Origin of the sequence: Lentzea sp. NPDC092896 (assembly GCF_044754905.1) — a bacterium.
Lineage (GTDB): Bacteria > Actinomycetota > Actinomycetes > Mycobacteriales > Pseudonocardiaceae > Lentzea.
In genome coordinates this window covers 7,791-62,197 of the sequence record NZ_JBIVPX010000010.1, presented here as the reverse complement: position 1 = coordinate 62,197, position 54,407 = coordinate 7,791, and the positions used below count along the sequence as shown (strand labels likewise).

At 70.4% G+C, this 54,407-nt stretch carries 58 protein-coding genes and 1 pseudogene (1 of these 59 only partly in view); 17 read left to right on the top strand and 42 right to left on the bottom strand.

What is annotated here, in order from left to right:
• The 3 genes from ACIQF0_RS37130 to ACIQF0_RS37120 form a co-directional block, all read right to left on the bottom strand.
• A protein-coding gene (locus tag ACIQF0_RS37130; RefSeq protein WP_401038547.1) for an ABC transporter ATP-binding protein crosses the window boundary here: on the bottom strand, positions 1-860 show its 5' portion. 46 nt of this gene lie to the left of the window's left edge; only the first 860 of its 906 coding nucleotides appear in the window; its start codon is at positions 858-860; its stop codon lies off the left edge, out of view.
• 125 nt (positions 861-985) lie between these two features.
• Positions 986-1,141: a hypothetical protein gene (locus tag ACIQF0_RS37125; protein WP_401037708.1), complete on the bottom strand. Its 156-nt coding sequence runs from the start codon at positions 1,139-1,141 to the stop codon at positions 986-988.
• A 429-nt stretch (positions 1,142-1,570) separates the two neighbouring features.
• Positions 1,571-2,314, bottom strand: coding sequence for an AAA family ATPase (locus ACIQF0_RS37120; protein ID WP_401037706.1), 744 nt, complete (start codon positions 2,312-2,314; stop codon positions 1,571-1,573).
• Positions 2,315-3,368: 1,054 nt separating this feature from the next.
• On the opposite strand from ACIQF0_RS37120, the gene ACIQF0_RS37115 reads away from it, so the two are divergent.
• Positions 3,369-4,100, top strand: coding sequence for a methyltransferase domain-containing protein (locus tag ACIQF0_RS37115; protein WP_401037704.1), 732 nt, complete (start codon positions 3,369-3,371; stop codon positions 4,098-4,100).
• Between the two features lie 45 nt (positions 4,101-4,145).
• Positions 4,146-6,218: a PhoX family protein gene (locus ACIQF0_RS37110; RefSeq protein WP_401037701.1), complete on the top strand. Its 2,073-nt coding sequence runs from the start codon at positions 4,146-4,148 to the stop codon at positions 6,216-6,218.
• A gap of 42 nt (positions 6,219-6,260) precedes the next feature.
• Here the strand turns inward: ACIQF0_RS37110 and ACIQF0_RS37105 are convergent, their stop codons facing one another.
• From ACIQF0_RS37105 to ACIQF0_RS37075, 7 genes are all read right to left on the bottom strand, one after another.
• Positions 6,261-6,797, bottom strand: coding sequence for a GrpB family protein (locus ACIQF0_RS37105; RefSeq protein WP_401037698.1), 537 nt, complete (start codon positions 6,795-6,797; stop codon positions 6,261-6,263).
• Positions 6,798-6,867: 70 nt separating this feature from the next.
• Positions 6,868-7,671 carry an ABC transporter permease gene (locus tag ACIQF0_RS37100; protein ID WP_401037696.1) on the bottom strand — a complete coding sequence of 268 codons (804 nt, stop codon included), beginning with the start codon at positions 7,669-7,671 and terminating at the stop codon, positions 6,868-6,870.
• 10 nt (positions 7,672-7,681) lie between these two features.
• Entirely contained in the window at positions 7,682-8,449 is a 768-nt protein-coding gene (locus ACIQF0_RS37095; protein ID WP_401037693.1) for an ABC transporter permease, read from the bottom strand.
• Positions 8,446-9,396, bottom strand: a complete 951-nt coding sequence (locus tag ACIQF0_RS37090; protein ID WP_401037691.1) for an ABC transporter ATP-binding protein — start codon at positions 9,394-9,396, stop codon at positions 8,446-8,448. Before ACIQF0_RS37090 ends, ACIQF0_RS37095 begins: the two co-directional genes overlap by 4 nt.
• Positions 9,393-10,469 (bottom strand): hypothetical protein, encoded by a 1,077-nt coding sequence (locus ACIQF0_RS37085; RefSeq protein ID WP_401037689.1) that lies wholly within the window; start codon positions 10,467-10,469, stop codon positions 9,393-9,395. The genes ACIQF0_RS37090 and ACIQF0_RS37085 overlap by 4 nt, the downstream gene beginning before the upstream one ends.
• Positions 10,466-11,254, bottom strand: a complete 789-nt coding sequence (locus ACIQF0_RS37080; RefSeq protein WP_401037687.1) for a hypothetical protein — start codon at positions 11,252-11,254, stop codon at positions 10,466-10,468. The genes ACIQF0_RS37085 and ACIQF0_RS37080 overlap by 4 nt, the downstream gene beginning before the upstream one ends.
• Positions 11,251-12,441, bottom strand: a complete 1,191-nt coding sequence (locus tag ACIQF0_RS37075) for a M16 family metallopeptidase (protein WP_401037685.1) — start codon at positions 12,439-12,441, stop codon at positions 11,251-11,253. Before ACIQF0_RS37075 ends, ACIQF0_RS37080 begins: the two co-directional genes overlap by 4 nt.
• A 353-nt stretch (positions 12,442-12,794) precedes the next feature.
• Here ACIQF0_RS37075 and ACIQF0_RS37070 point away from each other — a divergent pair, with 353 nt between their 5' ends.
• On the top strand, positions 12,795-13,250 hold the full coding sequence (locus ACIQF0_RS37070) for a nucleoside-diphosphate kinase (protein ID WP_360044666.1): 456 nt from the start codon (positions 12,795-12,797) through the stop codon (positions 13,248-13,250).
• 13 nt (positions 13,251-13,263) lie between these two features.
• Here the strand turns inward: ACIQF0_RS37070 and ACIQF0_RS37065 are convergent, their stop codons facing one another.
• From ACIQF0_RS37065 to ACIQF0_RS37030, 8 genes are read right to left on the bottom strand one after another with little or no spacing between them, the layout of a single operon-like run.
• Positions 13,264-13,872, bottom strand: a complete 609-nt coding sequence (locus ACIQF0_RS37065) for a 2OG-Fe(II) oxygenase (protein WP_401037682.1) — start codon at positions 13,870-13,872, stop codon at positions 13,264-13,266.
• Positions 13,869-14,363 (bottom strand): hypothetical protein, encoded by a 495-nt coding sequence (locus ACIQF0_RS37060; RefSeq protein ID WP_360044672.1) that lies wholly within the window; start codon positions 14,361-14,363, stop codon positions 13,869-13,871. Before ACIQF0_RS37060 ends, ACIQF0_RS37065 begins: the two co-directional genes overlap by 4 nt.
• Positions 14,360-15,364: a GNAT family N-acetyltransferase gene (locus tag ACIQF0_RS37055; RefSeq protein WP_401037678.1), complete on the bottom strand. Its 1,005-nt coding sequence runs from the start codon at positions 15,362-15,364 to the stop codon at positions 14,360-14,362. The genes ACIQF0_RS37060 and ACIQF0_RS37055 overlap by 4 nt, the downstream gene beginning before the upstream one ends.
• Positions 15,361-16,068: a tyrosine-protein phosphatase gene (locus ACIQF0_RS37050; protein ID WP_401037675.1), complete on the bottom strand. Its 708-nt coding sequence runs from the start codon at positions 16,066-16,068 to the stop codon at positions 15,361-15,363. Before ACIQF0_RS37050 ends, ACIQF0_RS37055 begins: the two co-directional genes overlap by 4 nt.
• A gap of 5 nt (positions 16,069-16,073) precedes the next feature.
• Positions 16,074-17,225 (bottom strand): hypothetical protein, encoded by a 1,152-nt coding sequence (locus ACIQF0_RS37045; protein ID WP_401037672.1) that lies wholly within the window; start codon positions 17,223-17,225, stop codon positions 16,074-16,076.
• An 11-nt stretch (positions 17,226-17,236) separates the two neighbouring features.
• On the bottom strand, positions 17,237-17,869 hold the full coding sequence (locus ACIQF0_RS37040) for a hypothetical protein (protein WP_401037670.1): 633 nt from the start codon (positions 17,867-17,869) through the stop codon (positions 17,237-17,239).
• Positions 17,853-18,965 (bottom strand): aminotransferase class I/II-fold pyridoxal phosphate-dependent enzyme, encoded by a 1,113-nt coding sequence (locus ACIQF0_RS37035; RefSeq protein ID WP_401037667.1) that lies wholly within the window; start codon positions 18,963-18,965, stop codon positions 17,853-17,855. Before ACIQF0_RS37035 ends, ACIQF0_RS37040 begins: the two co-directional genes overlap by 17 nt.
• Entirely contained in the window at positions 18,962-20,293 is a 1,332-nt protein-coding gene (locus ACIQF0_RS37030; RefSeq protein ID WP_401037664.1) for a B12-binding domain-containing radical SAM protein, read from the bottom strand. The genes ACIQF0_RS37035 and ACIQF0_RS37030 overlap by 4 nt, the downstream gene beginning before the upstream one ends.
• 305 nt (positions 20,294-20,598) lie before the next feature.
• Between ACIQF0_RS37030 and truD the strand changes: the two genes are divergently transcribed.
• From truD to ACIQF0_RS37015, 3 genes are read left to right on the top strand one after another with little or no spacing between them, the layout of a single operon-like run.
• Positions 20,599-21,624, top strand: a complete 1,026-nt coding sequence (gene truD, locus ACIQF0_RS37025; RefSeq protein WP_401037662.1) for a tRNA pseudouridine(13) synthase TruD — start codon at positions 20,599-20,601, stop codon at positions 21,622-21,624.
• Entirely contained in the window at positions 21,624-22,949 is a 1,326-nt protein-coding gene (locus ACIQF0_RS37020; protein ID WP_401037660.1) for a hypothetical protein, read from the top strand. The genes truD and ACIQF0_RS37020 overlap by 1 nt, the downstream gene beginning before the upstream one ends.
• A gap of 26 nt (positions 22,950-22,975) precedes the next feature.
• Positions 22,976-23,656 (top strand): 2OG-Fe(II) oxygenase, encoded by a 681-nt coding sequence (locus ACIQF0_RS37015; RefSeq protein WP_401037657.1) that lies wholly within the window; start codon positions 22,976-22,978, stop codon positions 23,654-23,656.
• Here the strand turns inward: ACIQF0_RS37015 and ACIQF0_RS37010 are convergent.
• Genes ACIQF0_RS37010 through ACIQF0_RS36995 form a run of 4 tightly spaced genes read right to left on the bottom strand, consistent with a single transcriptional unit; the run spans position 23,622 to position 27,038 of the window.
• Positions 23,622-24,203, bottom strand: coding sequence for a hypothetical protein (locus tag ACIQF0_RS37010; protein ID WP_401037655.1), 582 nt, complete (start codon positions 24,201-24,203; stop codon positions 23,622-23,624). The genes ACIQF0_RS37015 and ACIQF0_RS37010 overlap by 35 nt on opposite strands.
• Positions 24,191-25,270, bottom strand: coding sequence for a hypothetical protein (locus ACIQF0_RS37005; RefSeq protein ID WP_401037653.1), 1,080 nt, complete (start codon positions 25,268-25,270; stop codon positions 24,191-24,193). Before ACIQF0_RS37005 ends, ACIQF0_RS37010 begins: the two co-directional genes overlap by 13 nt.
• Positions 25,267-26,268 (bottom strand): hypothetical protein, encoded by a 1,002-nt coding sequence (locus ACIQF0_RS37000; RefSeq protein ID WP_401037651.1) that lies wholly within the window; start codon positions 26,266-26,268, stop codon positions 25,267-25,269. Before ACIQF0_RS37000 ends, ACIQF0_RS37005 begins: the two co-directional genes overlap by 4 nt.
• Positions 26,256-27,038: a helix-turn-helix domain-containing protein gene (locus ACIQF0_RS36995; RefSeq protein ID WP_401037648.1), complete on the bottom strand. Its 783-nt coding sequence runs from the start codon at positions 27,036-27,038 to the stop codon at positions 26,256-26,258. Before ACIQF0_RS36995 ends, ACIQF0_RS37000 begins: the two co-directional genes overlap by 13 nt.
• Before the next feature lie 934 nt (positions 27,039-27,972).
• Between ACIQF0_RS36995 and ACIQF0_RS36990 the strand changes: the two genes are divergently transcribed.
• Entirely contained in the window at positions 27,973-28,932 is a 960-nt protein-coding gene (locus tag ACIQF0_RS36990; RefSeq protein ID WP_401037646.1) for a hypothetical protein, read from the top strand.
• A 23-nt stretch (positions 28,933-28,955) separates the two neighbouring features.
• Here the strand turns inward: ACIQF0_RS36990 and ACIQF0_RS36985 are convergent, their stop codons facing one another.
• The 3 genes from ACIQF0_RS36985 to ACIQF0_RS36975 form a co-directional block, all read right to left on the bottom strand.
• Positions 28,956-29,543, bottom strand: coding sequence for a TetR/AcrR family transcriptional regulator (locus ACIQF0_RS36985; RefSeq protein ID WP_401037644.1), 588 nt, complete (start codon positions 29,541-29,543; stop codon positions 28,956-28,958).
• Positions 29,544-29,552: 9 nt separating this feature from the next.
• Complete coding sequence (locus ACIQF0_RS36980) at positions 29,553-30,272, bottom strand: alpha/beta fold hydrolase (RefSeq protein ID WP_401037642.1); 720 nt, start codon at positions 30,270-30,272, stop codon at positions 29,553-29,555.
• A gap of 191 nt (positions 30,273-30,463) precedes the next feature.
• On the bottom strand, positions 30,464-30,643 hold the full coding sequence (locus ACIQF0_RS36975; protein ID WP_401037640.1) for a hypothetical protein: 180 nt from the start codon (positions 30,641-30,643) through the stop codon (positions 30,464-30,466).
• 214 nt (positions 30,644-30,857) lie between these two features.
• Here ACIQF0_RS36975 and ACIQF0_RS36970 point away from each other — a divergent pair, with 214 nt between their 5' ends.
• On the top strand, positions 30,858-30,995 hold the full coding sequence (locus ACIQF0_RS36970) for a hypothetical protein (RefSeq protein ID WP_401037637.1): 138 nt from the start codon (positions 30,858-30,860) through the stop codon (positions 30,993-30,995).
• 422 nt (positions 30,996-31,417) lie between these two features.
• On the opposite strand, the gene ACIQF0_RS36965 is transcribed toward ACIQF0_RS36970, so the two are convergent.
• The 3 genes from ACIQF0_RS36965 to ACIQF0_RS36955 all read right to left on the bottom strand — a co-directional run bounded on the left by ACIQF0_RS36965 (position 31,418) and on the right by ACIQF0_RS36955 (position 33,417).
• The gene (locus tag ACIQF0_RS36965) at positions 31,418-32,161 is read right to left on the bottom strand and encodes a class I SAM-dependent methyltransferase (protein ID WP_401037634.1); all 744 of its coding nucleotides are present in this window, start codon (positions 32,159-32,161) and stop codon (positions 31,418-31,420) included.
• 638 nt (positions 32,162-32,799) lie between these two features.
• Positions 32,800-33,003 (bottom strand): hypothetical protein, encoded by a 204-nt coding sequence (locus ACIQF0_RS36960; protein WP_401037632.1) that lies wholly within the window; start codon positions 33,001-33,003, stop codon positions 32,800-32,802.
• 54 nt (positions 33,004-33,057) lie between these two features.
• Positions 33,058-33,417 carry a helix-turn-helix domain-containing protein gene (locus ACIQF0_RS36955; protein ID WP_319973981.1) on the bottom strand — a complete coding sequence of 120 codons (360 nt, stop codon included), beginning with the start codon at positions 33,415-33,417 and terminating at the stop codon, positions 33,058-33,060.
• A gap of 65 nt (positions 33,418-33,482) precedes the next feature.
• Between ACIQF0_RS36955 and ACIQF0_RS36950 the strand changes: the two genes are divergently transcribed.
• Entirely contained in the window at positions 33,483-34,112 is a 630-nt protein-coding gene (locus ACIQF0_RS36950) for an NADPH-dependent F420 reductase (RefSeq protein ID WP_401037628.1), read from the top strand.
• On the opposite strand, the gene ACIQF0_RS36945 is transcribed toward ACIQF0_RS36950, so the two are convergent.
• On the bottom strand, positions 34,098-35,069 hold the full coding sequence (locus ACIQF0_RS36945; RefSeq protein ID WP_401037625.1) for a LysR family transcriptional regulator: 972 nt from the start codon (positions 35,067-35,069) through the stop codon (positions 34,098-34,100). The two genes, ACIQF0_RS36950 and ACIQF0_RS36945, sit on opposite strands and share 15 nt — an antisense overlap.
• Positions 35,070-35,151: 82 nt before the next feature.
• On the opposite strand from ACIQF0_RS36945, the gene ACIQF0_RS36940 reads away from it, so the two are divergent.
• From ACIQF0_RS36940 to mycP, 3 genes are read left to right on the top strand one after another with little or no spacing between them, the layout of a single operon-like run.
• Complete coding sequence (locus ACIQF0_RS36940) at positions 35,152-36,114, top strand: DMT family transporter (RefSeq protein WP_401037622.1); 963 nt, start codon at positions 35,152-35,154, stop codon at positions 36,112-36,114.
• Positions 36,111-36,323 carry a hypothetical protein gene (locus ACIQF0_RS36935; protein ID WP_401037620.1) on the top strand — a complete coding sequence of 71 codons (213 nt, stop codon included), beginning with the start codon at positions 36,111-36,113 and terminating at the stop codon, positions 36,321-36,323. The genes ACIQF0_RS36940 and ACIQF0_RS36935 overlap by 4 nt, the downstream gene beginning before the upstream one ends.
• A gap of 17 nt (positions 36,324-36,340) precedes the next feature.
• Positions 36,341-37,822, top strand: a complete 1,482-nt coding sequence (gene mycP, locus ACIQF0_RS36930; RefSeq protein ID WP_401037617.1) for a type VII secretion-associated serine protease mycosin — start codon at positions 36,341-36,343, stop codon at positions 37,820-37,822.
• An 18-nt stretch (positions 37,823-37,840) separates the two neighbouring features.
• Here the strand turns inward: mycP and ACIQF0_RS36925 are convergent, their stop codons facing one another.
• The gene (locus ACIQF0_RS36925) at positions 37,841-37,999 is read right to left on the bottom strand and encodes a hypothetical protein (RefSeq protein WP_401037614.1); all 159 of its coding nucleotides are present in this window, start codon (positions 37,997-37,999) and stop codon (positions 37,841-37,843) included.
• A 29-nt stretch (positions 38,000-38,028) separates the two neighbouring features.
• Between ACIQF0_RS36925 and ACIQF0_RS36920 the strand changes: the two genes are divergently transcribed.
• A complete protein-coding gene (locus tag ACIQF0_RS36920) occupies positions 38,029-38,493 on the top strand; it encodes an RDD family protein (protein WP_401037612.1) in 465 nt (154 codons plus the stop codon).
• Here the strand turns inward: ACIQF0_RS36920 and ACIQF0_RS36915 are convergent.
• The 6 genes from ACIQF0_RS36915 to ACIQF0_RS36890 all read right to left on the bottom strand — a co-directional run bounded on the left by ACIQF0_RS36915 (position 38,486) and on the right by ACIQF0_RS36890 (position 43,717).
• Positions 38,486-39,130: a response regulator gene (locus tag ACIQF0_RS36915; RefSeq protein ID WP_401037609.1), complete on the bottom strand. Its 645-nt coding sequence runs from the start codon at positions 39,128-39,130 to the stop codon at positions 38,486-38,488. The genes ACIQF0_RS36920 and ACIQF0_RS36915 overlap by 8 nt on opposite strands.
• Positions 39,130-40,305, bottom strand: a complete 1,176-nt coding sequence (locus ACIQF0_RS36910; protein ID WP_401037607.1) for a sensor histidine kinase — start codon at positions 40,303-40,305, stop codon at positions 39,130-39,132. Before ACIQF0_RS36910 ends, ACIQF0_RS36915 begins: the two co-directional genes overlap by 1 nt.
• Before the next feature lie 14 nt (positions 40,306-40,319).
• Positions 40,320-40,772 carry a hypothetical protein gene (locus ACIQF0_RS36905; protein WP_360044955.1) on the bottom strand — a complete coding sequence of 151 codons (453 nt, stop codon included), beginning with the start codon at positions 40,770-40,772 and terminating at the stop codon, positions 40,320-40,322.
• Between the two features lie 121 nt (positions 40,773-40,893).
• Positions 40,894-41,499, bottom strand: a complete 606-nt coding sequence (locus ACIQF0_RS36900; protein WP_401037604.1) for a GNAT family N-acetyltransferase — start codon at positions 41,497-41,499, stop codon at positions 40,894-40,896.
• Between the two features lie 124 nt (positions 41,500-41,623).
• Entirely contained in the window at positions 41,624-42,865 is a 1,242-nt protein-coding gene (trpB, locus tag ACIQF0_RS36895; RefSeq protein ID WP_401037601.1) for a tryptophan synthase subunit beta, read from the bottom strand.
• Between the two features lie 72 nt (positions 42,866-42,937).
• Positions 42,938-43,717, bottom strand: a complete 780-nt coding sequence (locus ACIQF0_RS36890) for an AraC family transcriptional regulator (RefSeq protein ID WP_401037598.1) — start codon at positions 43,715-43,717, stop codon at positions 42,938-42,940.
• Between the two features lie 43 nt (positions 43,718-43,760).
• Between ACIQF0_RS36890 and ACIQF0_RS36885 the strand changes: the two genes are divergently transcribed.
• On the top strand, positions 43,761-45,086 hold the full coding sequence (locus ACIQF0_RS36885) for a hypothetical protein (RefSeq protein WP_401037595.1): 1,326 nt from the start codon (positions 43,761-43,763) through the stop codon (positions 45,084-45,086).
• A 32-nt stretch (positions 45,087-45,118) separates the two neighbouring features.
• On the opposite strand, the gene ACIQF0_RS36880 is transcribed toward ACIQF0_RS36885, so the two are convergent.
• The 3 genes and pseudogenes from ACIQF0_RS36880 to ACIQF0_RS36870 form a co-directional block, all read right to left on the bottom strand.
• A complete protein-coding gene (locus ACIQF0_RS36880) occupies positions 45,119-46,426 on the bottom strand; it encodes a protein kinase (RefSeq protein WP_401037593.1) in 1,308 nt (435 codons plus the stop codon).
• Between the two features lie 95 nt (positions 46,427-46,521).
• Positions 46,522-47,226: a cold-shock protein gene (locus tag ACIQF0_RS36875; protein ID WP_401038544.1), complete on the bottom strand. Its 705-nt coding sequence runs from the start codon at positions 47,224-47,226 to the stop codon at positions 46,522-46,524.
• 30 nt (positions 47,227-47,256) lie between these two features.
• Positions 47,257-47,460 (bottom strand): annotated as a pseudogene (locus ACIQF0_RS36870) (cold-shock protein); the annotation flags it as partial.
• Between the two features lie 184 nt (positions 47,461-47,644).
• Between ACIQF0_RS36870 and ACIQF0_RS36865 the strand changes: the two are divergent.
• Positions 47,645-47,797 carry a hypothetical protein gene (locus tag ACIQF0_RS36865; protein ID WP_401037591.1) on the top strand — a complete coding sequence of 51 codons (153 nt, stop codon included), beginning with the start codon at positions 47,645-47,647 and terminating at the stop codon, positions 47,795-47,797.
• On the opposite strand, the gene ACIQF0_RS36860 is transcribed toward ACIQF0_RS36865, so the two are convergent.
• From ACIQF0_RS36860 to ACIQF0_RS36850, 3 genes are read right to left on the bottom strand one after another with little or no spacing between them, the layout of a single operon-like run.
• The gene (locus ACIQF0_RS36860) at positions 47,760-49,517 is read right to left on the bottom strand and encodes a choline/carnitine O-acyltransferase (protein ID WP_401037589.1); all 1,758 of its coding nucleotides are present in this window, start codon (positions 49,515-49,517) and stop codon (positions 47,760-47,762) included. The two genes, ACIQF0_RS36865 and ACIQF0_RS36860, sit on opposite strands and share 38 nt — an antisense overlap.
• Before the next feature lies 1 nt (position 49,518).
• The gene (locus tag ACIQF0_RS36855) at positions 49,519-50,322 is read right to left on the bottom strand and encodes a class I SAM-dependent methyltransferase (RefSeq protein WP_401037587.1); all 804 of its coding nucleotides are present in this window, start codon (positions 50,320-50,322) and stop codon (positions 49,519-49,521) included.
• A 9-nt stretch (positions 50,323-50,331) separates the two neighbouring features.
• Positions 50,332-51,189 carry an arpA protein gene (locus ACIQF0_RS36850; protein ID WP_401037584.1) on the bottom strand — a complete coding sequence of 286 codons (858 nt, stop codon included), beginning with the start codon at positions 51,187-51,189 and terminating at the stop codon, positions 50,332-50,334.
• A 142-nt stretch (positions 51,190-51,331) separates the two neighbouring features.
• Between ACIQF0_RS36850 and ACIQF0_RS36845 the strand changes: the two genes are divergently transcribed.
• Complete coding sequence (locus ACIQF0_RS36845) at positions 51,332-51,457, top strand: hypothetical protein (RefSeq protein WP_401037582.1); 126 nt, start codon at positions 51,332-51,334, stop codon at positions 51,455-51,457.
• A gap of 86 nt (positions 51,458-51,543) precedes the next feature.
• Positions 51,544-54,252: a GH92 family glycosyl hydrolase gene (locus tag ACIQF0_RS36840; RefSeq protein ID WP_401037579.1), complete on the top strand. Its 2,709-nt coding sequence runs from the start codon at positions 51,544-51,546 to the stop codon at positions 54,250-54,252.
• Positions 54,253-54,407 lie beyond the last annotated feature (155 nt).

Here is a 54,407-nt window from a genome sequence, read left to right as displayed (position 1 = left end):
ATGAAGGCGTCCTCCAGCGAGGGCCGTTGCGGTGTGAGCTCGACGAGCACGGCGCCGTGGTAGGCGGCGAGCTTGCCGATCTCCTCGCTCGTCAGGCCGGCGACCACGAGCGACGGACCGGGCCCTTCGCGCACGGTGGCACCGGCCGCGGTGAGCTGGAGCGCGAAGCCGGCCTCCGCGGTGCGCACGAGCACGGTGCCCTCGCCGCGCCCGCGCAGGAACTCGGTGATGCTCGTGTCCGCGATGAGCCTGCCGCGGCCGATCACCACGAGGTGGTCGGCGGTCTGCGCCATCTCGCTCATCAGGTGGCTCGAGACCAGCACCGCGCGCCCCTCGGCGGCGAGAGAGCGCATGAAGTCGCGGATCCAGCGGATGCCCTCGGGGTCGAGGCCGTTCACCGGCTCGTCGAAGATCAGCACCCGCGGGTCGCCGAGCAGCGCCGCCGCGATGCCGAGCCGCTGGCGCATGCCGAGGGAGAACCCGCCCGCCCGCTTGTGCGCCACGCCCTCCAGGCCGGTCCTGGCGAGCACCTCGTCCACCCGGCGCCGCGGCAGGCCGCTGCCGGCGGCGAGGGCCAGCAGGTGGTCGCGGGCCTTCCGGCCACCGTGTACGGCCCCGGCGTCGAGCAGTGCGCCGACCTCGGTCAACGGCACGGGCAGGTCCCGGTAGCGGCGTCCGCCGACCAGGACCGAGCCACCGGTCGGCGCGGCCAGGCCGAGGATCATCCGCATGGTCGTGGACTTGCCGGCGCCGTTCGGGCCGAGGAACCCAGTCACCTGACCGGCCTCGACCGTGAACGACAGGTCGTCCACCACGGTGTCGAGGCCGTACCGCTTGGTCAGCCCCCGTACGTCGATCATCGTCATGGGACCGAGCCTGGCGAGCGGGTCCGACCGTTTTCTGGGAGTTCCTGTGAGAACCCGGAGAACCGCGCTCGTCCGGCGCGGTCAGGGCGGTGACTTCACAGGGAACCCCCAGATCCGGGTCAGGCGAAGGACAGCGCCGTGCGCACCCCGGCGACGTACTGCTCGGGACATTCCCACGCGGCGAAGTGCCCGCCGCTGCTCTGCTCCACCCAAGACCCGACGTCGAAGAAGCGCTCCGCGAACTCCCGGGGTGCGTTGACGTGTGGGGTGCCCAAACACGACCCGACGGGGCCTGACCTGCGGATCAAGCAGCTGCAGGTTCGTACTCGTTGATCAAGCCGCCGAGTACTCGCCGACGATGAACGTCGCTACAGCCTAATTCTGTGAGCGGGCCACCGGGCCGTAGTGGAGTGCACTAAAGCCGAGGGTCACGTTCGTTGGTCAGTAGTGTTCCGCAGATAGCCGACATCACGAATGACCAAAGATTGAAATACGCAGACTGGCCCTCTACGCTGGTTCCGAGCTATCAAATAGCGCATGAACACGCGAACTGCGCAAGCTTGCTACGCATGGGAACTCAAGTCCCCCCTCGGACACAAATTTTGTGGCAAAGTTGCCGCAAAATGCGGATGGTACTCAATTATTGAGCACCCATCCGCATTTTCGTGCTTTTCAGACGCCATCGTTCAGACGGTCGTGCACTGCTACTCGTCGGTGATGTGGCGCAGGTAGGCCTCGGGCGTGGCCATGTACCTGCGCCAGTGGTCGACCAGCGCCAAGTCCTCCCACTTCGACCGGCGGAAGCCCTGCTCCCCCACCTCGATGATGTCCGCACCCGGCGTGGACGCCAGAATCGGCGAGTGGGTCGCGCAGATGATCTGCGCACCCGACTTGCCGAGCTCGTACATCAGGTGCATCAGGCGAAGGCACGACTGGAAAGACAACGCCGCTTCCGGCTCGTCCATCAGGTAGAAGCCAGGTTCACGGAACATTGAGGCGAACACGGTGAGGAAGCCCTCGCCGTGGCTCATCTCGCTCGTGTCCTCGTCCCAGTAGCCGTTCATGCCGCTGACCGCGTTCATGAACCCGAACGCGGTCTCGGCCCGCAGGAAGTAGCCCTTGCGCCTGGTCCGCGGCCCGACGCGGTGCCGGGCACCGAGGGCGGTCGTGTCGAACCGCACCATCTCGCCCAGCTCCGACTTCGGCCTGTCGTTGACGTACTTCCGCCCAGCCCGTCCGCCCTGCGCGTCCAGCCCCCACGCCTCGGCGAACGCCTCGACGAGCGTGGACTTCCCGGAGCCGTTCTCGCCGACCAGGAAAGTGACCGGCCGCTCGAACGTCATCCCCTGTTCCGCGAGCTGAGCGACGCACGGCACATCCAACGGCCAGGCCCTTCGCACCCCTGCGGGGAGCAACTCGTCGGGGATGTACGCACGGCGCGCAAGCATGGGGCGAATCCTTCGATCAGCAGCAGTCCGATGCGCAGACTCCCGCGAGCGCGCAGATGCCCACAGCCCGACACGCCGAGCCGCACACCGCGTCTGGCGAATCGCCGTCCCGGGACACCCGTCCTGGGACCTGAACCACGGACTTGGTCCCGACGAGGGGTTGGATCAGGACGGGTGCCGCACCCGTCCCACCCTCGAAATCCGGGCATATATGCAGGCAAAAGGAAGATCTGCCTGTCCCGGTCACCTGTCCCGACGTTGCCGGTCGCAGGGCAGCCGGGACGGGTGTCACCGAGTGCGGGCTTCAGCGATTGCGCCTCGGAGATCGGCCGTCAGGTAACCACGGACGCGCCGTGCGCCCTGGTCCTCATGCACGTACTGACGCACGGACCGGCAGCCAAGACAACCCATTTCCTTTCCGAACGTCGTGGGCTCGACCTCCAGCGCCTCCACCAATTCGGCAGTGGGCACGAAATCACGCTCATCGAGACCATTCCCCAGATGCTCGACAATCGCTGCCAACGGCTCTGGAAGATCGATCTCGATTCGAGCCTGGCCTCCGATCGCTCCCTCGACAGCTACACGATAACTCGCCGGCGGCATGTCATGCCCGGCCGCACAGTGGCGGACCGTGCCGGCCGAGTCGGAGGACTTTCCGCACCTGGCCGACGCTCGATCAGGTCGTGCGCTAGCTCGCGGCGTCACCCAGGTCTGCCGGTTCGACCGGATGGCCACGGTCTGCTTCCGTCGTCGGGCCGCACAACGCGCAACGGTGTGGTGGAGAAGGCGAGCCACTCCGCGACTCAACGCTGGTGGCGCGGCTCCCGGAGTTCCGCGACCACGTCGGCAGCGCGTGCTGCCGTCGTCAAGGCCGGTTCCGCCGCGCGGAAATCCGTCGCCGTCCGCCGCGGTCCTCGCTTCCGCCGGTCTACAAAGACGGTGTCAGGAGAACACACCCACCTGTCGCCGTTCGTGCTGACGGGATCCGGCGCGCGCAGCTGGCGCCGACACCGCAGTCGTCATTCAACTTCAGCGATCACCGGGAGGCACGACAATGGTTCGCAATCGCGGGCTCGACAAGGGACAGCTGTACCTCGGTGATCTCCGCAGGCTCGTCTCCGGGGTGATCGAGCGCAGGGGACGGGCGCGCGTGCTGGAGGCGGGGTGCGGGCACGGGGTCGCGATGCTCGACCTCGCGGAGGAGTTCGGCTCGGCGCTCGAGATCACGGGCTTCAACCTGACCGCCGTGGACGGTGACGAGGAGCGACTGCGCGCGCTGGCCTCCGGGCGGGGAGTGGACCACCTGCCGCGGATCGTGTACTGCGACGCGTCGAAGCCACTGCCGTTCGACGACGGGTCGTTCGACGTGGTCTACAGCATGGCCTCGCTGTACCTCTATGACGACAAGCTGGCGTTTCTCGCTGAGTGCAACAGGATCCTCGCGGAGGACGGCGTGGCGAGGGTCAACCCGTCCCTGCACTTCCTCAACACCGAACTGCCGGAGCACCGGTACAACCACAGCTGGGAGATCTGGCAGGACGGCGAACTCCTGCCTCTGCCCGACTACCTCGACGGAGTCGACGGAGTCGAGTTCCACGGACCACGGCACGGGGAAGGCGTCGACCGGTCGTACATCGAGCTGCGCAAGCGTGACTCGCTCGACTTCGGGGCGCGGCTGATCTCGTCGATCGACACGAACTTCCTCTGGCACGACTGGGGCGGGGTGCTCAGCATCTACTCCACCCAGCAGAGCTTCGTGCCCAGGTACAAGCGCGCCACCGGGTGATCGGGCCCGGTCTTCCCTTCCGCCACGCGACTTCGGAGGTTTCGCATGTCCTCACCCATCGGCCGGGGCCGCCGGATGCTGCCCCTGGTCCCGGTCGGCCATCCGCTCGGACGGCAGGCGGTCACCTGCAAGTTCCGTTGCGGGGACGCCTGCTCGCACGAAGCGCCGAACAAGTCGGACAACCCGTACTTCGGCGACGTCGTGCACCAGGTCGCGAGCCGCCGAGGCGTGCTGAAGGCCGGTGCGGTCGTCGCGGCCGCCGGAGCGTTCGCGTTCTCCGGCACGGCCGCCGCCGCACCGCGCGGAACCCGGCCCAGCGCGGACCCGGCCGGCCTGCGCTTCGAACCGGTGGCGCCCAACACCCTTGACGAGATCGTCGTGCCGCGGGGGTTCCGCCAGGACGTCGTGATCCGGTGGGGCGACCCGGTGCTCGACGGCGCGCCGGAGTTCGACTTCGCCGCCCAGACGCCTCAGGCGCAGGCCATGCAGTTCGGCTACAACAACGACTACTGCGGCCTGGTCCCGGTGCCGGGCGCCTGGGACCGCTGGCTCATGGTGAGCAACCACGAGTACACGACCGAGCCCTCGATGTTCCTGGACTGGTCGGAGAAGAACGGCGCCACGAGACTCCAGGCGGAGATCGGCTGGGCCGCGCACGGGCTGTCGGTCGTGCAGGTCGAACTCGACCGCACCAGCGGCGGACTCGTCGTGTCGCGGGACCGGAAGCGCTACAACCGCCGCATCACGCTTACCACGCCGTTCGAGGTGCGCGGACCGGCCGCGGGCTCGAAGTACCTGAGGACCAACGCCGACCCGTCGGGCAGGAGGGTGCTCGGCACGCAGAACAACTGCTCGGGCGGTATGACGCCGTGGGGCACGATCCTGTCCGGCGAGGAGGCCCTGCAGCTGTGCTTCGCGAACGCCGACCAGATCACCGACGAGACGACCAGGACCCGGCTCGCGCGCTACGGCTTCGCCCCCGGCCCCACGACCCGCAGGTGGGAGGACCACGACGACCGATTCGACCTCGGCAAGGAACCCAACGAGGCCAACAGGTTCGGCTGGATCGTCGAGATCGACCCGCTCGACCCGTCATCGACGCCGGTCAAGCACACCGGGCTCGGCCGCATCAAGCACGAGGGCGCGAACGTCATCGTCGCCAAGGACGGCCGGGTGGCCGCGTACATGGGTGACGACGAGCGTTTCGAGTACATCTACAAGTTCGTCACCGACGGGCACTACCTCCCCGGCGACTCGAAGCGGGCACGTGAGCACAACAAGCGGCTGCTCGACTCCGGCACCCTCTACGTCGGCAGGTTCACCGGCAACAGCCCCGCCGCCGAGATCGACGGCACGGGAAAGCTGCCGAGCGACGGCGAGTTCGACGGCACCGGCGAGTGGCTCCCCCTCGCACACAACGACAGGTCGTTCGTCCCTGGCTTCACCGCGGAGGAGGTCTACGTCTTCACCCGGCTGGCCGCCGACGCGGCGGGCGCCACGAAGATGGACCGCCCCGAAGACGTCGAGCCCTCCCTTCACAACCGCCGCGTGTACGCCGCGCTCGCCAACAACAACCGCCGGGGCGTGACTCCCGGCAAGGAAGGCGCCACGGAAGTAGCGCCACGTCACAACAACCGGCACGGCCATGTCCTGGAGATCGAGGAAAGCCGATCCGACAACACCGCGACGACGTTCACCTGGCGGCTCATGCTGGTCTGCGGTGATCCGAACGCACCGGACACCTACTTCGCCGGGTACGACAAGTCGCAGGTCAGCCCGATCTCCTGCCCGGACAACGTCACGTTCGACTCACTCGGCAATCTGTGGATCACCAGTGACGGCAACGGTTTCCGGTGCAACGACGGGCTGTTCGCGGTGCCGGTCGAGGGCGAGCACCGCGGCCACGTGAAACAGTTCCTCACCGTGCCGGCGGGCGGGGAACCGTGCGGGCCGGTCGTCACCGACGACTTCGTCCTCGTGTCCGTCCAGCACCCCGGCGAGATCGACGGGTCGACGGCGGCCAACCCGTTCTCACACTGGCCGGACGGCGGCTCGTCGCAGCCTCGACCGGCCGTCGCCGTGGTGTGGCGCGAGGACCGCGGCCGGATCTGCGGCTGAGCGGACGACGAGGTGAAAGGCCCGGCCACGCTGGCCGGGCCTTCACGCGTCACTGGGGCCGGGTTCCCAGCCGATCCGTTGCGCCCAGGCATCCGCACGGGCGACGAGCGTCCAGACGAACGGCTGTTTCTCCTCGGCGTACAGCTGCGGCACGTCGGCGCACCGATCGGCGATTTCGCGTTTCACGGCCTCGTACTCACGCACGGACGCGTCGTCCTCGCGCAGGAAGTCCCGCATCAGCAACGGAAGCTGTTCGGAGAAGCTGCCGGCCCTGCGCACGTGCACGTGGACCCGCGGCGTGCCGTCCTGTTCGCGGAAGTAGCGCTTCGTCAGCTCAGGGTTGTCCGCCCGGAACCGCAGTCCCAGCCGTTCCAGCGGATCTCGGTAGAGCGCGAGCGGGTGGAACGAGGCCACCGACACCTGCACGTCCAGGTAGGGCTTCGCGGCCAGGCCGGGCACGGCGGTGGAGCCGATGTGGTCGATGCGCACCGCCACCGGGCCGAGCGCTGTGCGCAACGCGCCGCCCTGCCGGGTGAACCAGTCCCGCCAGCCGGGGTCGTGGTCAACGATCTCGATCATCAGGTCACCCTGCCAGGACGTCGTCCCGCGACCGGTTCGGCGCGCGGGACGACATCGTGACCGCCGGGGATCAGACCGTGAAGTCGAAGGAGTCGTTGCGTCGCGCGCGCTCTTCGAGCACCGCGAACGCGACCAGCGCGGCGACGAGCCATCCCGCGCCGCACAGGACGGCGATACCGGCCTGACCGAGCGCCGTCGTGGCGGGAGCACCGGCATCGACCGCGCGAACGGCCGCGAGCGTGTGCGTCAGCGGCAGCGCCTGGGCCACCCCGCGCACCCAGCCCGGCCAGTACCCGACCGGCACCACCACCCCGCAGATCGCCATCATCAGCAGGTACGCCGAGTTCGACACGATGTTGCGCGCCCCGGCGGCGGTCAGCACGAACGGCGACAGGAACAGTCCCACTGCATAGGTCGACACCGTCGTGAGCAGAACGAGCCCGACCAGTGCCGGAACCTGCGCCACCGTCCAGTGCACACCGAAGAAGGGCGACAGCACGAACAACGACACCAGCGCGGTGAGCGACCCGCTGATCGGCCACTGGAGGCTGCGGCCGAAGAACACCCAGCCCATGCGCGCGGGCGCCGCGCTCAGCAACGGCAGAGTGCCCTCCGCGCGTTCCCATGAGCTCGACGCGACGACGCTCATGGTCTCGACGACGCAGACCATGATCGCGTTGCCGATCACCAGGTAGCGGATCCGCGCCGGGTCGTCGAGCAGCACGCCGATGAAGGCGCAGAACGTCACCTGGGCGAGCATGCGGCCGAGCCAGCCGAACCCCCAGGTCCACCAGGTGTACGTGGCGCGGAAATCGGCCCAGGCGTTGGCCGCGCTGTACCGGATCACGCCGAACGTGTGGGCGACAGAGGTCATCCGGGCCTCCTCAGGACCGAGCCAGCGTTCCGGTGTACCGGACCCTGCGCAGGATCCGGCCGATCATCACGACGCCGACGGCGCACCCGGCCGCCCCCAGCCCGGCGATGGCGCCGAGCCGCGGCACCAGGTCGGTCACGGGCTGGGGCGCCAGCGCCGCGCGCAGCAGGTCGGCGCTCCACGACAGGAACACGAGCCGGCTGAGCGGTTGCAGCCACTCCGGCAGGTAGCTGACCGGCACGAGGACCCCGCCGAGGAGGTAGATGGGATACGTCAGCGTGTTCTGCAGCGTGCGCGCGGTCGGCACCAGCACGTGCAGGCCCGCCATGGCGCTCGCCGTGCCCGCCATCGCCAGTGCCGACACCAGCAGGCAGGACACCAGCGCCACCGGGTGTTCGATCACGATCACGGTGTCGAACAACAGCAACGCGACCACCCACGACTCGGCGAAGCTGACCAGGCTGATCATCGTGACCGTGGTGATCCTCGCGATCACGACCACGGCGAACGAGGCCGGCGTGGCGACCATCGCCTCCAGCGTTCCGCGCGAGCGTTCCCGTCTGATCAGGTCGCCCGCGGTCAGCAGCGCGAGCGACCACAGCGACATCAGCACCGGGGCCAGCACCGCGTACGGCGCGAGGTCGGAGCGGTCCGCGTGGTCGCTGATCGCGAGGAACACCACGGTGTAGAGCGGCGCGACGACGAGCACGTGCACGGTGTCCGGCGCCCGGCTCGCGAGCACGGCCTGGAACCGGGCGACACTCCAGAACAGTCTCATTTGGACACCAGCATCCCGCGGTCGCCGATCACGTGGAGGTAGACCTCCTCCAGGCTGGGCCGCACGGTGCGCACGCTCGTCACCCCGGCACCGACCAGACAGGTCAGCACCTCCCGGGTGCCTTCGGCGGACGTGGTGTCGACCTCGACCCGCTCGGGGGCAAGGGAGCGGACCGAGGCCACACCCGGCATGGGCCGGATGCGCGCGACCACGTCCGGCGGCACCCCGTCCGCCTCGATCCGTTCCACAGTGGACAGACTGGCGGCCAGGCGTTGTGGCGTGTCGGTCGCGAGCAGCGTGCCGTTGTCGATGAGCGTGACCTGGTCGCAGACCGCCTCGGCCTCCGCCATGTCGTGCGTCGTCAGCAGGATGGTCCTGCCCTCCGTCCGCAGTTCCCCGATCAGCACGCGGAAGTCGCGCGCCGCCACCGGATCCATGCCGGAGGTCGGCTCGTCGAGGATCAGCACGCCGGGATCGCTCACGAGGCCGCGGGCGAGGTGCAGGCGCTGCTTCATCCCGCGCGAGAAGTCGTCGACGCGATCGTTCGCCCGGTCGGTGAGACCGACGCGGTCGAGCAGTTCGTCCACCCGGCGGGCGAGCGCGCGGCCGTGCAACCCGTAGAGCGCGCCCCACAACCGGAGGTTCTGCTTCGGGTCGAGCCGCCCGTACAGGCCGCGGTCGCCGCCGAAGACGACGCCGATCAGCCGTTTGACGGCGAGCGTCTCCCGTGCCACGTCGTGGCCGAGCACGCGCACCTCACCGGCGCTCGGCAGCAGCACGGTGGAGAGGATCTTGCACAGCGTGGTCTTCCCGGCCCCGTTGGGACCGAGCAGGCCACGCACCTCACCCGTGCCGACGGCCAGGTCGACCGAGCCGAGTGCGACGACCTCTCCGCCACGCCCCTCGAACACCCTGCGCAGCGCCTGAGTCTCGACGGCGACGTTCACCGCTCCTCCTCGTCCAGCGAGTCCAGTTCCCGCAACGCCGCCTCGTGGTCCTCCGGGGACACGACCTCGGTCGCCACCATCAGGAAGTCGCCCACGGGCGTGCGGAGCAGGTGCAGGCCGTTCGCGCGGTGCAGGTGGCTCACCGGCCAGTCCCGCCGCGCCTCACGCAGGGGCAGGCCGTACACCGGCAGTCCGGCCTCGAGCCGGGCTTCGACGACCGGGAGCACGTCGGGCGTCGCCGCGGACCGCCGCCGTTCCTCGGCCGCGGCGGGCTCGCGCAGCGCCTCGGCGCCCTGCGCGAGCCCAGGCGAGTCGTGGACGGCGAGCGCGGCCGTCAGCAGCTCCAGCAGTTCCGGGGCGCGCTGGTACTCGGCGGCGGTGGCCGCGATCTCGGCAGGCCCCGGCGGGTGGTCGTCGAACATCAACAGCGTGTCCAGAACGTCCCTGACGCCGAACTCGCGCTGGAACCGCTCCTCAGCCAGGCACACCAGTGCCGCCAGTGGGCCGTCGTCCGGCAACGTCGTCCTGGGCTTCACCCGGCGGTAGTCGCCGACGAGCGCGAGCGTGCTGATCTCGGCACGGAAGTCCCGGTCCAGCAGCGGGTCCTCCGACTCCCACGACAGGGCGAGCACCAGGTGCGCCCGGCCGTCGAGGCAGAGCACCGAGACGTCGGCCGACGTGATCTCGGCACGGTCGCACACCACGCGCGCGGCCTTCCACAGCGAGACTTCGTCCGGCACGAGCAGGTCGACGTCGTTGCCGGCGCGGACCAGGCCGGGCGGATAGAAGCGGGCGATGGAGGATCCCTTGAGCATCCGCGCCGGCGTGACGGCGCTGATCGCCTCGTGCAGCGACGCGTACCGGGCGGCGCGGGAACGGGCACGACGCAGTTCGTCGGCGCTCCCGCTGCCGATCGGCATCTCGCCGCGCGCGGCGACCGAGATCACGGTCTGCGAGAGCGGTGGCGCCGCGGAGCGGGCCGCGCGCAACACGGCGCGATCGGACTCGTACTCGCCGACACCGAGCAGGTCGCGCATCAACCCCAGGTCGAGGCGGTCCACGAAGGGTGTCATGACGACTCCCCCAGCGGTGCGTGCCAGAACCGGTGGGACGGCCTCCAGCCGAGCCTCGCCAGCGAGGCGAGGACGCGGTCGGCCTTGCCGGTCGAGACGTCGTGCACCACGTTGCCGTACAACGGCAGTCCCAGCGCCGTCGCGTGGTCGGCCGCCGCACGGCTCAGGGCGGTCGTGGCCTGACGGACGTCCACGACGGATTCGACGAGGCTGTCGACCAGCTCGACGAAGTCCTCGCCGGTCACCTCGTCCCGCGCCTCGCACAGCAGCGTGACGTGACCGGCGGGCACGTCCCCGTTCCAGACGAGCAGCGACACCCGATCCGGCTGGGACAGCAGGTTCTCGGCGACCGCGAGGGCGTCGGCGACGGGTTGACCGGTCTCCCGGCACGCCGCCTCGAAGGCCGTCACCAGCCAGTCGCGGATCAGCCCGTCGTGGCCGGCATCAGCCCTCGTCACGTCGAGGGCACCGGCGGGGTGGGCGTCGACGTCCAGCCGGATGTAGGTGATCTGCCTGCGCCACGGCTCGGGCAGCACGACGTCGGGGGCCAGGCGCAGCAGCGCGGCCGTCGCGCCGGGGTGCAGGCGGGCGAGCTCGGAGGTGAAGGCCGCCAGGAGATCTGCGTCCTCGGTCAGTGCCCGCTCGGAGTGCTCGACCAGCACCTGCCTGCGGCCCGTCAGCGGGTCGGTGTAGGAATCGGCCACATAGGACAGTCCGCGGAAGTCGCCCAGCAGGCCGGACTCCCTGGCCCAGGCGAGGTAGCCGGAGACGACGGGGGCGCTCATGACGCCTCCGGGCGCACGCTGACGCGCAGACCGTCCGCCACCCGTGCGGCGGCGGCGCGGACGTCGTCCGCGGTGACCGCGGCCAGGCGCGCGAGCTCGTCCGGCACCGACCAGGCGACGGTGCCCGCGTACCCGCGCGCGCCGATGAGGTTCGCGTACTCCAGCGGCACCTCGGCGTCGCACACCAGACTCATCGTGGCCTGCCTGCGTGCCGCGTCGAGGTCGTCCGGCGACGGCCCCGCGCCTGCGAGGCCGTCGAGCAGCTCGTGCACGACCTCGAGGAGCCTGCCCGCGTTGCCGGGATCGACGCCCGCGAGCAGGCGCCAGAGACCGGTGTCGCTGTAGCCGCGGTTCCAGGCCTGGAACGAGTACGCCAGCCCCTCCTCGCCGCGCAGCGCCCGGTAGAGCAGGGACGACGGGCTGGACCCCAGCAGCTTCGCGAGCACCGTGAAGGCGGGCTGGTCCGGATGACCCGCCGGAGGTGACGGCGCGCCCACGCAGACCCAGCACAGGCTTTCACCGGCGGGCCAGACCGGAGGGGCCGTCTGACGGACGGGGACCGGTGCCGCACGGGCGGTCAGACGGGTGCCCGGCGGCTCGCCGGGTGCCCCGGTGAGCGGCTTGGGCACGCGTGGTCCCACGACGACGAGCGTCATCGGGGCGGAGAGGAAGGACTCCGCGTGTTCGCGGCGCACGTCCTCAACGGTCACGGCACCGAGCTCCGCGGGAACGCCGCCCACGGGGCGGCCGAGTTCGTGGCCCGCGAACAGCTCCGCGGCGAAGCCGTCCTGCACGGCGTCGGCAGGGTCGGCCGCACCGGTCGCGAGCTCCTGGAGGACGACGGCCCGTTCCGCGTCGAGGTGGCCGGCGCCGATGTCCGGGGTCAGCACGGCCGTCAGCAGCAGTTCGGCGATCTCGTCGGCGTCGTCGGCGTGAACCTGCGCGTAGAACTGCATGAGCTCCGGGCCGGTCAGGGCGTTGGCGTGGCCGCCGAGCCGTTCGACGTGCTCGCACAACGAGGGCACGCCGCCCGCCGGCACCGACATCAACAGGTGTTCGAGCAAATGGGCGACACCGCCGAGACCGGGCGGGTCGTTGCGGGCCCCGTAACCGACCGTCAGGCTCAGACTGGTGGTCTGAAGCCTTTCGTCGACCACGGCGACCACCGGCACGCGGGGAGCCTCCACCGGGCTCCGTCCGGATACAACCATGGAAATCCCGCCTTCGTCGGAAGTGTGCTCGATCGGCGGCGCCGCGGAAAGGGAGTTCCCTTTCCGCGGCGGCGCGGTCAATCAGTTACCGCAGTTCAGACCTTGCGGGGCTGGATCTTGTCCAGGCGGGGGCGGAGCAGGGAGGCGTGGTTGCGAGTCATCTCGATACCTCTTTCTCGTGAGTGGCATTCCCGCTCTCAGCGGGTGGCCGGTTTTCGTACAGGACATTTCTATCAATCGGTTCCGCGATCTCCGAGCAAACCGGAGCGATATTCCGCACCTCGAAACCGGACTTGACACGGCGGGGTTTCCGGTCAATCAATGGGCGAATGTCCTACTCGGCTTTCTTCCGCGGGCCGGCAGGTCTCGCCGGCTCCGGCCACGCCCTGGTGAAGCCCGATGGCGTGCGCCGTGGGCTGTCGTGCACCGTGCACTCGCGCCTGCTCGACGACGGTCTGGAGGTCCAGCGGGTCGGCACGCTCTGGCTGACCACGGACACCGCCGCGCGGTGGTACCCGGACAAGCTCGACGAAGCAGACGGCCCGCTCACCCTCGAGTACCTGGTGAGCGGGCCGATGCTGTTGCTCGCGGTGCTGGGCGAGGACGCGCTGCGCCGCACCGGAGCGGTCAAGCGCGCCATCCGGACGGAGTTCGCGACCGACGAACGCCACAACGTCATGCACTGCCCCGAAACGGTGGGGGAACGCGACCACGAGCGCGCGGTCTTCGTGACCGCCCTGGGACGACGAACGGGGTGGACGCCGTGGAAGGCGTCCACCCCGTGACTGTCGTGACGGATCAGTCGTGGTGGAAGACGACCTGTGCGGAGAGGCGTTCACCGCCTCCCGCGCGGCCACCCTTCGCCACCGCGTGCCACGAGTTCTCTCCGCGCACCAGGATCACGCTGCTGCCGAGCTCGGGCGCCACGCGCTCGCGCACGTCACCGACCGAGGAGGAGCCGAGCAGCAACAGGTCGCCGCCCCCGTCCGACGGCCAGTCCCGGTTGAAGTAGAACACCTGCGTGACGACCTTGTTCTGCTTGTCCACGTGAGGGTCGAGCCAGCTTTCCTGGTCGTAGCGCCACAGGTTGACCTCGATCCGCAGCCCTTCCAGCGACAGGCCGGTGAGCCGCTCGACGTTCTCCCGGTAGGCGGTCCCGACGACGTGGCCGAGGAACTCGTCCCACGGCTGCGGCAGGTCGCCGGCCGCGGCGGGATGCAGCCCGCGCACCCGCATCGTGTACGACTTCTCGCCCCCGGCGCGGCCCACTTTGGTGAAACCGTCCTCGGGGAAGGTCTTCAGCAGCAGCTCCGCCCACTCCGGCGCCAGCGTCTCCGTGACGTGGTACCAGGGGAACGGGTCCTCGCGCCGGGCGGCGGAGGTGAAACGAACCAGGTCGGCGGTCATGACACTCCTTCGATCACATCGGACGTGGACTGCGGCCCCCTGGCCGCCAGCAGTGCGGGAACGCGGTGAACGAACTCCTCCAGCTCCTCGGTGCCGATCGCCCGCCCGCAGTACTGCTCGCGAACGCGCGCGACGGCGGCTGCCGGTTCGGCGCCCAGCGCGATGTCGAGTGACGCGAGCACGCTCCCGGTCCGGCCGTGCCCGGCGAAGCACGCGACCTCGACGGTGGCACCGCCACGCAGAGCGAGCACCACGTCCGCGAGCCGCTCGACCAGGACGTCGACGTCGTCCGGTGCGCGCAGTTGTTCCCACGGCACGAACCAGCGGTTCCTCGCGTCGGCGTGGCCGTACCAGCGTTCGTCGAGGTACAGCCCCACGTCCGCGGGTTCGGCCGAGGCGGCGCCGCGGCGGCGTTCCTCGGAGTCGAGCGAGGTCGCCCAGACCACGAACGGTCCGACCCGGTACTCGGTCCTCCAGTGCCTGTCCTTCATCTCCTGCCGCTCCTCCCGGCGCCGGGAATCCAGTACCCCGCGCTGTGGTGTTCGGTGGGGCCGAACCCGGTCTTGAACCGCGTGACGGACGTGCCGGGATGGGTGTCGCCGAAGCTGAACCAGGCCCCGCCCTCCGCACAGGCTTGTTCGATCGCGAGGGACACCAGATAGGGAACGGCGCACGAGCGCGCGGCGATCTCCTTGTCCATCGCGCTCTGCCAGTAGGTGACGTGCGTGCCCTGGTGCAGCATCATCGTCACGGCCACCGGCTCTCCGCGCAGGCTCGCGACCCACAACCGGCACGCCGGGCCGAGGTGGCGGACGACCGCGGCGAACTTGCGCGGCGGGTTCCTGCGCCTCGCCTGCCACCTCGCCCTGACCAGCGGCACCCCGTCGCGCCGCGCCCAGCGGTCGACCGCCTGCCGGTAGAACCGCTCGAACAGCGGCAGGAACCGGCCGGTGTCGTCCACCTCGACGTCCAGTCCCGCGCGTTCCGCCCGGCGGACGTCGTTGCGCCGGGCCGAGGTGTAGCGGTGCTTCCACACGTGCCCGAAGCCGCCGGACAGTTCCAGGACCTGCGTCATGCGGGGGTTCGCGACGGCGGCCGGCGGCAGCACCGCGCGCCAGACCGCGTCGTCACGGGGGTCCGGGCGCAGGTAGGTGGACCGCACCGGCTGCGCCATCAGGTCGCGGACGACCACGTCGGCCTTGTCCTCGCACAGTTCGCCGTAGGAGAGCGCACCGCCGATCCCCCAGCCGAGCGGCCAGGACGACTGCTCCGCCATCGCCGCGGGACGCAGCCTCCCCCGCACCAGCGGCACGACCAGGCTGGTGCCGTCGTCCCACCGGTAGAGGCGGCTCACGTCCCTGCCCCGCCAGGCGCCGCAGACCGCGTCGCGCCACTGCGGGGTCTGCGACACCGGCGTTCCGGCGACATCGTGGTCCACAATGGACTGCCAGACGTCACGCGGCGCCGGACTCACGATCTCCGGCGCGGTCACGACAGCACCCCGCGAAGGCGTGCGACGTCCGCCGGCGCGGCACCCGCGGCGACCAGCGCGGCCTCCGCGCCGCCGTAGGTCCGCCGCATCCAGCTCAGCCACTCGATCGCGGTCTTGGGGCTGGTGCGCATCCGGCCCAGGTAGTCCTCGCGGCTGTGCCCGCGCCGGATCCACTTGTCCTGGAACCGGTCCACGTTCGCGGCGAGATCGGCGGCACCGGCCGCGTAGTCGGCCGCGATGTCCTCTTCGGACGCGTCCGCGAGCGCGAGCGCGAGCATCACCGCGACCCCGGTCCTGTCCTTGCCGAAGTGGCAGGTGAGCAGGAACGGCTCGGCCGCCACCTCCGCGAGCCCCGCGACCAGCGCGGCCCACCGGCCGGGCGCCGAGGACGTGAGGATCGCCCGCAGGTACTCGACACGGTCGCCGACACCGGGCCTGCGCGCGGAAACCGACTCACGCGGATACCCGTCCAGCGGCAGGGAAAGCCACCTCACCCCGGCGCCGACCAACGCGAGCGGCGGGCCGTAGCGGTCGATCTCGGCGGGAGAACGCAGGTCGACCACCGTGCGCAAACCCAGCTCCGCCACCAGGTTCTCGGACTGGGCGGCGGTGAACGCCGTGCTGTCACCGGAGCGCAGCAGCCGTCCCCCCGGTACTCCCCCGGCGGCGACGACGCGGAAGTTCACCCCGCCCACCTCCGTCACGCCGGTCACCTCGGGCCTCCCGGCAGACCGGCGGCACGGGTCACCTCGGCCCAGAACGCCGGGAAGTCGGCGTTCACGTCCGGCCCGTACCGCACCCGCACGACCGGCAGGCCGCGCAGTTCGGCCAGCACCCAGGCTCTGGTGTCGCTTTGCGCCTTCGTGGGCGGAAGCAGGCCGAGGTAGTCGGTGAGGTCGCGCAGGGCGTCGTTGGTGATCTCGTGCTCGCCGCACCACTCGTCGCCGGTGGCGTCCTCGATCCGCCAGCCCTTCTGCCGGAAGTCCGCCGCCGGCAGGATCACAGCAGCCGGTTGGACCCCGGTCACCGCGTTGATCCCCGCGTACTCCACGAACTCGTCCATGTCCACGTGGATGCGCCGCCGGTCGCCGAGCGCCCACGACGTCACCTGGCCGGAGAGGGGGATCTCCGGCTGGCCCGGCCGGCGCAGTGGCGCGGCCGCGAACCTCGGACCGCTGGGATGCTCCGCGAGCACCGCGACGCTGATCGCGACCCTCTTCGGCCATCCCGAGGTGACCAGACCGCCCGCATCGCCGGTCCAGGTCGCCACTGTGTCGTCACTGACGAAGTCGTTGCCCGCCAAGGTGCTCGCGAGGAACGAGAGGGTGGACTTCCCGCTGTTCTTGCGGCCCATCAGCAGCACGGCACGGCCGTCGACCGAGACCGACGAACCGTGGTGCATGGGCACCCCGGCACCGACGAGCTGCGCCCCGACCACGAAGCGCAGGAAGCGGACGACCGCGCGCAACGTCGGAGCGCCGAGCCCGCCGTCGATGGTCAGGTGGATGTCGCCGCTGCCCGGCCGGGTCGAGACCAGCATCGGTTCCGAGTCCGGCTCGCTGTCGCGGACCAGCACGGTGCGGTCCGGGTCCTTCTCCAGCACGACGAACCGGGGTCCGTCGCCGTGGATCCACATCTGGGGCAGCCTCGCCAGCGAGTCCTTGGCGGGCAGCCCCAGCCCCGGCTGCCGGGTGACGTGGACGCGCACCTGTGCGTCCAGCGACGTGTCGTGGACCGTCACGTTGGGGCTGAGGGCGCTCGTGGCCATCAGCTGGATCTCCGGCAGGTCGGTGTGGACGTCGATCCGTGCCGTCAGGCAGGACAACGCGAACACCGACCTCGTGGACGGCGGTGCGGACATGGTTCTTCCCCTCATCGTTTCGGTGGTCGCGCGACGCAGTCGCAGGGCACCAGGCCTGGTCCGGCAGTGGCGCCCGGCCGCGGCGACGCGCTGATCGCGGACGTCAGCTCGGCCAGCACCCGCTCGGCCCGCGCCGGGGTCCGGCACACCACCACGCGCCCGGCCGCCGCGCTCAGGACGGGCCGCATCGAGGCCAGGTCCTTCCGGCGGAACGCGAGCACCTTGCCCAGCAACGCCTTCAGGTCGCGCACGTACGGGTCGGCGGTGGCACGCAGGCGCCGCGGCAGGTACTCCTCCGCGCTTCCCCGCCGCAGGCGCACGCTGCGGCGCAGCGTGCGCCACGCGCACAGCAGCGGGTGGTAGTCGAGCAGCACCACCAGGTCCGCCCGTTCCAGCCGGAAGCCCGCCGTCGGCGCGTAGTTGCCGTCGATGATCCACTCGGGCTGTGCCGCGAGCCGCTGGACGAGTGCTCGCCACCGCGGCTCCGGCGTCCGGCGCCAGCCGGGCCACCAGTACAGGTCGTCGAGGTGGAAGAGCGGCGGGCCCGCGGCGGCGAGCCGGTGGCAGAACGCCGACTTGCCGCTGCCGGGGCTGCCCAGGACCGCGATGCGGCGGGGTACCGGGACGTCAGCGGGGATGGCCATCGTCGTCCACCTCGGCGAGGGTCGCCGCGACCAGACTCATGGTCGCGGCGTCGGTCATCGACACTCGCAGGCATCCGGTGAGACCGGGTAGCCCGTCCAGGGCGCGGATCCGGAAACCCCTGGCACGCAGGAACTCCGTGACCCGCGCCGGTGCGTCGGGCGAGCCCGTCGCCAGGGTGACGAAGTTGCCGCCGGGCCGTAGCGCGGTCCAGGCCGGATGAGTGCGCAGGACGCGGGCGGCGAACTCGTCCCTGATCGCCGCCACGTCGCGCCAGACGCGGGCGAACTCGTCCGCCCGGTCCAGCAGTCCGCGCAGCAGTCCGATGGCGGGCCCGGACACGGGTCCGGCGGGGTGGAAGGCACCGAGCTGCGCCGCGATCGACTCGTGCGCGAACACGGCGGCGATGCGCGCCCCCGCCAGCGCGAAGGACTTCGAGTAGGACCGGACGACGACGAGCCGGCGGAACCTGCCCAGCAGATCGACGTGGGTCGTCGAGGTGTAGGCGCCGTAGCACTCGTCGACCACGAGGAGATGGCCGTGGGCCTCCGCCGCCTCGGCCAGTTCCACGATCTCGTGCCGGGACAACAGCAGACCGCTGGGGCTGGCCGGGTTGGTCACCGCGACGACGCGAGGAGGGCTCGACCGCATCGCCGCGAGCAACGGCGCGCAGTCCAGCGCATGCCGCGGCCCGGTGAGCTGAGGAACGGCGGCCACCGGCACACCGCGCAGCGTCGCGTAGTACCGCCACGCCTCGAACGACGGCTCCGGCAGGATCAGTCCGCCCGCCGCCACGGCGAACGCGTCCACCAGCAGGCCGATCGCGAGATCCGATCCCGCGGTCAGCACGAGTTCCGGCTCGTCGACGCCGTGGTAGGCCGCGAGCGCCGCGAGCAGGTCCCGCTGCTGCGGGTAGCTCCGCACGAGCCCGGTCCGCAGGTCCCGCACCGCGTCGCGCACCAGGCCGTCCGCGACGGGGTGCTGGAGCTCGCAGCTCTTCAGGTTGACCAGGCCCGGCGTGTCCGGTCGCGGCGGACGGCGCAGGCCGCGCGCTCCCGGTACGACGGGGAAGGACGTCGCGGCGAGCCGGCCGGTCATCGCTGTGCCACCTCCCGCTTGCGCGGAACGTTCTCGTGCACCGCGGTCAGCCGGTCCTCGCGGCCGAAGAGGAACGAGTACAGCTCGGCCCTCTCCGCGGGATCCCCGGCCGCGGCGATGAGCTGACGGTTGTACCGGCTGATCTCGAGCGGGGTCATCGCCGGGTGCAGGTCGTGGAACGGCGCGTACATCGTCGGACGCACGCGGGCGCCGACCTCACGGGCGACCTCCACCGTGCGGCGGATGCCTTCCGGCGTGGTGCCGGGCAACCCGACGATGACGAACGCGTTGAGCTCGATCCCCGCCGCCACGCACCACTCGGACAGCTCCCGGAAGCGTTCCTCCTCGGTGCGCTTGACGCGCGGCAGGCTGCCGTGACCGTCGGACTCCAGCGTCTCCAGGCCCACCGAGATGCGCACGCACCCGGACTCCCCCATCAACCTGACGAGGTCGGCGCTGAGGTGGCGGACGGTCGTGGCGCACTTCCACTTCGGCGAGACCGGGCCCGCGATGAACCGCCTGCACAGTTCCTCGGTCCACTTCCGGTCGAGCGTGAACGTGGGCGCGTAGAACGCGACGTACTCGAACGGCGCGACGGCGAAGCTGCGGCCGATGTACTCGACGACCTGGTCCACGGACAGCCGGCGTTCACGAAGGCCGAAGATCTGCGGGACCTCGCAGAACGAGCAGCCGATCGGGCAACCCCGTGCCGCGGTGACGACCAGTTCGCGCCGGAAGGGGATGCCGCAGAACTTGTGGTCGTCGCGCGCGTAGAGCCGGTCGTAGGCCTCGTAGGGGATCTCGCTGATGTCGGGCAGCGCCCAGTCGTCGGGCTGCAGCGCGTCCCCGGCGACCGTCGGCACCTGCCACTCTTCGCCGGTCCTGACCGCGGTGCCGGGCAGCGCTCCGGTGGGCCCGCCGGCGGCGACCGCGCGCACGAAGTGGGCGACGCCAGCCTCGTAGTCGCCGGACCGCACGATGGCATCCAGGTCGTAGTTGGCGAAGTAGCCCGGGTTCATGCTGCTCAACCTGCCGAAGGTGATCAGCTTCGCGGCGGGCGCCAGCTCGCGGGCGTACATCACGAAGCGGTCCAGCCCGTCGACGGCGTCGAAGTCGTTCATCACCGCGATCACGTCGTAGCGGCCCTGGTACAGCAGGTCGCCGACGGCCTTCCAGTTCATGTTGAGCACGCCCGCCTCGCACGTGTCGACGTGCTCGACCTCCGGCATCCGGCGCAGATAGCCGGCCACGCCGAACAACGGCGTGTGGTGGCCTGCGTTGAAATAGCTGGGCACGTGCGGCGGCCACACGACGAGAACCCTGAGCATGCCCACTCCTTCGCTCACTCCTACCGAGGTTTCGCCGTCATCGTCGGCCGTTCCGGCGCGCCGATGGGCCGCGGTTTCTCACCACGGAATGATTCGGCGCCCGGTTTCGCGGTGCGGAATGCGGCGCGACAGAGGCCGGCACGGGCTCGTACGGTCGAGGCGAACCCGGCGGAGTCCACTTCGGACGGAGTGAAGCGCGATGCCACCCATTCCTGACCGGCGTCCATCGGAGGCCCAGGAAGACCACTGCGCAGTGATACCCCGGTCATGGACTTCGCCGGTTTCCCAGCCATAAGGAGAACCCGATGCATTCCGCAGTGCTCAAGGCCGTGCCAGAGGACTTCGTCGTGAGCGAAGCCGCACTGCCCTGTCCCGGCTCCGGTGACGGGGGCAGGTACGAGTACCTCCGGCTGCGCAAGCGGGGGTTCACCACCTTCGAGGCGATCGAACGCGTGGCCGCCGGGTTCGGCGTGCCACGATCGGCGATCTCCGCGGCGGGACTCAAGGACGAGGACGGAGTCACCGAGCAGACGATCTCCCTCGACGGCACCACGACCCCGCAGGCGCTCGCGGCGTTCAACGAGTCCACACAGGACGGATCGCGATGGGTCACGGTGTCCCCGGCCGGCCGCGGTGACCGCGCCGTCGAGATCGGCGAGCTGGTGGGCAACGTGTTCGCGCTGACCCTGCGCGACCTCGGCGAGGATCTCGTGACCAGGCTGCGCGACGAGCGCACGATCGACCTGTTCTTCGTGAACTACTACGACACCCAACGCTTCGGCGTCCCCGGCGGACCGAAGCAGACGCACCTGATCGGCGGCGCGCTGCTCGCGGGCGACCACGACACCGCGTTGGAGCTGGTCCGTGCGTCCGGCTCGGCGGAGGGCGAGAAGGCGTTGAGGCACGAGGGCGACGGTGAGTCGTTCTTCGCCGGACTCGACCAGCGGATCGTGTCCTTCTACCTGTGCTCGCACTCCTCGTTCACCTGGAACAACCGTGTGGCGGAGCTGGTCGCCACGACCGCAGGTGACCAGGCCGTGCCGACGACCAAGGAAGGCATCGACTTCCTGCTCCCTACGAGCCCCGGCGCGGTCCTAGCGCTGGCCGGCGAGCAGCGGTCGGCCTGCTACGACAAGTACCGCTGGACCGGCGAAGCGATGCGGCACACGGTGTCCCGCCGCCGCACGGTCGTCCAAACGGAGGTGACGGTCACCTCGGCGGCGCGGGACGAGCTGTTCCCCGGCCGGTGGCGGGCCGGGCTATCGTTCTTCCTGCCGTCCGGCTGTTACGCGACGAACGCGGTCGCCCAACTGCTCCTGCAGGTGACGTGATGCACTGGGACGTCACGGGGGACCTCCTCGGCGAGTGCGGGCCGATTCGGCTCGGTGGCTTCAAGCACCTGCTCGCCCCGGTGCTGGCGGCCGCGGCGATGTCCGACCGGCCGTGGTCGGTCACCAACGTGCCCGACATCAGGGACTCCCACATGCTCGCGGCGATGTTGCGCGACGCGGGCGCGGAGGTCGTCCTGGACACCACGACCCGGTCGATGACGGTCGACGCGCGATCGCTGACGCGGCATCGGATCGACTCCAGGTGGTCCACCCAGGTCCACGGCGGCACCTACCTGCTGCCCGCGCTGCTCGCGGCGACCGGGCGTGCCGAGTCGGGGGCGCACGGCGGCTGCCAGATCGGCGGCGGCAGCGGCAAGCGTCCGATCGCCCACCTGGCCGAGGTGATGAGCCGCTTCGGTGCGGTGTGCGAAGTGGACGGTGACGCGGTCACGGCGACCGCGCCCGCCGGTGGGCTGCGCGGCACCGAGATCGACCTGGCCGACTTCGCGGAGGTCGAGCCGGTCAGCGGCACGCTGACCGGGCCGCACTACTCCGGCGCGAGCAAGACGGCGCTGTTGCTGGCCGCCGCGGCCAGGGGAACCACGGTGCTGCGCAACCCGTACCCGAAACCGGACACCGTCGAGCTGGCCAGGATTCTCGGCGCGCAGGTCGAGCGGGACCTGATCGTCGTGGAGGGCGCGGGCGGCCCGATCGGCGCCGCCGCGGCGCACCTCCCGTCCGACCTCATGGAACTCGTCACGTTCGTCGCGATCGCCGTGGCGGCCCGCCGGGCCGTGCGACTTCGACTGGACCGGCCGGAGCTGGTGCGCGAAGGGCTGGCACCGGAACTGGGCCACCTCGCGGAGATGGGGGTTCCACTGCGCTGGGACGGCGACCTGCTGGACGTCGAGGGCGCTCACGAGATCCGGCCCGCGCGGATCGTCGCCGCCTCACACCTCGCCTACAGCGACGCACAACCGCTGTTCGCCCTCATGCTCTCGCGAGCCACAGGACCGTCGGTGCTGACGGATGCCGTGTGGCACAACAGGTTCGGCTACGCCGACGGTCTCGGCAAACTGGGCGCCGACCTGACCGTGCGTGGCCACGCGCTCGAGGTGCGCCCGAGCACGCTGCGCCCGAGTGGAGAGGACCTCCGCGCCGGTGACCTGCGCGCGGTCGCGACCGTGGTCCTCGGCGCGCTGGTCGCCGGCGGGCGGCACCGCGTGCACGGTGTCGAGCACATCGGCCGCGGTTACGAAGGCCTGCCGGAGAAGCTGACGAGGTTGGGCGCGCACATCGAGACGTCCGAACGCATCGCCGCGTGACCACACATCCCGTTCGAGGAGGGACCATGACCCACACCACCGGAACACCCCTGATCGACTGGACCGCCGTGCGCGACGGCGTGCTCGCCGAAGAACCGTTCGGCTGGTGCCTGATCCGCGACACGTTCGACCCCGTCACGGCGGCGGCGATCGAGGAGCAGTTCCCGAGCGAGGGCTTCGTCGTGACCGAGCGGCCGAGCGGCACGCCCGGTGCGAAGGGCTACCGGACCCACAACCTGCCCCTGGTCACCGCGGGCAGGCTGGACGAACGGGCGGCGAGCCTGCTGACGCCGTTGTGGAGGGCGCTGCTGGACGACCTGCGGTCACCGGAGTACCGCGCCGCGGTGACCGCGCTGACCGGACGGGACGTGACCGGGTGCGAGCTCGAGATCCGGGCCGTCCGCTACCCGGCGGGAGCGTGGATCGACCCGCACACCGACCGGGCCGACAAGGTCGTCACGCAGACCTGGTACTTCAACAGCGACTGGTCGCAGGAGTACCGCGGCCAGCTCCTCGTCCTGGGTTCCGACGACGTGACGGACGTGTGGACCGAGGTGCTGCCCGGCGCGGGTGACTCGGTCGTGCTGTGCCCGTCGGAGAACTCGTGGCACGCGGTCGCCCCGGTGGCGGACTGCACACCCGTCGACCGCAGGGTGCTGCTGCTGCACTTCGTCAGGCCTGGGAACGCGGAGCCGTCACCGCGGTGAGCACCAGCGCCACCACCCCGGCTTCCGGCAGCGGGGTGCCGAACCGGCAGAGAACGGTCACCGCGAGCAACGTGAGCGCCTGGGGACCGTGCTGAAGCAGGCGGCGCAGTAACACCGTTCTCATCTGAACGGCGCCGTCGGCGGCGATGACTCCGGACAGCGTCTCGTGCCGGTGCAGGAGAAACGCGGTCAGGCCGGGGTCGGCCACCTCCGGTTCGGTGGCCGCGCGGACGATCCTGCGCACGGCACGGGACGCGTCGGCCCCGGCCGGGGAGAGAGGTGGCTCTGGGTGGGAGGGAACGATCAGCAGCAACGGCAGGAAGGCGGGAACGAACACGACACCCACGAACCCCGCCGCCGCCAGCCGCAGCACCCGGTCGGCCACCAGCCCGCCCGGCGTCCGGCGCGGCGCGGTCGCCAGGCAGGCGACGCACAGGACGAAGAGCGTGAGGGCGAGCACGCCACCGCCCGACAACGCCCAGAACGCGGCGAGACCGGTGGCCGCTCCCGCCGTCAGCCTCAGCACGTCCACGATCATCGCGGCCATTCGACCCGCACGTCCTCTCGTCGCCGCCATTCCTCCAGCACGGCCGCGAGAAGACCCTCGGGCTCGGCGGCCAGCAGCACTCGTCGCGTCCCCAGCTCGATCCGCGCGCTGACCCTGGCGGCGAGCACGCGGTCCCAGACGCACCGGCCGACATCGCATCCGCCGTGGAACTCCGCCGACAGCACCGTGTTCCACCCGTGGTCCAGTGCGGTGACCACGTCCTCAAGCCCGCACAGCTCGATGGTGATCGGCACGCGCCGCGCCACGTCGTCCGGCGCGCAGGCCGGCAGCACGTTCTCCGCGACGGTGGCGAATCCGAGCCGGGGCTGGTCACGCGGAACGACGAGCGCCCGCGGACCCGAGGTGCAGGACTGGGACGCCAACGCCGCCACGTCACGGATCTGGCGACGGGCGGCTACGGCGAGGGCGACGCCGGACAGGGGCGAGGTCGCGACCGCGAACGCCGACCTGGCGGCCAGTACGGCTGCGAGGAGGTTCCACGCCGACGAACCCGCCGACACCACGAGCACGGCGCAGCCGGCGGTGAGCAGCACCACCACTCCCCGCCGCCGTGCGTCGAAACGCGTTGCCGCCCACCAGCTCGCGGCGTCACGGGCCACCGGGATCGGCCAGGCCGCGACCACGCAGAGCACGAGCACGGCGACCGCGGCGACGGCTCCCGAGACCGTCAGCGTGACGAGCGCCAGCACCACCGCGCCCTCCGAGAACGCGACGGCCAGGACGGGCCAGGCGCTGCCGGGTTTCGGTTCCGAGCGGATGGCGACCCCGGCCGCGGCGTGCACGGCGTGCCGCAGCGGCCCGTCCGGCTCGATCCGCACTCCCCTGGCCGCGATCCGCCGCATCTCGGTCAGCAGCCGCCGCCGGGCGGTGCGGTTGACGCTCCTGCCCAGCAGCCGCGCGCGAGTGTCGCGCCACTCCGCCAGGACGGGACCGCAGATCAGTGCCAGCACACAGCAAACCCAGGCCTGGTGAACCGCGAACACGACCGCGGCCACCGGCGCGAGCGCCGCGGACAGCCCGGCCGCCACGACGGCGAACACCGTCATCTCGCCTCCCTCAGACGTGCGAGCGCGTCCTTGGCGGCGTGGCTGCGCGGGTCCCAGCGGAGCCGGAGCACCGGACGGGTGGCGGCGAGCAGAGCGAGCGCGTGCGCGGCCTCGTCTCGCTCGGCGGTCCAGCCCGCGTCCGCGGGCACCCGGTGCCGCAGCAGGAGAGCGGGAGCCTCCCGCGGTGAGACCCGCTCGACCACGGGCGGACCCGGTTCCCTGACCACGTGCACGAAGGTGTCGACCTCAGCCGCGTCGGCCGTGCCGACACCGATGAGGTCGCCGATCTCCCGCTGGGTGAGCACGACCTTGTCCACGCGCACAGCGTCCGGCCGGACGAGTCGGGCGGTCCTGACCCTGCCGGTGGCGCCCAGTGCGGCCACGGTGCCCCACCCGAACCGGGGCGCGATCGCCGCTCCGACCGCGGTACCACCCGGCAGCACCACGGTCCGGTCACCGGCGATCAGCTGTCCGCCGGACCTGGCGAACCACACCGCGAGGGTCGACTTGCCCGCGCCGCCGTCTCCGCAGAACACCGTTGTGCCGGAAGGGTTCGTCGCTGCGGCGGCGTGCAGTGTCACGCCGCCGGCGCGCACCAGCTCGTCGACGATCAGCGCGCGGAGGAGGATCTCGGGGAGTCGTGGCGTCCGCCGTCCTCCCGCCGTGACGACCGACCAGCGATCGTGGGCGTGCCGGACGAACGCGTGTGCGGGCAGGTCCCCGCTCTGTTCGGTGACCCAGGCACGGCCACCGTCGACATCGCGGTACCAGGTGTCCCGGATGCGCACCGGCCCGCGCTCGGAGGGCCGCGCGGCCAGGAAACCGAGCTGCTCGTCGTCACGGACCGACCGGACACCGGCGAATCGCCGGAGCAGGGACGATGAGAGCGTGCTCACGTGCAGATGCGCGTCGACCCACGCGAGCTCGGTCTCGTCCGGGCTGTCGAACCGGAAGCTCAACGGTCCCCACGCCGCCGTGACGGACATCAGCTCGCCCATTCGAGGTCGGCGGTCTCGCTGAGCGAGCGGCCGAGCGAACCGGCGGAGGCGAGGAGCACGGGGGCGACCCGGCCGACCTCGCACCCCGGTGCGGTACCGGCGACGGCGAGAGCGGCGACCGCGCCCGCGCCGGGGATCAGCACGGGACACGCGACGGCCAGCACCCGGCCGGGCACCTGTCCGTGTTCGACGGCTGCGTAGCCCAGAGACCTGATCGTCCTGATGCGACGGATCCAATCGGCGTCGCGCTGCGCGGTCACGCCAGCCGTACTTGCCGGGTGGTCGAACGCGGAGACCGCGGACATCGCGGCGTGGGCAGCGATCCGTTCCCGGCTCCGCTCCTCCCCCGGCGCCGCATCGCCCGCGCCCTGCTCACCGAACCGGTCGAGTTGCACCACCCCTCTGCCCTCGCGGATGAACAGGTGGGCGGACCCACCGGTGAGCCCGCTCGTCCTGACCAGCAGCGGTACCGCGGCGTCGCGCAGCACGCGGTGCCGGACGACCCGGGAACCGAGCACCGAGCACCGGGCACCGAGCCGCAGGTCGCGGCCACTGCGCTCCAGCAGGCCCCACTGCACCAGTTCAGCGACCAGCCGGTGCGCCGTCGGTTTGGAAAGACCGGCGCGCTGGGAAAGCTCGGTCAGGGTGAGAGTGGCGTCCGCCGGACCGAAAACGCAGAGAATCGCGAGCGCCCGCGAGAGCATCGATCGCTTGGGGCCACTGTCGAATCGGCCCCCCACCGCGGCAATGGACGCGTCCTGAGTGAACATCACGCCACCTCTCTTCTCACGGGAACATCCGACGTCGCGGTCACGACCCGAACGGGAAGCAGCCGGGCAAACGAACCCGCACATTCGTGCAATTGCGCCAGCGACCGAAGCCGGTGACCGGTTGCGAGACTCGATCGACCCGCTTTCCGTGGTCGCCATCACCTTCAATCGTGTCGGCACCCGTTCCCTCTCCAGTACCTTCCCGATCCCGAAAGACGACCCGCGTGATCACGCGGAAGCGTCGACTCAACCCTTTCCACCCGAAAGGCCAGGACAACGACGCGAACTACCCTGAAAGGCGCATGCCGGCGCCAGCATTCGCACGCGGAGAACACGCATGCGCACCTCGCCGTCAATCGCCGACCCAAGGGCGGAAACGTGAATTTTCGCCCTATTGGTTTCACGAAATGGCGATTGCCACTCGGGATTTCGTCGCTGGCCGAACATGCCGGGAATGGCCTGTTTGAACCTGCTGTGGCGGGAATGTCCGATGTGCTTGCTACACGAAGGGGTTCAAGTCCCGTGTCCCTCACACCGACTCGGCAATCGCAAGATCTCCGCCTGGGTGGCGATCATCGCGGCGGTACAAGTGGCTGTAGCTCAAAGCGTGCTGCACGGCTGGACTGGCCTGCCCCCTGGGAAACAGCCGCAGTCAACGTCCTGAACCGGGACCGTCCCAGATCTGCGATCGGGATGACTACCGCCGATGGTGCCGACCGCCACCGTTGATACCCCTTTCGGACTAGGCCCTCGACACCGGATTCCGGTGAAAGCAGGCAATCACGATCAACGGGTCGTCGGCTCGCGGCGCTTGGTGTACGGCTTGTCCGGTACGAGGGAATGGCGGAGGGTCGTGATGGCGAGTTCTGGGCGTTTCACCTGGAATGTTGTGCGGTTCTCGGTTTTCACAGCGATCGGCGCGCTTTGTCTGGTCATGGGGATCGGGTTGATCCGGGTCCTGGCGACCAACGCGTCGCACGCGCGGGCGACTGTCGAGGTCGTGGGCCAGGTGGTCGACGGGTACCGGCCTCCCGACGAGGAGGCCCTGGTCGTGTGGAACGACCAGGAGGGGCACGAGCAGACGACGTGGTTCGAGCTGGACGAGCCCGAGCAGTGGGCGCCGGGACGTCCGTTCCGCCTCCGGTACGACCCCGACGAGGGCAACCCGGCGGAGAGAGGGCCGTACCTGCCGGCGTTGGACCGGGAGGCGGTGGTGTCGGCGGAAGCCGGCGCTCACAACGCCGACGAGGCCGCGGGGTGGGACTTCTGGTGGCCTACCGCGGTGATCGGCGCGCTGGTGTTCCTGGTGCTGCTCGCCTGGACCGTGCGCGGCCGGCTCAACCGCTCGGCCGCAGCCGGGCGTTCCGAGCCGATGCGAGTGGTGGTAGCCCGGGGTCACAGCGACAACCTGGGCGCCAACAGGAGCATGGCACTGCTGCTCGCGCCCCCCGAGGCCCTGCTGGAGCCGGAGGCGCTGGCTGCGCTGCCGGCTTTGCCCCGTGTGGTTCCGGGAGCGCGATGGCAGCGCGTTTACTGGCACCCCGCGCTCGAGCGTCTCACCCCAGGCCAGGAGGTGACGGCGCGACTGAAGGACGGGTTCGGCGCGCGTGCCGTGATAGAGCTCGAGCCGGACGTCCGCGTCTGGCCCGCGGGAGGGCTCCGTGCCAAGTCGCGCTGGGGCATCGTCTACACGATGCGGCACGCCCGTTCGCGTCCCCGCTGGGCCGAGTCGCCGCGCCCACCGCTGGTGGTGTGGCTCGTACCGATTCCGGCAGGCGTGTTCGGCGCCGCGCGCGGACACTTCCTCGCCGACGCCCCACTGGTCGTCCTGGGGCTGCTCATCATCACCACGTTCTTGTGGGCCTGGTACACCCCCGCTCCGGCGGAGGACTGATCGACGCTACGAGGTTCAGCCGGCTAGCGGGAGCGCAGGCCGTTGACGAGCACCCGCACGAGGTGGCGAGCGTCGTAGCGCAACCCGTCGCCGGCCTTCGCTCCGGCACAGATGCTGCCCACCGCGCGCATCAGCTCGTAGGCGTCCTGTCCCGCAACGATCTCGCCGGCTTTCGTGGCCTCGGCCAGCAGCCGCGTGCACACGGGTACGAGGTGTTCGAGGAAGTAGTCGTGCAACGGGTCGTAACACGGCTCACTCGACTGCAGCACGGACGCCAGGCCCTGTTTGGTGATCACGAAGTCCACGAACTGGTCGATCCACTTCGTCAGCGCCTGATGAGGATCCGGTTCGCTCGCGAGCAGCGCGGGTCCGGCGGCGCGCAGCGAGTCCACCTGAGACCGGTAGACGGCCAGGATCAGATCGGCCCGCGTCGGGTAGTGGCGGTAGATCGTGGCGGTGCCCACCCCGGCACGGGCGGCGATCTCGCGGATCGGGGCTTCGACCCCGGAGGAGACGAACACCGCGGCCGCTGCTTCGAGCACGCTCCCGGCGTTGCGCAGCGCGTCGGCTCGCCTCGGAGTCCGCGTCGCCGCACAGGGAGAGTCGCTCATCGCCTCATCCTATCGACCGGCTCCCACCGTCGAAGACAGGTCGAGCAGCATCTTGGACAGCTCGTCCGGAACCGTGATCATGCAGTCGTGACCCGACACCAGCTCGCGCACATCCGCGGGCTCGCCGTTCGGTTGCACGGCAGGCACGGGGCGGGGTTCGACGCCTTCCGGCTTCGGCGTGCAGTGGATGTGGGTGCGCGGGATCGCGGCCAGAGCCGGGTTGTCCATCGTGACCGTTTCGGTCAGGCATCGCGTCGTCTGGTCGGACACCATGGTGCGCAGCCAAGCGATGTCCGCGGGTTCGGTCAGGCCGAACAGACCGAAGGGCTCCTGCGGCGGGGGCACCCTCCAGCCGTCGCCGAGCATGCCGCGGGCGGCCGGCAAGGCGTCGAGCGCGCTCTCGCCGTGCTCGGGGACCATCGCGTCGAGGTAGACGAGGCGGGCGATCCGCTCCGGCACCTCGTTCGCCACGCCGGAGATCACCATGCCCGCGTAGCTGTGCCCGACCAGCACCACCTCGCGCAGGTCCTCCTCGACCAGCAACCGCACGACGTCGTCGGTGTGCGTGCCCAGGCCGGTACTGGGGCTCAACAGATGCCTGGTCTCGCCGTACCCGGTCAGCGTCGGCGTGAACACCGCACTCCCGTTCGCCGCCAGCCGCGGTACCACCTTCGACCAGCACTGACCGCTGTGCCATGCACCGTGCACCAGCACGTACGTCACCGGCATGATCTCTCCTCGCACTAAGTGGGACGTTGTCCCGGCAAGAATACGGGACAACGTCCCACTTAGTCGAGGCAGCGGTGGTCACACGTGTTTCAAGAACAAGCAGGACGACTGCGAGAAGGTCGTCCTCAAGCCCTGAGGCACCAGACGAGTCCTGCCACCGAGGCGAGCAGGCACGGTGGCCGGCCCCGGCGTCACTCGCGCAGCATGTCCAGCACCGCCAGTGACCGCTTCACCGCGGTGTTCCCACTGACCTGGCAGGGTTTCGACCCCGTCCGGCTCGCGTGTCGCTCGGCCCGCACGAGCGCTCTCAAGCCCGCGGTGCCGAGGAACGTGGCTTCGCACAGGTCCACGATGATCGTCCCCAGTGCCATGCGGTTCGATCGCGTGGACCAGAAGGTCCACAGTGGATGTATCGATCTCCCCGCTCAAACGGATCACACGGACTTCGGTCGTACTCGCGACGCGAACCACCATGCTCACCTCCACCAGATCTTCGAGGTGAGGTAGTCGTGCACGGCCGACGCGAGCACCACCACGACCAACGCCAGGTACAGCGTGGAGATCCCCAGCACCAAAGTGAGCACCGTGGTGAGGTTGTACAGCCGTGCCGCCCGCGCCGACGTCGTCGCCTTCGAACGCGCGGTCGTCGCGTTGCCCGAGGTGGTCTCCTCCGACAGCGCCTTTTCAGTGGTGCACGACAACTTCGGCAGTCGCGACCCCTGACCGTGTGGGGTGCCAAAACTAGACCTGATGGTCTGACCTGTGCCCCAGGCTGCCACGGGTTCGTACTCGTTGATCAAGCCGCCAAGCACTCGCCGACGACGTACGGATCTACAGCCTGGGTCGGCGATCGGGTCGTGGCGGAGAGTGGTGCAGCGCTTGGTGCGGTCGCCGCTGGTTGTAGTGGGAGACGTACCGGTTCACCACTGACTCCAGGTGCCACTCGTAAATGAGCAGCAGCCGACGTCAAGAAGGCAAAGTTCGCGTCCGAGCTAGTTTGCGGTCCGCCACACGTTCTGCCTGAAGTTGGCGCGTTCTCAACAGCCGCGTTGGTTCCATGCCAACGGCCTGTAGCCCCTGTACGCAGCCTCAAGGTCAGGGCAAGCATGCCGCGACCTTGCGGCCACCCATGTGCCACGCCGTGGTCAGGCGGCCTCCAGGACGAAGAACATGAAGCTCAGGAAGGCCCCGGAGGGGAACCTCGCCATCTCGTCGGGAAAGAGTTCGTGGGCTTCCGGCGCCGGAGGCGGCTCGCTGATGACGGCGGTGCGGAAGCCTGCTGCGGTGAAGGCATCGGTCATCGCGTGCAGCGGCCGGTGCCAGTAGGTGAGCACGGCCATCTGGCCGTTGAAGTCGTACTCGTCGGACCACTTGGTGGTCGCGAAGTAGTCAGTCTCGCGATGCACCATCTTGAGGAGGATGGGGTGGTTGACGACCACGATCAGCCGGCCACCGGGCTTCAGCACCCGCCGCAGCTCAGCCAGAGGTGCGGTCCAGTCCTCCAGGTAGTGCAGCACCAAAGCGGCGACGGCGTCGTCGAACGCGCCGTCGGGGTACGGCAGCGGGCCCGTTATGTCGGCGACCCGCAGGTCCACGTCGTCGCCGAGCCGCTGCCGGGCCAGCTCCACCATCTTGGCGCTGCGGTCGAAGCCGCTCACGACGGCGCCCCGATCACATAGCTCCGCGGACACAGGACCAGCACCGCAGCCGGCGTCGAGAATTCGTCGACCGGCCACGTCGCCGGCCAGGTCCACGATCGCGGGCCGGACGTAGTAGGCGTTGAGGAGGCTGGTCTCGTTCTCGGCCGTGTACGCCTCGGCGAAGCCGTCGTAGTCGTTCTCCACGGCCACATCGGCGATGACGGCGGAGCTCTCGGGAATGGCAGGCATATTTCCCATACTGCCCAGTGATCAATCAGGGCGCCAGGAGATCATCTCCCTCGCCAATCGCCCGCTTGGGCAGCGCGCTCCCGTCAGCCCAGGTCAACGCCGATTGCACTGGATGCTCTGTGGATTGTCCAGGAGCCGTGTTGGTGTGCTGGAAACCTGCCGGGACAATGCCGCGGTGCCGAACTTCGATCTTGTCCCCGGAGGCGCTCCACCGACGCTGAATTCGGAGTTCGAGGTCGCGTTTGCGACCCACCTAGTACTCGCCGCCGACGCACGGACCTACAGCGTGGCTCTGCGATTGGATGATCGGTCGCGGTGGGGTGTGGTGTCGCGCTCGGTGTGGTCGTCGGTGGTTCTAGTGGGACACATAGCGGTTCAGCACAGACGTGTGGTGACGCTCGTTGATGATGAGCAGCCGGTCAGTGAGCTCGCGTCTGATCGGCGCCGGCCGTGACATTCCGGGCCACCTCCGCGAAAGACGGGCGTGGACCCCACCGACGAGGCCCTGTTCCGACTCAACAGGGCACATCTCACCAGCCAGACGGAGGATCTCGTCCGGATCGTCGTGGTCGCGCATCGGCAGACGTTCGATCTGGTTTCGGCGAAACGAACAGATCGCCGGTCGCGCGGCGGCCGTTTCAGTTCCGCGCGGCTCCGCGGTTCCTGCGGTAGCTGGAGAAGAGCGCGACACCGCTGGCGAGGGCGATCAGCCCGAACGCGGCGCTGATGAAGAGGCTCAGGCCGAACGCCTGAGCGGTCACGTTGGCGGCGAGGCTGCCGACCAGGAGCATCACCAGAAGGGCGCGGTTGCGGACGGGCGAGGAGTTCGTTTCCGTGTTCATGGCAATGAAACTAGGTGTGTTCGCCGGCTCCGCCGATACCGCAGACTGCCGAGGTCAGGTGGAGCAGGCTCCACCCCGGTCCTGCGCCTCCAGCAGCTCGTCGCCGTGCTCGGCGATCCACCGGCCCAGCTCGCGCAGCGGGCCTTCGACGAGGCTCTCCCCCAGTGCGCTCAGCCGGTACTCGACGCGGGGCGGCGCGGCCGGGTGGCTGCGGCGCTCGACCAGGCCGTGGGCGAGCAGCCGCCGCAGGGTCTCGGTCAGCACCTTGTCGCTGAGGCCGCCCACCGCGTCGAGCAGCTCGGAACGGCGCCGTGGTCCGGCGCGCAGGCCGGCGAGCACGACCGGGTCCCAGGTGTGGGACAACAGTTCTGTGGCCGCGCGCAGCCGGCAGTCCACGAGCAGCTCGTCGTTCACGGTGCCATTCTCGCGGGTTCGTTCCCTACCGATCGGTGTGCGTCGGCTTCCTAACGTTGGACCTCATGCGAATCGGAATCCTGGGCACCGGCACGATGGCCGTGGCGTTGGGCACCGCGTGGTGTCGTGCTGGGCACGAAGTGCTGGTGGGCGGTCGTTCACCGGACAAGACGGCGGCCGCGGCCACGCGGATGGGAGCGACGCCGGCCGTCTCCCCGGCCGAGGCGGTCACCGGGCGGGACGCGGTGCTGCTCGCCGTGTCCTGGCAGGGACTGCCGGACGCCCTGCGCGCCGCCGGTGCGGCCGACGGAGCACTGGCCGGCACGCCGTTGATCGACCCCACCAACGCCGTCGCGCACGGCGTCGGCGAGCTGCTCGTCCCGGACGGCCGGTCGGCGGCCGAACACGTCGCCGACTGGGCGCCGGGCGCCCAGGTGGTCAAGGCGTTCCACCTGTTCGCCGCCGACCAGTGGGACGAGGGCCGCGAGCCGGTGACGGTGGTGCTGGCCGGTGACCACGAGGACGCGCTGCGGATCACCTCCGACCTGGTGCGCGACGTGGGCGCACGGCCGGCGGTGCTGGGAGGGCTGAGCCGCGCCCGGCAGCTCGAGGAGGTCGCCGGGTTCGTCATCGGGCTGGCGTTCTCCGGCGTCGACCCCGGCTCGGCGGTGCCGCGGTCGTCACCGGGACGCTGAGCACGGTCGGCCCTGAGGACCACTTCCCGCGACCGATGGCGCGCCCTCGCGGGCTGTGAGCGGCGTCTGGATCACCGCGGCGGCGCGGCGCAGCTCGGCCAGCACCGTCTGAACGGCCTTGCGCGCCGTCCGTTCCGGCCGGTGCAGCACGTCGATGTCGCGGTGGGCCTGGACTCCGCTCAACGGCCTGAGCACGACGTCCGGATGGGCACGGGCGGTCCAGCGCGGCATCAACCCGATGCCCGCGCCGGCGGCCACCGCTTCGGCACTCACCGTGAAGTCGTTGATGCGGTGGGCGATGTCGAGCCGGCGGCCGGCGACACTGGCGATCGCGTCGATGATCGCCATGAGGGGGAACCCGTCCTTGACGGTGATCCACGGTTGGTCCGCGACGTCCTGCGGCGACAGCCGTGGCTTCGCGGTCAGCGGGTGGCCGATCGGCAGGGCCACGTCGAGAGGCTCGTGCAGCAGTCTGATGGCGATCACCGAATCCGGCCATTGTGGACCGTGGTCGAAACGGTGGGCGAGCACGAGGTCGTAGTGACGGGTCAGGGCGGGGAAGCGGTCCTGGGCGACGTCCTCGTCGGCGAGAGCGAGGCGGGGGCCACCCGCGTCGGCGAGGCCGCGCAACAACAACGGCCAGAACGCCGAGGCCGCGCTGTGGAAGGCGGCCACGGACACCTCGCCGTCCGGCTCCTTCAAGAAGTCCGTTACGGCACGGCGTGCCCGCGCCAGCGCCGTCTGCACCTCGACGGACGCCGCGGCCAGGGCCTGCCCGGCGTCGGTCAGCACCACCCTGCGACCGGTCCGTTCGGTCAGCGGAACCGGGATCGAACGCTGAAGCAGGCGCAGTTGCTGGGAGATCGCCGACGGCGTCACGTGCAGGGCCTCGGCGACCGCGGTGACACTCCCCAGCTCCCCCAGTTCGCGCAGGATGCGCAGTTGCCGTTCGTCCACGTGCGACAGTGTAGGACGGCTACAACATCGTTTAAGACGTTGGTCATGGGCTTCAACGTGCAGTTGGTGGAGCGTTGGGGACATGCTCACGACCCGCCGCACCGACGTGGTGCTACTCCTGGTCGCACTCGTCTGGGGCTCCAGCTACCTGTCGGCCAAGACGGCCACCACAGCACTCCCGGTCCTGGCGGTGCTGTTCGCGCGCTACGCCATCTCAGCACTCGCGTGCGGCGCCCTGACCGGGTTTCTCCGCCGGCGGTGGACGCGCGACGAGGTCCGGCTCGGCGCGGTCCTCGGGGTCACCCAGGCGGTCGTCCTGCTGCTGGAGACCTACGGGGTGGCGCACACCAGCGCCGCCAACGCCGGACTGATCATCAGCTTGACCATCGTTCTCACGCCGCTGCTGGACCGCGGCGGCCGCCGCCTGCCCCCGGCGTTCTTCTTCGCGGCGGGTCTGTGCGTGCTGGCCGTCGGACTGCTGACCTCGACCACAGGCCTGCACGCGCCGCGGCTCGGAGACGCCCTGATGCTCGCCGCCGCGGTCGTGCGGGCGGGCCACGTCGTGCTCGTCGGCCGGCTCACCGCCGGACGTGCCGTGAACCCGCTGCACCTCACGACCGCCCAGACCGTCGTCGGCACCGCGCTGGTGTTGCCGCTCGCGATCACGCACCTGCCCGTGCTGGCCGCGGCCGGCACGACGACCTGGACCCAGTTGGTCTACCTCGCCCTGTTCTGCAGCGTCTTCGCCTTCCTGGCCCAGACCTGGGCGATCCAGGGCACCTCGGCCAGCAGGGCCAGCCTGCTGCTGGGCACCGAACCGATCTGGGCCGTCGCCGTCGGGATCAGCCTCGGCGGCGAGCACCTCACCGTGTGGGCGTCACTGGGCGCCGTGCTGATGGTCGCGGGAACCTACTGGGGGCAGGCCGTCGAACGCGCCCATCGCACCACGGGTGATCAGGAACGCACGACCTCCCGCTCCAGCCAGTCCTCCCGCGAGCGCTCCGCGGATTCCTCGAAGGACCGGGAGTCCACGTTGTCGGCTTGAAGCTCGCACCCGGGGATGCCCGCGGCACGCAGAGCGCGGTTGGTGAAGTGGCTGCCGCGGGCGTCGAAGAAGGCGAACCGAGCCGCGATCGTCCTCAGTGGATCATCGCCTACCTGAAGCCGGTTTCAGGTTGGGGCGCCCCGATTTTTGCGGCTGCGGGCTTTCCGTGGTGGACTTCGGTCATCACCGATCGGGGGGTCGGTGGGTGACGACCGGGGGGTCACAGGTGAAGATCGTTACCACGGGGTTCCGCCATGCCACGGCGACGGCGATCACCGCATTGTTGTTGCTGACGGGAGCTGTTCCAGCGGCTTCCGCGCCACCGCCGTCATCCGCAGACCAGCCGAACTCGGTGCCGCAGGCGCTACCGCCCGGCGCCCAGCCGCCGCAGGACACGGGCGGGCCGGACGTGCCGTACACACCCACCGACAAGGGCTGCGTCGAGTCCGACACCAAGAACGAACTGATCGAGTACATGCCGTGGGGCCAGGTCCACCTGAACCTCCAGCAGGCACACCGGTTCGCGACCGGCAAGGGCGTCAAGATCGCGATCATCGACACCGGTGTCGACCCGCGCAACCCTCGCTTCGGCGACCGGGTCGTGCCCAGCGGTGAGTACGTCAGCGGGAACAGGAACGGCGCGGACGACTGCGACGGCCACGGCACCGAGGTGGCCGGCGTCGCCGCGGCGGCCAGGACCGAGGGCGACTTCGTCGGCGCGGCACCGGAAGCGACGATCCTGGCGATCCGCCAGACCAGCGACCGCTTCGAGTTCAAGGGTGACGCCACCAGGGCCAAGCGGACGTCCGCGGGCAAGGTCTCGACGCTGGCGCAGGCCGTCGTGCGCGCCGCGGACCAGGGCGCCGGTGTCGTCAACATCTCCCTGACGAACTGCGGCGCCCCCAAGGACTTCAGCGCGGACGACCAAGCGCTGCAGGCCGCGATCCGGTACGCGGTCGACGTCAGGAACACCGTGATCGTGACGGCGGCCGGCAACCTCGACAGCAAGGCCGGCTGTCCGCTGCAGAACAACAACCTGGACCCGGCGATCGTCAACTCGGTCTCGTCGCCCGCGTGGTTCGCCGACGACGTGCTGTCGGTGGCGTCGATGGCGCGCTCCGGTGAGGTGTCGGGCTTCAGCGTCTGGGGCCCCTGGGTCAGCATCGCCGCACCCGGTGAGGAGATCATCTCCGTCGACCCCAAGGGCACCGGCCTGACCAACGCGAACGTGAAGGCCGACGGCGTGGGGAAGATCCAGGGGACGAGTTTCGCCGCCCCGTACGTCGCGGGTATCACCGCGCTGGTGCGCGAGCGGTTCCCAGACCTCAAGGCGCGCCAGGTGATGGACCGGCTCAAGGCCACCGCGCTGCACCCCGGCAACACCTCCGGCAGGGACCACCGGATCGGCTTCGGCATGGTGAACCCGGTGGCCGCCCTGACCGCGGTGCTGCCCTCCGAGTCCACGGGTTTCTCCAGTCCGCCGCCCAGGGACCTGGTCACGACCGTCACCGCGCCGGCGGACCGCGACTGGCCGCCGATCATCGCGGCCCTGAGCGGCATCAGCATCGGCTTCGGCCTGCTGATGCTGACGTTGCTCGTTCTCAACTCGATCAACCGCAGACGTCGTGCCGAACCCGGCGGCCAGGTCGCCCCACGCCGAACCTCAGCCACCCCGAAGACCCGCAGGGTGCCACCTTCGCCGAGGTGAATTTGCGCGGGGTCGAGGTCAGCGGCGTCCGGTCAGCGCGACGTGGAGACGTTGCAGGCCAAGGGCTTCCCCGTCGACGATGCGGGCCGGATCGACCACCAGGACGGTGTCGTGCTCGGGAACGTCGGTGTCGGTGCGAAGCTCCCGCGTGCCGCGGTGTCGGGCGACAATGGACAACCCGGCGGGTGCACCGACAAGATGTGCCGGTGGCCCTCGATGCCGAAGCACGGTCGATCGTCCTCCGCCGGTACTCGCAGCACGTCATCGAGTTCGCACTGCTGGTCGTCGCGGCCGTGCTGGGTCTCGTCCCCGGTTTCCTGCTGTCGCTCGGGCTCGTCAAGCTCGGCATGCCCGCTGAGCACTTCCCCTACGTCGCGGTGAGCTCCATCGCGATCGTGTCGTTGCTCGGGGTGCTGTGGATCGAGATCTGGTACCCGTACCGGCATGGCGGGTCGACGCCGGCGATGCGGTGGCTGGGCATCCGGATCACGACGCTGCGTGGCGGTGAGCCGTCGTTGCGGGACTACTTCGTGCGGTGGCTGTTGATGGTGGTGGACGGGCTCTTCATGGGCCTGGTCGGCGCGGTGCTGATCGCTGTGACGCCACGCCACCAGCGCCTCGGGGACATGGTCGCGGGGACCGTGGTGGTGCGGCGGCCGGCAGTCACCTGAGCAGGCCGGTGCGCCACGCCCAGATCGCGGTCTCGGTGCGGTTGCGCGCGCCGATCTTCTCCTGGACGTGCGCGAGGTGCGACTTCACCGTCGACAGCGAGATGTGCAGGCGGTCGGCGATCTCGGCGTTGGTCGCACCGCGGCCCACCGCCAGCACCACGTCCAGCTCGCGACCGGTCAGCGGGGTGTGCGGACGGTCGGTGCCGGTGCCGGCGGTGAAGTGCTGGAGCAGCCGGACCGTGACGGCGGGCGAGACCATCGCCTCGCCCCTGACCGCGGCGTGCACCGCCTCCACCAGCAGCCTCGGCCGGGCGTCCTTGACCAGGAACCCGCACGCTCCGGCGAGCAGCGCCGCGTAGACGTTCTCGTCCACGTCGTAGGTGGTGACCACGAGCACCCGCAACGGGTCCTCGACCCCTGGGCCCGCGAGCAACTCGGTGGCCCGCAGGCCGTCGAGCTTCGGCATCCGGATGTCCATCAACGTCACGTCCGGGCGGAGCTGCCGCGCCAGGCGCACCGCCGACTCCCCGTCCTCGGCCTCGCTGATCACCGTGATGCCCGGCTCGGCGTCCAGGATCAGCCGGAAGCCGGTGCGGACCAGGGTCTGGTCATCCGCGATCAGCACGCGGATCGTCATCAGATCCCCCTCGGCGGCGCGCCGGACTCGCGCGGCAGTCTCGCCGTGACCCGCCAGCCGTCCTCGCCGTGCGGGCCCGCGGTCACCGTTCCGCCCAACGCGGCCATCCGTTCCGTCATGCCGATGATGCCGTGCCCGCCTTCCGCCGGTTCGCCGCCCGGCACGCCGTCGTTGTCGATCTCCACCACGAGCTCGTCCCCGTCGGACCTGGCCGTGACGCGCACGTCCGCGGCCCTTGCATGCCGGCGCGCGTTGATGAGCGCTTCCAGCAGAACCCGGTGCAGCGCGACGGACACCTGCGCCGGGAGCAGCAGGCCGTCGAGGTCGCCGGCCACTCGCACGGATGCGTGCTCCCCTACCGCGGCCCGCACCACGTCCCCGAGCACGAGGCTCGGGGACGGCAGCGGTTCGTCGCTGCGCAGCACGCCGACGAGGCCGCGGGTCGCCGTCAACGCCTCGGCCGCCGCCTGTTCGATCTCGTCGTAGACGTCGAGCGGGTTCTGGTGCGGTGCCGCCGGGTTCTCGGCGAGTGCCTGCGCCGCACGGGTCCGCACGACGATCCCGGTGACGTGGTGGGTCACCAGGTCGTGCAGGTCGCGGGCGAGCTGGAGGCGGTCCTCGGTGCGGATCCGCTCCAGCTCGCGGCGGTGCCGGGCGTCGGCGTCGCGGAGGATCAGGCCCAGCGCGACCGCCGCGCCCCACGCCAGCGCGGCGGCCACGGGGAACAGCGCGGCCGGGAAGCCGAGTCCGTACCGGGCGATCGGCGCGAGCACGACGGCGGCGCAGGCGGCGACGGCGAGCACGGCCGCCCGGACGGGAGGCAGCCGGCGGCATCCCGCTCCCGCCAGCAGCAGCGCGGCCAGCACCTCCGTCACCGGTGGCTGCTCGGGAACCCGAGCGATGAGACCACCCGCGGCCGTGCCGAGCAGGGAGAGCGCGATGGCCGCACCGCCGAGCAGCTCGATCCGGTGTGGGAACCTGCGGCGCAGCACCGCGAGGACCGCCGCGGCCTCCCCCGCGTACGGCACCACCGTGGTGAGCAACGGCCCGAGCACTCCTCGCGGCGTGTCCCCGCCGGTCGCCAGCACCGCGTCCACCACGACCGCCACCACCAGGACGGTGACCTCCGCGACGAACACGCCGCGCCGTGCCGGAGCTCCCCCTGCGGCGATCATGCGGGCATTCTCCGCTATCGAGTGTGCTTCACGGCGTCGAAGTACTCGTTGGACGCGGGCAGGTAGCTCGCCACGACCGCGAGCGCGGCCACGAGCGCCCCGCCGTACGCGGGCAGCGTCGGCGATCCCTGGCCCACGAACAGGCTGCCCACCTGCACCACCGTGAACACGGTCAGCACGATCCTCGCCCAGTTGCGCCCGGCGCGGACCTTGAACGCGAGCCACAGCTGCACCAGTGCGATCACCAGTGCGACGCCCGCGAACGTCACCTGGGTGATGGTGGCCGCGCTCTGCAGCTGTTCCTCGGTCATCTGCGTGCCCGAGGCCCGCAGCGCGTCGACCAGGTCGTCGTGCGTGCCCGCCAGGACACCGATGGACGTCACCGCGAAGACGCACGACACCAGGAACCCGGCGAAGGCGGCGTTCACGGTCCGCGGTGGAGTGGTCCTACCCGTTGCAGCAGTCATGATCACGACCGTAGGACCGGTCCGAAGAGGGTGGGACAGCCCGAGACGCCATTTCGTACTTTCGGCCGAGAGCCGGGTTGCGGCAGCTCGCGGGGGTGGCGAGGATGCCGCCCGGTTCGGATCACGGGACAGCGGGTGTCACGCGCTCCAGCATGTTCTCGAGGTGGTCTTCCGATGCGGCGTGCGCGTAATAGCCGCGGTAGAGGTCGGTGAGCACTCTCGCCACGCCATCGGGGGTGAGCATGGACTCGTCGCGGATTCCTCGCCACAGCAGGGTCATCGGCACCAGTCCGCCGGGATTCGCTTGGTCGGGCATGAAGTAGTCGTTCAGCGACGGCACCGGCCGGGCGCCCCACCGTTCGTAGAAAGCCACTCGCCGCGCCAGAAGTGGATCACGTCCTGGCGTGCGAAGCGGATCCTCCACCTCCAGCACGATCCCGTTCACCGCCCGCTCCGCCTGGAGGTCGGTCGCGATCGCCGAGAGCATCGCGGCACCTGTTCCGGTACCGCGCGTTGAAGGCGACACGGCGAGATATTCGAGGTAGGCCGCGCCGGATGACGGCAGGCGCAGCGCCGTCGCGAACCCGATCAGGTGCCCGTCGGCGGAGTGGGCCGTCCACAACCACGTGCTGTCGCGACGGGAGACGGTGTCGTGCGCACTGCGTTCGCCGGGCGGGAACGCCTCCTCCCACATCAGCTTGATCTGCCGGTAGTCGGCCTCGGTCACGCTTCGCCAGTCACGTCGCCGAATCGAGGGCGCGGTGGATTCGTCACCACGGTTGTTCATGGTGTGGCAGGTCTCCTCGCGGCCGGGAACGACACGGCTGTCGCCGTGGCGTCCGAACAGAACATCACGCCGGAGGCGGACGATCACGCTGCCCGAGCGTGTCGTGCCTGGCCAGCACGAAGTCGACGTCCTTGTCGCCGCGCCCCGACAGGTTGACCAGCACGCGCTCGGCAGGCGGCCTGGTCGCCGCCAGCCGGATCGCGGACGCGAGAGCGTGCGAGCTCTCCAGTGCCGGAATGATGCCTTCCGTCCGTGCGACGCGCAGAAACGTGGCGACCGCTTCGTCGTCGGAGACGGTGTCGACGGACAGCCGGCCGGACTGGGCCAGCATGGCCATCTCGGGACCGACACCGGGATAGGCGAGGCCTGAGGCGATCGACGTCACCGCGGCGGGCACGCCGTGCTGCTGCAGGACGACGGACCGGGCCCCGTGCAGCGTTCCCGGGCTGCCGAAGGTCAGCGTGGCCGCGTGCTGACCGAGCCGGGCGCTCTTGCCGAGGGGTTCGACCGCGTGCAGGGCGACCTCGGGGTGGTCCAGGAAACCGGAGTACAGCCCGAGGGCGTTGGACCCGCCGGCGACGCAGGCGACGACGTGGTCGGGCAGTGCTCCCCCGGTGATCGCGAGGAACTGCGCGCGTGCCTCCTGCCCGACGACCGACTGGAAGTCTCGGACGATCATCGGGAACGGGTGCGGCCCGATGGCCGAACCGATCGCGTAGAGAGCGTGGTCGTGCTGCTCGGTGTAGGCCTGCAACGCCGAGTCGCTGGCCTCCTTCAGCGTCGACTGGCCGGACGCGACCGGAACCACCCGCGCGCCCAGCAGGCGCATGAGGCTCACGTTCGCGTTCACCTTGTCGAAGTCGATCGCTCCGATGTGGACCTCGCAGTCGAGCCCGAACCGGGCGGCGGCGCTGGCGAGTGCGACGCCGTGCTGGCCGGCGCCCGTCTCGGCGATCAGCGTGCGCTTGCCCATCTTCCTGGCCAGGAGCGCGAAGCCGACGCAGTGGTTGATCTTGTGTGCGCCGGTGTGGTTGAGGTCCTCGCGTTTGACGTAGATCTGGGCGCCGCCCAGCTGGTTCGAGAGGTTCTCCAGGTGGTGCACCGGCGTCGGTCTGCCCTGAAGTCCTCTTCGGACGGTGTCCAGCTCGTGGCGGAAGTCCGGTGATGACCGCAGTTGCGCGTACGTGGTGGCGAGTTCCTCCAACGCGGGCCCCAGGTGTGCGGGCCAGTGGTTGCCACCGAAATCTCCGTAATAGCCCGCGGCGTCGGGATAACGGCCGGCGTGGGCGCTTGTGTCGTGCGGCATCGTGACCACCTTTCGGACAACCCGACGGTAGGCACGACGGACGCCGAAATCTTGAACAGGATGTGCGCCGTCTCAGCGGCCCACGCCACGGGAGAGCGCCCCTGGCGGCACGCCGAACACCTTCTTGAACTCGCGGGTGAGGTGGGGCTGGTCGGAGAAGCGCACCATCTGCGCGACGTCGTTCAACCCGAACCCGGCGCAGATGAGCTCACGGGCGCGGGCGACTCGGACCTGGCGGACGTAGGTCTGCGGGGGAATGCCGATCGTCTTCCTGAACGAGCGCACGAGGTGGCTCGGGTTGACTCCGATCTCGCGCGCGAGGTCGTCCGTGCGGGTCGACCGCAGGCCGTCCCGCCGGACGAGGTCGCACACCGTTCGCGCGATCGACGCCGAAGTGGACCCTGGGGACTCGACCGAGAAATCACATTCCCGCAGCACCTGCCGGAGGGACTCCTCGATCCGCGCGTCGTCGGCGACCGGCGCCGCCAGCGCGTCGGCCAGTTGCAGGGTGGACCTGCTTCGCGTCATCACCTCGGTGCGGATGGCCCGGATCTCGTCCGGCCGGACCGCGGCGGCGCAGCTGTCGAGGAACGCCTCCGACGGGTAGAGGACGTGGTACCGCGCGAGACCGCCCGCGCTGCCCGCGTGCACCTCGAACGGGTTGAAGAAGAACACGTCGCCGGCGCGGACGGTCCTGTTCCAGCGGCTGGACCAGATGTGCGCGGTTCCGTTCGTGACGACCACGACCGAGTACGTGCCGTGCAGGTGCAGGTCAAAGTCCGCCGCCGTCGCCCGCGCGCGGAGGAGGTCCGCGTGCTGGAGCGCGAACGTCATCGAGTCGACTCGTGTCACGACGACGAGTCTTCCCCACCGGACCGCCGCTAGCCTCACGCTGGTGATCGATGCGTGGCAGGAGTTCCGCCGAGAGGTGTTCGGAGATCCGTACCTGGTGTGGCACGAAGGCGCCGACATCGACGCTCTGACAGCCGAGCACGAGCGCCGGCCGCAGCGCGCGGAACGGATGGTCCGCGCGGGCGTCGCCGAGCACGACCACGTCGCCGTCGAGTCGCTGGGCGGCCTGGCCCGCCTCGGTCGTGCGCCGTCGGACTCGGTCGCTCTGCTGCGGTCTGCTCTCCCGTCGGCTCACGGTGTCTTCCGCGTGCGCACCGCACAGGTGCTGGGTGAGATGACCGGCTCTGACGAGTACGTGTCCGAGGTCGCGGCCGTGCTCGAAGGTTTCGGGCACTGGGGTGACCGGATCGACGCGGCCCTGGCACTGCGGCGACTGCCCATCACCCCGCGCTCGCTGGCGGCGTTGCACCGCGGGATGCTCGACGAGGAGTCGCTGGTGCGCCACCACAGCGCCAACGGCCTGCTGGGCCTGGCCGGCAGGAAGGCCGACATCGCGAACCTCAGCGGGTTCGCGCAGGTCACCAGCGGGGATCCGGCGCGGTGGCGTGCCGTGGCCGACGACCTGCTCGGAGCCTTCGCCGTCCGGACCGCGGGGATCTGTGGCGACCGGGAGAGTTTCGCCGTGGAACTGGGTCCCGCCGACTACTCCGCGCCGCACCACAGGGCCGCGCGGGTGTACCTGTCAGGCACTCGGCTGCCCGGCCCGGACCGGCTGCACGTCCCGGCGCTGCGCAACATCGGCGGGTACACCACGCATCCCGATCGGCCGGCCGACTACCAGAACCTGCGTGCCGCGTTGGAACACCTCGGCTTCGCCGGTCTGCCCGCGTCGGTCACGCTCGAGGAGGACGAGACCGCGGGCACGTTGGACGCCGTGACCGCAGCGCTCGACTTCGACGCCGACGTGTCGCGGTGGCGCGCGACGGATCTGCTCATCGGAGACAGGTCACGCCTCGCGATGGAGATCGGGCCGGTCGATCAGGACGCGGTACGACTGCGGACCTGCACGATGTGGCTGGACGGCGCCATCGTCACACCGTTCGACAACACGGCGTACGTGCCGCAGTTCGCGCACTCGCTGCGAACAGACGCCGCCCTCTACCGGGCGGGGCGGTCGCCGGACTTCGCGCACTGGGGTCCCACCACCGACGACCTGCACGCGGAACTGCTCCCGGACGGCACGCTCCGGTACCGGCTGCGCTCGCGGATAGACGGAGCCGGCGACCGCGAAGGAGCGGTTCGGCTGCGCGTCGACGAGATCGTCGCCGTGCTGGAGGACACCGCCGACGTGCTGACGGCCTCGACGTGAAAGATCAGTCGAGCATCCGGTGAGCCGGCGTTTCAGTTGGCGGTGGAGCAGGTCACGGCCGGGCGAGCGGGTTCAGGACCGGCGGCGACGAACCCGAACGAGGTGGTTCCCCCGGCGGCGAGCACGGCGTTGTGGCCGGCGTTGGTGACGGTCACCGCGGTCGCGTTCTGGGTCAGGGTGCCGTTCCACAGGTTGCCGATGGTGTGGCCCGCAGCCGGCTGCCACGTGATGGTCCAGCCGGTGAGGCCGCCTGCGCTGGTGTTGCCCACGGTCACCTCGACCTGGTAGCCGCCCGGCCACGAGTTGGTCACCTCGTAGCGGGCAACGCAGGCGGTCGTGACCGTGGTCGTGACCGTGGTGGAGTTGGTCTGGGCGTTGCCGCTGGGCCGGTCGCCCTGCACGACGGTGCCGATCACAACACCGGCGGCGACCAGGACGGCCGCACCGGCGGCCATCGCGATCACCCGGCGTGGCAGGTGGCGGCGGACGAGCAGCATCCGCGTCCCGCTCTTCGAGGGTGCAGCGGGCAGCGGAAGTCCCTCCGCGACCGCCGCGAGCAGCTTGTGGGCCTCGGCCATCGTCGGGCGTTGGGCCGCGTCACGATGCAGGAGGCGCAGGAGCACCTCGCCGAGCGGGCCACCTGACCGTGGTGGCTCGAACTCTCCTCGAACCGCGCGTTGCAGGAGCGCGTACGGGTTGTCGTCCACACCGAACGGCGGCGTGCCCTCCAGTGCGGCGTAAAGGGTCGCGCCGAGGGAGAACACGTCCGAGGCGAACGTCGCCGCCTCGCCCGCCGCCACCTCCGGCGCCAGGAAGGCCGGCGTGCCGATGATCAAGCGGGCGTCGGTCACCGTGCCCTCGCCGACCGCACGGGCGATGCCGAAGTCGGTGATCTTCGCGATGCCGTCATCGGCCAGCAGGACGTTGAACGTCGAGACGTCCCGGTGCACGATGCCTTCTGCGTGCGCCGCCGCCAGTGCGGCGGCGACCTGCCTGCCCACGGCCGCGACCACGCCCGGCGGCAGCGCGCCCCGTTCGGCGATCAGCGCCGCGAGGCTGTGGGAGGGCAGGTACTCCAGCACCAGACAGGGCTTGCCGTCGTGCTCGACGACCTCGTACACGCTGATCGCGTGCGGGTGCCGCAGCCGACCGGCGACCCGCCCCTCGCGCAGCATCTGCGCCACCGCGTCCGGGGACCGCCGGTCGGTGTTGAGCAGCTTGACCGCGATCACGCGGTCCAGCTGCTCGTCGCGCGCCTGCCAGACCACCCCCATGGATCCTTGCCCGATCGACGACACCAGCCGGTACCGCCCGGCGATGACCTCACCCTCTTCTGGCACATGCCGACGCTACTTGGCTGAGCCGACCGTCGGCCACCTTGTGGCAGAGCCGCCACGTCGCCCGCTTCGAGACGTCGTAGGACCGTCCCGGACGGTCAGGCGCGCTCGACGGCATCGGCCTGCGGGCCCCGGTCGCTCTGCCGGATGCGGAAGCGCACCCGGTCGCCGGCCTCCAGGGGCTCGCCGGAGACCACCGAGACGTGCACGAAGAGGTCGGGCCCGCCCGCGTCGGGGGTGATGAAGCCGAAGCCGCGGTCGCCGTCGTAGCGGGCCACCGTGCCGTCGCCGGCGCGGGCCGCGGGCCGGGCGGCCGGACGGGCCTGGCTGGGGGGCGCGGCGGCCTCCACCGGCTCGCCGGCGGCCACGAACCGCACGTCGCGCGCCTGACGCCCCTGGTCCGCGGTGACCGTGGTGAACGAGACCCGGTCGCCCTCTGCCGGCAGGTACCGGTCGTCGACCAGGGCGCGCACGTGCAGGAAGACGTCGCCCGCCCCGTCGTCGGCGACCACGAAGCCGAATGACTTCTCCTCGTCGAACCACAGGACGGAACCGTCGGCTCCGTCGCCGGGCACGACCAGAGGGCCTCGGCTGACCCCGGCGTCGAAGCTCAGCGGCACCAGGTGCTGGGCCTGCGGCCCCTTCTCCCCGGCGATGACGACGAAGGCCACCCGCTGCCCGGCCGCGAGGACGCCCCCGGTGACGATGGCGGAGGAGTGCACGAACACCTCCGCACCCCCGCCGTCCGGCGCGGCGAACCCGTAGCCCTTGGCCGGCTCGTACCAGGAGACGGTGGCGAGCACGCCCAAGGCCGCGTCGGGCGCGACGTCCCCGGTGACGGCGACGTGCAGCGCCTGCGGACCGCGGGGGCCCTCACCGGTCTCGAACTCCACCGTCTGGCCCTCGCGCAGCGCCCGAGCCGCGCCCTCGCCCTGAACCTGCGAGACGTGCACGAAGATGTCGTCGCTGCCGTCGTCGGGGGCGAGGAAGCCGAAGCCGCGCTCTAGGTCGTACCAGCGGACGGTTCCCTGCTGCACTGTGCGCTCCTGGTCTAGCGGGTGGTCGAGGGGCCAGTGTCCCAGGCGCCGGGTGTGCGTCCTGATCCCGACCCGCGACAGCTCCACCGCGAGTACATCGCCGAAGTCACCGAGTGCGCGCGGTGGCCAGGGTGCGCGCCGCGAACAACCACCTCACGGTCGGCTTCGCCGGGGTGTCCCACACGTGCCGAACCTGACTGCCGCGAGGCTCGCCGAGGCGTTCGCGAAGGACTACCGCGAACGCCTCGGCATGACCGGCGGACCACTGCCCTTCCCCGTCGACGACCCGACCAGGAAGGTCAGTCCTCGGTGGCGAGCAGGTCCTGCAGCTCGGTGATGGCCTCACCGAGGTAGGTCGCGAACCTGTGCATCTCCTCGGCGACCGGCCGGGGCGTGCTCAGGTAGAGGTTGAAGCGGTCCGGCAACAGCACGTACGCGACGCCGATGCACTTGGCGCTGGTCGAGCCGAACCCGAAGTACTGGATGTGCTCCGACGGTGCCGAGCTGGTGCTCAGGTAGTCGTCGCGCATGATCGTCCAGCCCGGCGTGTCGTACAGAGGCAACGGCTCCGTGCCGCCGCGCCGCTTGTGGATCAGCTGCAGCTCCCACAGGTGCTGCTCGGGCGCCGCCCCAGCCTGGCACTCCTTGGCGCGCCGGACGTGCGCGTCCGCCGCCGCCCGGAACGCGGCGCGACGGTCGGCCCGCGAGGACGATGGATCCTCCACAGTGGACACGAACGTGACCGCTTCCGGCGTCACCACGCGCATCGCCTCGGTCCGGCCGTTCTGGAACTGCCGGGTGCCGATCGACTCGTACGTCGCACCCTGCAAGCCCTTCGACCGCTGGTGCGCGAGCTGGTACGCCATCTGCACGAACGCGTCCGGCGAGATCTTCAGCTCCTTCGCACGCTGCTTGCCGAAGTCCTCGAACGACAGCGTCACGGTCGCCGTGTCCGCGCCGTACTGGGCGAACGACGCCGCGGCCGCCACCGTGTCCTCGCGCAGCTCCTCGGAGAGCACGAACTCGACCGGCTCGATCGCGGGCAGACCCTGCGCGGAGGCGCCGGACACCCGGAGGTGTTCCTCCGTCGTCACGCTCAGCATCGCGTCGGTGAACGCGAGGATGGTGGTGCCGTCCAGCTCGCAGTGCTCGACGTTGATGCCTGCCCGGCCGTCCGCGAAGACGATGAACGTCACCGCCTTGTCGAACCACCGGTTCGCGCTGTCGCCGTGCAGCAGCTGGTCACACGCGGCCAGCGTGTCGGCGGGTGCGAAGTCCTCCAGCGCCACGCAGAACAACGCCGACTCGATCGTCTCCAGCGCGGCGGCGTTGTCCACCAGCAGCGCCACACGGCTGTCCGCCCACGCCGCCCGCGCCTTGGTGGTCAGCGGCCCGGCCGAGAACTCCGCCCGGTCCGCCTTCATGATCGCCTGCAGGCCGCCGGCCAGGTCGCCGAGGTCGTGCGGCACGCCGTCCGGCCCGAACACGTCCATCTTGAAGGCGTTGCCGCGGAAGAAGACCACGACGTGCCGCGCGTGTGACGGGAACGTCGTACGCGCGGTGTCCTGCTGCACGTGCGGGATCCGGGTGGCGGAGAACAGGAACTTGTTCTGCACCATGGACTGCGGTTCGCCGCGCAGCAAGACCGGCGGGATCGCCTCGGCGTCGAGCCGCACCTTGTAGGCGACGGCGGCGGAGATCAACGCCGCGGCTCGCTGCTCCTGCGTCTCCTCGACGTCGCGGAAGAGGAAGAAGAAGTTGGCGTTCAACGCGATCCGGTCGCGGCGGCCGAGGTAGCGGGTCGGCCAGAAGAGGTCGAGCCAGCTGCGGACGCCCTCGGTGCCGTCGAACTCCTCCAGTGCGGCGTGCAGCGACCGGGCCGTGCTGTCCGGCGCGAGGAACTGCTCGACGGCGGCCTCGGTGGTCGCCAGTTCGGCGTCGGTCAGCAGCGGGGTGCACCACTCGAGGAACCGCGCGCAGGTCTCCTCCAGCGTCGGCAGGGGCACCCGCGGCAGCTGGTCCTCGTAGCTGAACGTCTTGCCGTCGCTCACAATCACCTCAGGTGCGTTCGATAGGTCGTTTGGACAGGTAGAGCTGAGCGTAGAACCAGCCGCCGTCCTCCAGGCCGCTCGGGTCCACGCCCACGTCGGCCAGCGTGTCGAGCACCCGCGACTGCTCCTCGGCCGAGATGAACCGCCGCTGCCGGAACAGCCCGTCCGCCCGCACGGTCTCGTAACCGAGCTGAGCGAGACTCGCCTCGATCTCGTCGAACGGGAACATCCGCAGCACGAAGTGGGCCATCCAGGGCGCCCCGCCGGCCTGCACCACGCGCGCCAACGTGGGCGCGCCGACGTAGCCGAGGCTGCCGGTCGAGATCACCAGGTCGACGTCCGCCAGCTTGCGCTGCTGCTCCGGGGTGGGCTCGGCGCGTTCGAGGTCGGCGAGCACGGCGTCGTCGAGGAACCCGGCGGCGGTCGCGTAGCTCAACGCCGGCGAGGAGATGTCCAAGCCGACGAAGCGCGCCGGGATCGCCTTCCCGCGTTCGCGCACGAGTTCCTGGTCGTCGGCCAGCACCTCGGCGGACGACCGTGCGTCCAGGTCGTAGCGGTCGTACAGGTCTTCCATCGTCAGGTCGCACCGCAGCAGCGCCGCGTTGATGCCGTACGAGCTGCCGATGTCGAGCACTGTCGGGGTGTCGATCCCCGTGGTGGCCCGGTACTCCTCGACCAACGCCGTGAAGTGCGGCTTGGCCAGCTGCGGGATCTGGTACTCGAGCCCCCGCAACGACGAGAAGTACGAGCGCGGGTCGGGCTGGGTGTAGATGTGGTCGAGCTCGACTTTGCCGGTCGCGTCGAATCGCACGTGTCTCCCTCAGGCCAGTCGCTCGTCCACTCGCACGCCGTCGCCCTCTGCCGCCAGGTGTTCGGGCAGGACCCTGCCGAACAGCTGCCGCGTCCGCGCCACCGTTCCGACGACGCCGGGCCGCAGGCTGTAGGCGAAGATCGCCGTGTGCCGCTGCCGGTCGCCCCGGACCGTGCTGACCTGGTGCAGCGAGTAGCGGCCCTTGAACAGCTGGAGGTCGCCGACGCGCAACGTCAGTCGCTGGACGAGCCGGTCGTCGCCCGCGAGCACCGCGCGGACGTCGTCGAAGTTCTCCTCGTCCGCCGACCGGATGTTCGGGCAGTACTGGAACTCACCGCCGCCCTCGGGTGCCTGGGTCAGCATGCTGACGGTGAACTCGTTGGTGTCGAAGTGCCACGGGTGCGCGCGGCCGCTCGGGATCACGTTCAGCACCAGGCCGGACAGCGGGTCGGCCAGCTCGTGCAGTTCCGGCAGCTCGAAGCACGCGGCGACGAACCGCTGGAACACCTCGCTGGTGTAGAGCTGGTGGATGATCGCGTCGCGCGGGACGACGTCGCGGGCGACGAACGCGTTGCCGCGCTCCATCGTCGTGCGGCCGGGGTGCTCTGGCGGCAGCGGGGTGTCGACGTCGATGTTGTAGGCGTTGACGGTCTCGACGTCGTAGTAGGCGTGCGGGGCGATCTCGGCGCCCTCCCGCCGCAGGTCCTCGTGCAGCGCGGGTCTGATGAAGTCGGGCAGGACGCTGCACCCGACGGTGTGCAGGTCGCGGTGGGTGCGTTCGACGACCTCCCGCCACGCCGCGCCGTCCGGTTCGGTCAGCGGATAGTCCGCGGTGTTCACGACCTGTTCGAGGAGTCCCGCTTCCATCCGGTCAGTGTCACGGCGGCGATCACGGTCGCCAAGACCCTTGTGAGATTGTCCGTGCCAGGCATTCGGCGGTACCGGATCACCATTGCGGCGGCCGAACGGCTCCCTGTCCGCGAGCCCTGCCGCTAGTAGCGTCCCGGGTATGAGACGACTGCTCACCGTCGCGTTGTCGTTCTTCCCCGTGGACCCGCCTCCGTGCGGGCATGGACAACGTTGGCTCGACGAGGGTTGCCCGCGAGTGGCGTCGTCGTTCTTCCCCGCCTGCTAGGGGATCCCCAAGTTTCGCGTGGCACGGACCTCGTGCCCGCTCGGGCTATGACAACGTTGTCTAGCCCGTGTCAGAGAGGAAGGTCCATGTTCGGCTCCCTGCACCGACGTGCCAGACGCTCACTCCCCCTGACGGTCGCCGGTCTGCTCATCGCGGGCCTCTTCACCGCCACCCCCGCCCTCGCCGCCCCGATCCCGCTGACCCAGCACGTGAACCCGTTCATCGGCACCGACAACTCCAACTCGCCCAACCCCGTCCCCGGTGGCGCGGGCGGCAGCACCTATCCCGGCGCCGTCGTGCCGTTCGGCATGGTGCAGCTCAGCCCGGACACCCCGACCGCCTCGCCGTCCGGCTACCGCTACAGCGACACCAAGATCGAGGAGTTCAGCCTCACCCACTTCAACGGCGCGGGCTGCGCCAACAACGAGGACCTCGGCATCCTCCCGATCACCACCGGCTTCCCCACTTCCCCCGGCACGAACTGGACCACCTACGCCGGCAACTACACGAAGGCGAACGAGTCGGCCGCGCCCGGCTACTACAAGAACCGCCTCGACAACTACGACACCGGCGTCGAACTGACCGCCACCAAGCGCACCGGGTTCATGAAGCTCACCTACCCGGCGACCACCACCGCACGGGTGCTGGTCAACAGCAGCCGCAGCGCGACCGGCAACCGCTCGGGGTCGATCGCGATCAACGGCAGCCAGCTCACCGGCACGTTCACCGGCGGCGGCTTCTGCGGCGCGTCCAAGACCTACCAGCTCTTCTACGCCATCCAGTTCGACCGCGCGCCAACGGGTTTCGGCACGTGGCTGGGCGGGACGGTGAACGCCGGGTCCGCGAGCACCAGCGGCGTGAACTCCGGCGGCTACGTCACGTTCGACACGTCGTCGAACCCCGTGGTGCAGCTGAAGATCGGCGTCTCGTTCGTCAGCGTGGCGGGCGCGCAGGCCAACCTGGCGGCCGAGAACTCCGGGTTCGACTTCGCCGGCGTTCGAACCGCTGCCGACGGCGCGTGGAACGACGTGCTGAACAAGGCGCAGGTGTCGGGAGGTTCGGCGGCGGACCTCCAGAAGTTCTACACGGCGCTGTACCACGTGTTCCAGAACCCGAACATCGCCAGCGACGTCAACGGCCAGTACCGCGGCTTCGACCAGGCCGTCCGCACGGCGTCGCACACCGTCTACCAGAACTACTCGGGCTGGGACATCTACCGCTCGTGGGCGTCGCTGATCGCGTTGCTCGCACCCGCGGAAGCCAGTGACATAGCCAAGTCGATGGTGTTGGACGGGCAACAGGGCGGGTTGCTGCCGAAGTGGTCGCACAACAGCAACGAGCACTTCGTGATGACCGGCGACCCCGGTCCGATCGTCGTGTCGAGCCTCTACGCGTTCGGCGTGCGCGGCTTCGACACCGCCGCCGCGCTGGCGTTGATGGACAAGAGTTCCAACGGCGGCACCACCCAGGGCCAGCCGACGCGCGGCCGTCAGGCGGGCTACCTCAGCCGGCACTACGTCACCGAGGACCCGTCGGACTCGCTGGAGTACTCGGCGTCCGACTTCGCCATCGCCCAGTTCGCGCGGGCCGTCGGTGACACGGCGAAGTACAACACGTACATGACGCGCGCCCAGTGGTGGCAGAACGTCTACAACCCCGAGTCGGGCTACGTGCAGAAGCGCAACGCCGACGGCTCATGGGCCTGGCCGGTCACGCCGGCGAGCCCGTCCGGCTACACCGAGGGCAACGCGTCGCAGTACACGTGGATGGTGCCCTACAACTTCGGCAGCCTGATCAACCTGATGGGCGGCCCCAAAACGGCCGTCCAGCGCCTGGACCACCACTTCACGCAGCTCAACGGAGGCCTGAGCCTGCCGTACTTCTACATCGGCAACGAACCCGAGCACGGCGTGCCGTGGGCGTACAACTACGCGGCCTACCCGCAGGGCACGAGCGCGGCGGTGCGGCGCGTGATGACCGAATCGTTCACGACGGCGGCCGGTGGCCTGCCCGGCAACGACGACCTGGGCGCCACCTCCGCGTGGTACGTCTGGGCGGCACTCGGCATGTACCCGTCCACTCCGGGTTCGGACGTGCTCGCGCTGCACGGCCCGCTGTTCCCGTCCGTGACGATCACCAGGCCGAGCGGTGTCCTGCAGATCAACGCCTCCGGTGCCGGTGCGCAGTACGTGCAGTCGTTCAACCGCAACGGGGTTGCGTCTTCCCGGTCCTGGCTGCGGTACGGCGACATCTCGGGCAACGCGACGCTGAACTACGCGATGGGCTCGTCGCCCAGCTCGTGGGGAACCGCCGCCTCGGACGTGCCGCCCTCGTACAACGACGGCTTCACTCCACCGCCGGCGGCTCCTGTTCTGGGCACGAACCTGGCACAGGGCAAGCCCGCCACGGCGTCCGCGGCCTGCAACTCGGCCGAGGAGGCGGCGAAGGCGTTCGACGGCAGCCTGTCCGGCAAGTGGTGCTCGCTGGCGTCCGGCACGAAGTTCCTGCAGGTCGACCTGGGGTCGACGCAGAACGTCGGGTCGTTCGTGCTGAAGCACGCGGGGCTCGGCGGTGAGACCACCGGGTTCAACACGGGTGCGTACAACATCCAGACGTCTGTCGACGGAAACACCTGGACGAACGCCGTGACCGTGTCCTCGGTGCGGGCGAGCCGGTCGTACCACCCGATCACGCAACGGCAGGCGCGGTACGTGAAGCTCAACGTGACCACGCCGACGAACAACGGCAACACGGCCGCGCGGATCTACGAGTTCGAGGTCTACGCCAGCTCGTAGCAGATCTCCCAACAGGTTCCCGCGGTCACGAGGCCTCGGCGCGGGGGCCCCCGGCCCCCACCCCGGGGGCCCCGGCCCCGCGCCGGGGGGGGGGGGCGGGGGGGGCGGGCGCGCGGGGGGGGCGGGCGGGGGGGGGGGGGCCCGGGGGTGGGGGC

What these genes read in the sequence shown, in the direction of transcription:
- ACIQF0_RS37120 (WP_401037706.1), bottom strand. Translation starts at nt 2,314, where the DNA reads ATGCTTGCGCGCCGTGCGTACATCCCCGACGAGTTGCTCCCCGCAGGG.
- ACIQF0_RS37115 (WP_401037704.1), top strand. Translation starts at nt 3,369, where the DNA reads ATGGTTCGCAATCGCGGGCTCGACAAGGGACAGCTGTACCTCGGTGAT.
- ACIQF0_RS37110 (WP_401037701.1), top strand. Translation starts at nt 4,146, where the DNA reads ATGTCCTCACCCATCGGCCGGGGCCGCCGGATGCTGCCCCTGGTCCCG.
- ACIQF0_RS37105 (WP_401037698.1), bottom strand. Translation starts at nt 6,797, where the DNA reads ATGATCGAGATCGTTGACCACGACCCCGGCTGGCGGGACTGGTTCACC.
- ACIQF0_RS37100 (WP_401037696.1), bottom strand. Translation starts at nt 7,671, where the DNA reads ATGACCTCTGTCGCCCACACGTTCGGCGTGATCCGGTACAGCGCGGCC.
- ACIQF0_RS37095 (WP_401037693.1), bottom strand. Translation starts at nt 8,449, where the DNA reads ATGAGACTGTTCTGGAGTGTCGCCCGGTTCCAGGCCGTGCTCGCGAGC.
- ACIQF0_RS37085 (WP_401037689.1), bottom strand. Translation starts at nt 10,469, where the DNA reads ATGACACCCTTCGTGGACCGCCTCGACCTGGGGTTGATGCGCGACCTG.
- ACIQF0_RS37080 (WP_401037687.1), bottom strand. Translation starts at nt 11,254, where the DNA reads ATGAGCGCCCCCGTCGTCTCCGGCTACCTCGCCTGGGCCAGGGAGTCC.
- ACIQF0_RS37070 (WP_360044666.1), top strand. Translation starts at nt 12,795, where the DNA reads ATGTCCTACTCGGCTTTCTTCCGCGGGCCGGCAGGTCTCGCCGGCTCC.
- ACIQF0_RS37065 (WP_401037682.1), bottom strand. Translation starts at nt 13,872, where the DNA reads ATGACCGCCGACCTGGTTCGTTTCACCTCCGCCGCCCGGCGCGAGGAC.
- ACIQF0_RS37060 (WP_360044672.1), bottom strand. Translation starts at nt 14,363, where the DNA reads ATGAAGGACAGGCACTGGAGGACCGAGTACCGGGTCGGACCGTTCGTG.
- ACIQF0_RS37045 (WP_401037672.1), bottom strand. Translation starts at nt 17,225, where the DNA reads ATGTCCGCACCGCCGTCCACGAGGTCGGTGTTCGCGTTGTCCTGCCTG.
- ACIQF0_RS37040 (WP_401037670.1), bottom strand. Translation starts at nt 17,869, where the DNA reads ATGGCCATCCCCGCTGACGTCCCGGTACCCCGCCGCATCGCGGTCCTG.
- ACIQF0_RS37035 (WP_401037667.1), bottom strand. Translation starts at nt 18,965, where the DNA reads ATGACCGGCCGGCTCGCCGCGACGTCCTTCCCCGTCGTACCGGGAGCG.
- ACIQF0_RS37030 (WP_401037664.1), bottom strand. Translation starts at nt 20,293, where the DNA reads ATGCTCAGGGTTCTCGTCGTGTGGCCGCCGCACGTGCCCAGCTATTTC.
- truD (WP_401037662.1), top strand. Translation starts at nt 20,599, where the DNA reads ATGCATTCCGCAGTGCTCAAGGCCGTGCCAGAGGACTTCGTCGTGAGC.
- ACIQF0_RS37020 (WP_401037660.1), top strand. Translation starts at nt 21,624, where the DNA reads ATGCACTGGGACGTCACGGGGGACCTCCTCGGCGAGTGCGGGCCGATT.
- ACIQF0_RS37015 (WP_401037657.1), top strand. Translation starts at nt 22,976, where the DNA reads ATGACCCACACCACCGGAACACCCCTGATCGACTGGACCGCCGTGCGC.
- ACIQF0_RS37010 (WP_401037655.1), bottom strand. Translation starts at nt 24,203, where the DNA reads ATGGCCGCGATGATCGTGGACGTGCTGAGGCTGACGGCGGGAGCGGCC.
- ACIQF0_RS37005 (WP_401037653.1), bottom strand. Translation starts at nt 25,270, where the DNA reads ATGACGGTGTTCGCCGTCGTGGCGGCCGGGCTGTCCGCGGCGCTCGCG.
- ACIQF0_RS37000 (WP_401037651.1), bottom strand. Translation starts at nt 26,268, where the DNA reads ATGGGCGAGCTGATGTCCGTCACGGCGGCGTGGGGACCGTTGAGCTTC.
- ACIQF0_RS36995 (WP_401037648.1), bottom strand. Translation starts at nt 27,038, where the DNA reads ATGTTCACTCAGGACGCGTCCATTGCCGCGGTGGGGGGCCGATTCGAC.
- ACIQF0_RS36990 (WP_401037646.1), top strand. Translation starts at nt 27,973, where the DNA reads ATGGGGATCGGGTTGATCCGGGTCCTGGCGACCAACGCGTCGCACGCG.
- ACIQF0_RS36985 (WP_401037644.1), bottom strand. Translation starts at nt 29,543, where the DNA reads ATGAGCGACTCTCCCTGTGCGGCGACGCGGACTCCGAGGCGAGCCGAC.
- ACIQF0_RS36980 (WP_401037642.1), bottom strand. Translation starts at nt 30,272, where the DNA reads ATGCCGGTGACGTACGTGCTGGTGCACGGTGCATGGCACAGCGGTCAG.
- ACIQF0_RS36975 (WP_401037640.1), bottom strand. Translation starts at nt 30,643, where the DNA reads ATGGCACTGGGGACGATCATCGTGGACCTGTGCGAAGCCACGTTCCTC.
- ACIQF0_RS36965 (WP_401037634.1), bottom strand. Translation starts at nt 32,161, where the DNA reads ATGCCTGCCATTCCCGAGAGCTCCGCCGTCATCGCCGATGTGGCCGTG.
- ACIQF0_RS36960 (WP_401037632.1), bottom strand. Translation starts at nt 33,003, where the DNA reads ATGAACACGGAAACGAACTCCTCGCCCGTCCGCAACCGCGCCCTTCTG.
- ACIQF0_RS36950 (WP_401037628.1), top strand. Translation starts at nt 33,483, where the DNA reads ATGCGAATCGGAATCCTGGGCACCGGCACGATGGCCGTGGCGTTGGGC.
- ACIQF0_RS36940 (WP_401037622.1), top strand. Translation starts at nt 35,152, where the DNA reads ATGCTCACGACCCGCCGCACCGACGTGGTGCTACTCCTGGTCGCACTC.
- ACIQF0_RS36915 (WP_401037609.1), bottom strand. Translation starts at nt 39,130, where the DNA reads ATGACGATCCGCGTGCTGATCGCGGATGACCAGACCCTGGTCCGCACC.
- ACIQF0_RS36910 (WP_401037607.1), bottom strand. Translation starts at nt 40,305, where the DNA reads ATGATCGCCGCAGGGGGAGCTCCGGCACGGCGCGGCGTGTTCGTCGCG.
- ACIQF0_RS36905 (WP_360044955.1), bottom strand. Translation starts at nt 40,772, where the DNA reads ATGACTGCTGCAACGGGTAGGACCACTCCACCGCGGACCGTGAACGCC.
- trpB (WP_401037601.1), bottom strand. Translation starts at nt 42,865, where the DNA reads ATGCCGCACGACACAAGCGCCCACGCCGGCCGTTATCCCGACGCCGCG.
- ACIQF0_RS36850 (WP_401037584.1), bottom strand. Translation starts at nt 51,189, where the DNA reads ATGGAAGCGGGACTCCTCGAACAGGTCGTGAACACCGCGGACTATCCG.
- ACIQF0_RS36845 (WP_401037582.1), top strand. Translation starts at nt 51,332, where the DNA reads ATGAGACGACTGCTCACCGTCGCGTTGTCGTTCTTCCCCGTGGACCCG.
- ACIQF0_RS36840 (WP_401037579.1), top strand. Translation starts at nt 51,544, where the DNA reads ATGTTCGGCTCCCTGCACCGACGTGCCAGACGCTCACTCCCCCTGACG.